This window comes from Bradyrhizobium sp. SEMIA (assembly GCF_014844175.1).
In the GTDB taxonomy this organism is placed as follows: domain Bacteria; phylum Pseudomonadota; class Alphaproteobacteria; order Rhizobiales; family Xanthobacteraceae; genus Bradyrhizobium; species Bradyrhizobium arachidis.
This window is the reverse complement of the sequence record NZ_CP046601.1, coordinates 906,996-964,666: the sequence shown is the minus strand read 5'-3', so window position 1 is coordinate 964,666 and position 57,671 is coordinate 906,996. Positions and strand designations below refer to the sequence as shown.

The 57,671-nt window shown below is 64.4% G+C and carries 43 protein-coding genes and 5 pseudogenes (2 of these 48 cut by a window edge); 16 read left to right on the top strand and 32 right to left on the bottom strand.

All coding sequences use genetic code 11. The features are described from left to right. Nucleotides 1–953 carry the 3' portion of an MFS transporter gene (locus FOM02_RS04560; protein ID WP_027562047.1) on the top strand. It extends 373 nt beyond the left edge of the window, so only the last 953 of its 1,326 coding nucleotides appear in the window; its start codon lies beyond the left edge, outside the window; the stop codon is at nucleotides 951–953. Between the two features lie 163 nt (nucleotides 954–1,116). Here FOM02_RS04560 and FOM02_RS04555 read toward each other — a convergent pair whose 3' ends face one another. The 3 genes from FOM02_RS04555 to FOM02_RS04545 are packed head-to-tail and all read right to left on the bottom strand — an operon-like array spanning nucleotide 1,117 to nucleotide 3,723. After that, on the bottom strand, nucleotides 1,117–1,530 hold the full coding sequence (locus tag FOM02_RS04555) for a Rieske (2Fe-2S) protein (protein WP_027562046.1): 414 nt from the start codon (nucleotides 1,528–1,530) through the stop codon (nucleotides 1,117–1,119). Further along, nucleotides 1,530–2,639, bottom strand: a complete 1,110-nt coding sequence (locus FOM02_RS04550) for an amidohydrolase family protein (RefSeq protein WP_027562045.1) — start codon at nucleotides 2,637–2,639, stop codon at nucleotides 1,530–1,532. The genes FOM02_RS04555 and FOM02_RS04550 overlap by 1 nt, the downstream gene beginning before the upstream one ends. A gap of 25 nt (nucleotides 2,640–2,664) precedes the next feature. Beyond that, nucleotides 2,665–3,723 (bottom strand): amidohydrolase family protein, encoded by a 1,059-nt coding sequence (locus FOM02_RS04545; RefSeq protein WP_027562044.1) that lies wholly within the window; start codon nucleotides 3,721–3,723, stop codon nucleotides 2,665–2,667. A 142-nt stretch (nucleotides 3,724–3,865) separates the two neighbouring features. On the opposite strand from FOM02_RS04545, the gene FOM02_RS04540 reads away from it, so the two are divergent. Continuing rightward, nucleotides 3,866–4,348: a CinA family protein gene (locus FOM02_RS04540; protein ID WP_027562043.1), complete on the top strand. Its 483-nt coding sequence runs from the start codon at nucleotides 3,866–3,868 to the stop codon at nucleotides 4,346–4,348. 197 nt (nucleotides 4,349–4,545) lie between these two features. On the opposite strand, the gene FOM02_RS04535 is transcribed toward FOM02_RS04540, so the two are convergent. The 13 genes and pseudogenes from FOM02_RS04535 to FOM02_RS04475 form a co-directional block, all read right to left on the bottom strand. Next, on the bottom strand, nucleotides 4,546–4,821 hold the full coding sequence (locus FOM02_RS04535) for a DUF1488 family protein (protein ID WP_027562042.1): 276 nt from the start codon (nucleotides 4,819–4,821) through the stop codon (nucleotides 4,546–4,548). Nucleotides 4,822–4,925: 104 nt separating this feature from the next. Beyond that, nucleotides 4,926–5,531, bottom strand: a complete 606-nt coding sequence (locus FOM02_RS04530) for a tetratricopeptide repeat protein (protein ID WP_027562041.1) — start codon at nucleotides 5,529–5,531, stop codon at nucleotides 4,926–4,928. A gap of 126 nt (nucleotides 5,532–5,657) precedes the next feature. Then, complete coding sequence (locus tag FOM02_RS04525; protein WP_027562040.1) at nucleotides 5,658–7,127, bottom strand: AMP nucleosidase; 1,470 nt, start codon at nucleotides 7,125–7,127, stop codon at nucleotides 5,658–5,660. Nucleotides 7,128–7,339: 212 nt separating this feature from the next. Continuing rightward, the gene (locus tag FOM02_RS04520; RefSeq protein WP_027562039.1) at nucleotides 7,340–8,674 is read right to left on the bottom strand and encodes an HlyD family type I secretion periplasmic adaptor subunit; all 1,335 of its coding nucleotides are present in this window, start codon (nucleotides 8,672–8,674) and stop codon (nucleotides 7,340–7,342) included. Next, nucleotides 8,671–10,415: pseudogene (locus tag FOM02_RS04515) on the bottom strand (type I secretion system permease/ATPase). Before FOM02_RS04515 ends, FOM02_RS04520 begins: the two are co-directional and overlap by 4 nt. 249 nt (nucleotides 10,416–10,664) lie before the next feature. Continuing rightward, the gene (locus FOM02_RS04510; RefSeq protein WP_027562037.1) at nucleotides 10,665–10,934 is read right to left on the bottom strand and encodes a GlsB/YeaQ/YmgE family stress response membrane protein; all 270 of its coding nucleotides are present in this window, start codon (nucleotides 10,932–10,934) and stop codon (nucleotides 10,665–10,667) included. 485 nt (nucleotides 10,935–11,419) lie between these two features. Then, entirely contained in the window at nucleotides 11,420–12,388 is a 969-nt protein-coding gene (locus FOM02_RS04505; protein ID WP_265441461.1) for an ABC transporter ATP-binding protein, read from the bottom strand. Beyond that, a pseudogene (locus FOM02_RS04500) lies at nucleotides 12,385–13,799 on the bottom strand (amidase). The gene FOM02_RS04505 and the pseudogene FOM02_RS04500 overlap by 4 nt, the downstream one beginning before the upstream one ends. Beyond that, complete coding sequence (locus FOM02_RS04495; protein WP_027562034.1) at nucleotides 13,796–13,993, bottom strand: hypothetical protein; 198 nt, start codon at nucleotides 13,991–13,993, stop codon at nucleotides 13,796–13,798. Before FOM02_RS04495 ends, FOM02_RS04500 begins: the two are co-directional and overlap by 4 nt. After that, the gene (locus FOM02_RS04490; protein ID WP_027562033.1) at nucleotides 13,990–15,051 is read right to left on the bottom strand and encodes an ABC transporter ATP-binding protein; all 1,062 of its coding nucleotides are present in this window, start codon (nucleotides 15,049–15,051) and stop codon (nucleotides 13,990–13,992) included. The genes FOM02_RS04495 and FOM02_RS04490 overlap by 4 nt, the downstream gene beginning before the upstream one ends. A gap of 2 nt (nucleotides 15,052–15,053) precedes the next feature. After that, on the bottom strand, nucleotides 15,054–15,956 hold the full coding sequence (locus tag FOM02_RS04485; RefSeq protein WP_027562032.1) for an ABC transporter permease: 903 nt from the start codon (nucleotides 15,954–15,956) through the stop codon (nucleotides 15,054–15,056). A gap of 4 nt (nucleotides 15,957–15,960) precedes the next feature. After that, on the bottom strand, nucleotides 15,961–16,914 hold the full coding sequence (locus FOM02_RS04480) for an ABC transporter permease (RefSeq protein WP_027562031.1): 954 nt from the start codon (nucleotides 16,912–16,914) through the stop codon (nucleotides 15,961–15,963). 199 nt (nucleotides 16,915–17,113) lie between these two features. Continuing rightward, nucleotides 17,114–18,771 (bottom strand): annotated as a pseudogene (locus FOM02_RS04475) (ABC transporter substrate-binding protein). A 199-nt stretch (nucleotides 18,772–18,970) separates the two neighbouring features. On the opposite strand from FOM02_RS04475, the gene FOM02_RS04470 reads away from it, so the two are divergent. Then, nucleotides 18,971–20,566 (top strand): ABC transporter substrate-binding protein, encoded by a 1,596-nt coding sequence (locus FOM02_RS04470; protein ID WP_027562029.1) that lies wholly within the window; start codon nucleotides 18,971–18,973, stop codon nucleotides 20,564–20,566. 328 nt (nucleotides 20,567–20,894) lie between these two features. Here the strand turns inward: FOM02_RS04470 and FOM02_RS47065 are convergent, their stop codons facing one another. From FOM02_RS47065 to FOM02_RS04455, 4 genes and pseudogenes are all read right to left on the bottom strand, one after another. Beyond that, nucleotides 20,895–21,698 (bottom strand): adenylate/guanylate cyclase domain-containing protein, encoded by an 804-nt coding sequence (locus tag FOM02_RS47065; RefSeq protein WP_416207807.1) that lies wholly within the window; start codon nucleotides 21,696–21,698, stop codon nucleotides 20,895–20,897. Between the two features lie 375 nt (nucleotides 21,699–22,073). Beyond that, nucleotides 22,074–23,065 (bottom strand): annotated as a pseudogene (locus tag FOM02_RS47060) (CHASE2 domain-containing protein); the annotation flags it as partial. 211 nt (nucleotides 23,066–23,276) lie between these two features. Beyond that, nucleotides 23,277–27,941 carry a beta strand repeat-containing protein gene (locus FOM02_RS04460; RefSeq protein WP_265441460.1) on the bottom strand — a complete coding sequence of 1,555 codons (4,665 nt, stop codon included), beginning with the start codon at nucleotides 27,939–27,941 and terminating at the stop codon, nucleotides 23,277–23,279. Nucleotides 27,942–27,964: 23 nt separating this feature from the next. Next, nucleotides 27,965–31,546: a FecR domain-containing protein gene (locus FOM02_RS04455; RefSeq protein WP_265441459.1), complete on the bottom strand. Its 3,582-nt coding sequence runs from the start codon at nucleotides 31,544–31,546 to the stop codon at nucleotides 27,965–27,967. 652 nt (nucleotides 31,547–32,198) lie between these two features. On the opposite strand from FOM02_RS04455, the gene FOM02_RS04450 reads away from it, so the two are divergent. Further along, entirely contained in the window at nucleotides 32,199–32,930 is a 732-nt protein-coding gene (locus tag FOM02_RS04450) for a transglutaminase-like cysteine peptidase (protein WP_027562027.1), read from the top strand. Nucleotides 32,931–33,083: 153 nt separating this feature from the next. On the opposite strand, the gene FOM02_RS04445 is transcribed toward FOM02_RS04450, so the two are convergent. Continuing rightward, a complete protein-coding gene (locus tag FOM02_RS04445) occupies nucleotides 33,084–33,440 on the bottom strand; it encodes a hypothetical protein (protein ID WP_027562026.1) in 357 nt (118 codons plus the stop codon). A gap of 294 nt (nucleotides 33,441–33,734) precedes the next feature. On the opposite strand from FOM02_RS04445, the gene FOM02_RS04440 reads away from it, so the two are divergent. The 3 genes from FOM02_RS04440 to FOM02_RS04430 all read left to right on the top strand — a co-directional run bounded on the left by FOM02_RS04440 (nucleotide 33,735) and on the right by FOM02_RS04430 (nucleotide 35,741). Beyond that, on the top strand, nucleotides 33,735–33,983 hold the full coding sequence (locus FOM02_RS04440) for a hypothetical protein (protein WP_416207758.1): 249 nt from the start codon (nucleotides 33,735–33,737) through the stop codon (nucleotides 33,981–33,983). Between the two features lie 145 nt (nucleotides 33,984–34,128). After that, nucleotides 34,129–34,431: a hypothetical protein gene (locus FOM02_RS04435; protein ID WP_051378303.1), complete on the top strand. Its 303-nt coding sequence runs from the start codon at nucleotides 34,129–34,131 to the stop codon at nucleotides 34,429–34,431. 185 nt (nucleotides 34,432–34,616) lie between these two features. After that, nucleotides 34,617–35,741 (top strand): DUF1311 domain-containing protein, encoded by a 1,125-nt coding sequence (locus tag FOM02_RS04430; protein WP_027562024.1) that lies wholly within the window; start codon nucleotides 34,617–34,619, stop codon nucleotides 35,739–35,741. Between the two features lie 195 nt (nucleotides 35,742–35,936). Here the strand turns inward: FOM02_RS04430 and FOM02_RS04425 are convergent, their stop codons facing one another. From FOM02_RS04425 to FOM02_RS04400, 6 genes are all read right to left on the bottom strand, one after another. After that, nucleotides 35,937–37,136, bottom strand: a complete 1,200-nt coding sequence (locus tag FOM02_RS04425) for an ABC transporter substrate-binding protein (RefSeq protein WP_027562023.1) — start codon at nucleotides 37,134–37,136, stop codon at nucleotides 35,937–35,939. A 106-nt stretch (nucleotides 37,137–37,242) separates the two neighbouring features. Next, nucleotides 37,243–39,081 carry an AMP-dependent synthetase/ligase gene (locus tag FOM02_RS04420; protein WP_027562022.1) on the bottom strand — a complete coding sequence of 613 codons (1,839 nt, stop codon included), beginning with the start codon at nucleotides 39,079–39,081 and terminating at the stop codon, nucleotides 37,243–37,245. A gap of 95 nt (nucleotides 39,082–39,176) precedes the next feature. Beyond that, entirely contained in the window at nucleotides 39,177–39,965 is a 789-nt protein-coding gene (locus FOM02_RS04415) for an ABC transporter ATP-binding protein (RefSeq protein ID WP_027562021.1), read from the bottom strand. A gap of 3 nt (nucleotides 39,966–39,968) precedes the next feature. Next, on the bottom strand, nucleotides 39,969–40,727 hold the full coding sequence (locus tag FOM02_RS04410) for an ABC transporter ATP-binding protein (RefSeq protein WP_027562020.1): 759 nt from the start codon (nucleotides 40,725–40,727) through the stop codon (nucleotides 39,969–39,971). Further along, nucleotides 40,724–41,875 (bottom strand): branched-chain amino acid ABC transporter permease, encoded by a 1,152-nt coding sequence (locus FOM02_RS04405; RefSeq protein ID WP_027562019.1) that lies wholly within the window; start codon nucleotides 41,873–41,875, stop codon nucleotides 40,724–40,726. Before FOM02_RS04405 ends, FOM02_RS04410 begins: the two co-directional genes overlap by 4 nt. A gap of 5 nt (nucleotides 41,876–41,880) precedes the next feature. Next, a complete protein-coding gene (locus tag FOM02_RS04400; protein WP_027562018.1) occupies nucleotides 41,881–42,756 on the bottom strand; it encodes a branched-chain amino acid ABC transporter permease in 876 nt (291 codons plus the stop codon). 260 nt (nucleotides 42,757–43,016) lie between these two features. Here FOM02_RS04400 and FOM02_RS04395 point away from each other — a divergent pair, with 260 nt between their 5' ends. The 6 genes from FOM02_RS04395 (at nucleotide 43,017) to FOM02_RS04370 (ending at nucleotide 48,993) form a co-directional block, all read left to right on the top strand. After that, nucleotides 43,017–43,766, top strand: coding sequence for an ABC transporter ATP-binding protein (locus FOM02_RS04395; protein WP_027562017.1), 750 nt, complete (start codon nucleotides 43,017–43,019; stop codon nucleotides 43,764–43,766). Then, nucleotides 43,763–45,289, top strand: coding sequence for a hypothetical protein (locus FOM02_RS04390; protein ID WP_027562016.1), 1,527 nt, complete (start codon nucleotides 43,763–43,765; stop codon nucleotides 45,287–45,289). The genes FOM02_RS04395 and FOM02_RS04390 overlap by 4 nt, the downstream gene beginning before the upstream one ends. 118 nt (nucleotides 45,290–45,407) lie before the next feature. Beyond that, a complete protein-coding gene (locus FOM02_RS04385; RefSeq protein ID WP_027562015.1) occupies nucleotides 45,408–46,223 on the top strand; it encodes an MBL fold metallo-hydrolase in 816 nt (271 codons plus the stop codon). Between the two features lie 71 nt (nucleotides 46,224–46,294). Next, nucleotides 46,295–47,239, top strand: a complete 945-nt coding sequence (locus FOM02_RS04380; protein WP_027562014.1) for an EamA family transporter — start codon at nucleotides 46,295–46,297, stop codon at nucleotides 47,237–47,239. A gap of 74 nt (nucleotides 47,240–47,313) precedes the next feature. Further along, nucleotides 47,314–47,835 carry a hypothetical protein gene (locus FOM02_RS04375; protein WP_027562013.1) on the top strand — a complete coding sequence of 174 codons (522 nt, stop codon included), beginning with the start codon at nucleotides 47,314–47,316 and terminating at the stop codon, nucleotides 47,833–47,835. A 105-nt stretch (nucleotides 47,836–47,940) separates the two neighbouring features. Beyond that, a complete protein-coding gene (locus FOM02_RS04370; RefSeq protein ID WP_027562012.1) occupies nucleotides 47,941–48,993 on the top strand; it encodes an amidohydrolase family protein in 1,053 nt (350 codons plus the stop codon). Nucleotides 48,994–49,074: 81 nt separating this feature from the next. On the opposite strand, the gene FOM02_RS04365 is transcribed toward FOM02_RS04370, so the two are convergent. Continuing rightward, nucleotides 49,075–49,530, bottom strand: coding sequence for a cupin domain-containing protein (locus FOM02_RS04365; RefSeq protein WP_027562011.1), 456 nt, complete (start codon nucleotides 49,528–49,530; stop codon nucleotides 49,075–49,077). Nucleotides 49,531–49,766: 236 nt separating this feature from the next. On the opposite strand from FOM02_RS04365, the gene FOM02_RS04360 reads away from it, so the two are divergent. Continuing rightward, on the top strand, nucleotides 49,767–50,321 hold the full coding sequence (locus FOM02_RS04360) for a hypothetical protein (RefSeq protein ID WP_027562010.1): 555 nt from the start codon (nucleotides 49,767–49,769) through the stop codon (nucleotides 50,319–50,321). A gap of 170 nt (nucleotides 50,322–50,491) precedes the next feature. Here the strand turns inward: FOM02_RS04360 and FOM02_RS04355 are convergent, their stop codons facing one another. After that, entirely contained in the window at nucleotides 50,492–51,748 is a 1,257-nt protein-coding gene (locus FOM02_RS04355) for an aminopeptidase (protein ID WP_027562009.1), read from the bottom strand. Nucleotides 51,749–51,861: 113 nt separating this feature from the next. Beyond that, nucleotides 51,862–53,222, bottom strand: a pseudogene (locus FOM02_RS04350) (adenylosuccinate lyase family protein). 418 nt (nucleotides 53,223–53,640) lie between these two features. Between FOM02_RS04350 and FOM02_RS04345 the strand changes: the two are divergent. Then, complete coding sequence (locus FOM02_RS04345; protein WP_027562007.1) at nucleotides 53,641–55,194, top strand: winged helix-turn-helix domain-containing protein; 1,554 nt, start codon at nucleotides 53,641–53,643, stop codon at nucleotides 55,192–55,194. Between the two features lie 176 nt (nucleotides 55,195–55,370). Here FOM02_RS04345 and FOM02_RS04340 read toward each other — a convergent pair whose 3' ends face one another. Both FOM02_RS04340 and mddA read right to left on the bottom strand, forming a co-directional pair. Further along, on the bottom strand, nucleotides 55,371–55,793 hold the full coding sequence (locus FOM02_RS04340; protein WP_027562006.1) for a GFA family protein: 423 nt from the start codon (nucleotides 55,791–55,793) through the stop codon (nucleotides 55,371–55,373). A gap of 139 nt (nucleotides 55,794–55,932) precedes the next feature. Then, nucleotides 55,933–56,721 (bottom strand): methanethiol S-methyltransferase, encoded by a 789-nt coding sequence (gene mddA / locus FOM02_RS04335; RefSeq protein ID WP_027562005.1) that lies wholly within the window; start codon nucleotides 56,719–56,721, stop codon nucleotides 55,933–55,935. Nucleotides 56,722–56,854: 133 nt separating this feature from the next. Here mddA and FOM02_RS04330 point away from each other — a divergent pair, with 133 nt between their 5' ends. Then, a protein-coding gene (locus FOM02_RS04330; RefSeq protein WP_027562004.1) for a winged helix-turn-helix domain-containing protein crosses the window boundary here: on the top strand, nucleotides 56,855–57,671 show its 5' portion. 734 nt of this gene lie beyond the right edge of the window; the window shows 817 of its 1,551 coding nt (coding positions 1–817); it begins with the start codon at nucleotides 56,855–56,857; its stop codon lies off the right edge, out of view.

Genomic DNA, 57,671 nt, shown 5'->3' with positions numbered 1-57,671 from the left:
GCCTATTGCAGGGCTTTTCCGCCGGCGTCGAGCTCGGCGGCGTGTCGGTGTATCTCGCGGAGATCTCGACCCCAGGCAATCGCGGCTTCTACACTTCGTTCCAGTCGTCGAGCCAGCAGGTCGCGATCTTCGTCGCCTCGATCCTCGGCTACATCCTCTCCGAGCTGATGCCGGCCGATACCGTCGCGTCCTGGGGCTGGCGCATTCCCTTCTTCGTCGGCTGCCTGATCATTCCCTTGATCTTCTTCCTGCGGCGGACGCTGGAAGAGACGCCGGCGTTCCTCGCGATGAAGAAGCACCCGACCGCGAGCGAGGTGTTCGCCTCCGCGCTCGCCAATTGGCGCATCGTCATCCTCGGCATGATGATCGCGATCCTGACCACGACGACGTTCTATTTCGTCACCGTCTACACGCCGACCTTCGGCAAGACCGTGCTGAAGCTGTCGACGCAGGATGCGCTGCTGGTGACGCTGCTCGTCGCCGTCACCAACTTCATCTGGAATCCGGTCGGCGGCGCATTGTCCGACCGCATCGGCCGCAAGCCAGTGCTGCTCGCCATCGCGAGCCTCTCGCTCCTCACCGCCTATCCGGCGCTGAGCTGGCTGGTGGCCGCGCCGACCTTCGGCAAGTTGCTCGCGGTCGAGATGATGTTCTCGTTCTATTTCGGCATGTACAGCGGCACCATGCTCGGCGCGCTGGTCGAGATCGTGCCGGCGCATGTGCGCACCACCTGCTTCTCGCTGGCCTTCGCGCTCGCCGCCGCGCTGTTTGGCACCTTCACACCGTTCGCCTCGACCTGGCTGATCGAGCAGACCGGCAACAAGGCCGCGCCGGGCGCCTGGCTGATGTTCGCGGCTGTGCTCGGCATCATCGCCGCGCTGATCGTCTATCGCGGCGGCGGCAAGACGGTGCCGACATATGATCCGGTGGTGGAGCCGGTTGCGGGGCATTGATGGTCTGTCTTCACCTCTCCCCGCTTGCGGGGAGAGGTCGGATCGCTCTTGCGATCCGGGTGAGGGGGTACAGGTCTCTCGACGACCGCACGTGTGGAGGGAAGCCCCTCCCCCCAACCCTCTCCCCGTAGAACGGGGCGAGGGGGCGCACCGTCGGTGCCGCTTACAGCTCCACCACCACGTAGTCGCTCTCGACCTTCACCGGAATCGTCTCGGCGACATACGGCCCCTTCACCACGCTCGCGCCGGGCTCGACATGGGTCGGATACGCTTTCACGCGGAAGCGGCGGGGGTCGCAATAGGACTGGCCGGTGCGGATATCGAACTCCCAGCCGTGCCAGGGGCAGCGGATGATCTCGCCGAGCTTGGTATATTCGATCTCGCCGGGATTGCTCGACTGCGCGAGGCCGATCAGCGGACCCTCGCACAGCGCCGCGCCCTGATGCGGGCACCGGTTCATCAGGCCGAAATATTCGCCCTTGATGTTGAAGACCGCGATCGGCCGGCCGTCGATCTCCAGAAATTTTCGTGTGCCGGGCGGAAGCTCATCGACCGCGGCGATCACATGCCGCGCCATCAATTAATCCCGTACAACTTCTTGGCATTGCCGAGATAGAACGCCTCGCGGTTGGCTTCGCTCACGCCCGCCGGCAAGACGCGCGACGGCTCGTCATAATCCCAATGCGGATAGTCAGTCGCGAACAAGAGCCGGTCCCAACCGATCCATTTGATGACATCGAACAGATCCTCGCGCCGCTCCGGATCCTCCATCGGCTGCGTCGTCCACCACACCTGCTCGCGGATATATTCGGACGGCGGCCGCTTCACATGCGGCACCTCACTGCGCAGCCGCTGCCAGGCCTTGTCGAGCCGCCACGCCAGCGACGGCGCCCAGCCGAAGCCGGCCTCGATCATCACCATCTTCAGCTTGGGGAAGCGTTCGAACACGCCTTCCAGCACGAGGCTCGCCAGCGCCGATTGCTGGCACTGCGAGTGCCCCACCATCTCCTCGATGTAATAGGACGGCCAGCCCGACGGCGTGATCGGGTTGCCGCCGAAGCCGAAGGCGTGCACGCCGACAGGAAGGCCGGCCTCTTCCGCGGCCTGGTAGATCGGCCAATAGCGGCGCTGGCCGAGCGGCTCGACGTTGCGACTGAGTAAGAGAACCTGCACGAAATTCTTGTCGCCGGCACGCTCGCGGATTTCCGCGGCGGCCGACAGGCCGTCCTCATTGCCGACGACGATCGACGCCTTCAGTCGCTTGTCCTTGCTGGTCCATTTGTCGATCTGCCAGTCGTTGATCGCCGAGCACAGCGCGGCCGAAAGCTCGTGATTGCGGATGCCCTGCCCGGTGTTGAGCGGATTGAGCACGCCCAGCTGCACATTGTTGGGATCGAGCAATTGCTCCTGCATGAAGGAGAGCGAGGAGCCCTGCGGCCCGCCTTCCGGCGGATAGGCATCGCGGCGCGAGGCGTTGGGCTGGGCTTTCGGATAGGGCGGGCCTTCCATCATGCCCTGATAGGCATGGACGCCATAGATTTCGAGATGATGCTGCCAGCGTTTGGCGAGATACGGGTAAAGCTCGGTGCGGGTGGCGCGGGCCGGATGGATGTCGCAATCCGCGATCGCGGCTTTCGTCGTCAGGGGGGAAGCGGCTTCTTGGTTCTCGCGGAACTGGATATTCATCGCCTTGCCTCCTTTGGCAGCGGGCTCACGTCAGGCGGGGATAGGTTGCATGTGGATTGTCGATCATGATCTTGCGCACGAGATCGGGGGACAGACCCTCGGGCAGCGCGTCCTGGCCGTCGAACTGCCAGTGCGGATAGTCCGTGGAGAATAGGACCAATTCGCCGGACTGCATATGATCAAACAGGCGAATTAATGTCTCAGGCTCCGGCGGCGCATCAAAAGGCTGTAAAGAGAAGCGGATGTTGCTGCGCACAATCTCCAGCGGCGCGCGATCGACCCAGGGCGTCTCCATCCGCACCCCGCGCCAGAACTTGTGCAGGCGCCAGAGATAAGGCGCGATCCAGGAGACGCCGGATTCCAGCATCACCATTTTCAGCCGCGGATACTTTGCGAACACGCCCTCGACGATCAGGCTGGTGAGCTGGGTCTGGAACGCCTGGGCCTGACCGACATAATCCTCGATGTGATAGGAACCCCAGCCGACCGAAGTCGGCGGATTGTGATAGGCGGAACCGGCATGGATGCCGACGGCAAGCTCCAGCCGTTCCGCGGCCTCGTAGATCGGCCACAGCGCGCGCTTGCCGAGCGGGGTGTCGCCCATCACGAGCATCAGCACCTGTACGAAGCGCTTATCGGGCGCGCAGCGCTCGATCTCGGCGACTGATTTCTCGACGCTCTGCGTCGGGATCACGATCGAGCCGCGCAGCCGCGAATCGCGATCGAGCCACTCCTTGACGAGCCAGTCGTTCAGCGCGCGGCAGAAGGCGGCCTGCATGTCCTCGGAAAACACCATCTGCACGCCGTAAAGCGGATTGCAGATGGCAAGCTTGAGCTGGAAGGGATCGAGCACATGGCGCTGCATGTCCTCGAGGCTTTCGCCCGGCTTGCCAGTCTCGGGACGCCAGTCAGGGCGCGCCACGATCGGCGAGTTCTTTGGGTAGGATTGCGAGACGAGATCGACCATGCCGCGCGTCGTCACCTGATCGCGCCAATAGTCGCTCAGGTACGGCAGTAGGCTGGTCAGATGCGGCACGGCTGGATGCACATCACAATCCACCCCGCCGGCGATCAGGGACGTCATGACGTCTCCTTCGCGTTTCCTCGTCTTGTCTTGCTCTGTCCACCATTCAAGCAGGCCTGCCCGTCGCCCGCAACTCGGCCAAGGCTTCTGTCATATGCTAGGAAGGCTGGGCTCAATTGCGAAGGCATAAGGGGTCAAAGGGATGAAAGAGCTCGTCGGCATTGCGGAACAGGTCGCGGCCAAACTGATCGCGCGCAAACAGACCATTGCTGTCGCCGAATCCTCCGCCGGCGGCCTGATCGCGGCCAGCCTGCTCGCGGTGCCCGGCGCCTCCGCCTATTTCCTCGGTGGCGCCGTGGTCTATACCCGCGATGCCAGGCGCGTGCTGATGGATATTTCGGACGAAGGAATGAAGGGCTTTCGTTCCTCATCGGAGCCTTACGCGAAACTGCTCGCCGAACGGATGCGCAGCCGCTTCAATTCCGACTGGGGCCTCTCCGAGACCGGCGCAGCCGGCCCCACCGGCAACCGCTACGGCGATGCCGCCGGCCACAGCTGCATGGCGGTCGCAGGGCCCACGGCTGAGGTGATGACGCTGGAGACAGGTGGCAACGACCGGTTCGCCAACATGCAGGTGTTCGCGGCGACGGCGCTGAGGTTGTTGTTGAGGAAGCTGGAGGAGTGAGGCTGCTGTGCTGGCAGCAAATCACGCTCCACGTACCGTCATCCTGAGGTGCTCCCCTTGCATCGCAAGGAGAGCCTCGAAGGACGACGGCCCCGCTGCATCTCGGCCGTTCATCCTTCGAGGCTCTCCACGCGGCGCGTTGCGCCACGTGTCTCGCACCTCAGGATGACGGAGAGGCATTTTTGCTCGCGGTGACATCACCTCCCCAAATGCCGCATGAAAATCCGCACCACATAGCCCTGCACCCGCGGCGCCTCGTCATAAATGTCCGAGGCGATGCGCTCGATGGTCTCGCGCAGCGACAGGAACTGCGCCTGGCGCGCGCTGCTTTCGGTGCCTTGCATGCCCGCGAGCTCGTCCATTGCGGCATCAGAGATCTGGCACTGCACGACCTCGTCATCACGCATCATCGTGAAGCGAAAGGCCAGCCGTTCGAGATCATGGCCGATGATTTTGTCGCGCATCAGTGGCATCAAGTCGTCCCGGTCGCGCCCCGCGCCGGACAATGCTGAAATTTTGACGACTTGTCACCATGCCTGGAGCGGGTTGCGCTTCGCAGCCAACCCACTCCGCGCGTTCAGTACACGAGTGCCGTGCCGGTCGGCTTCTCCAGCGCCGCAGCCAGGGATTTGTACTCCTCGCAAACCGTCCCGCAAATGGCGGCAATCCGGCTCAGATGATACATCGCCTGCTCGCGATTGCCCTGCTCGAGCTGCCAGAGTCCATAATACTGCCAGGTCAGCACGTGGTTCGGATCAGCCTTGAGCGCGCGCTGGTACCAGACCTGCGACTGCTCGTAATCGCCGAGCTTGCGATAGGAGTAGCCGATGAGGTTGGCGACGTTCGGATGGTCGTCATGGCCGAGCGACTTCAATTGCGCGATCGCGGCGGCATAGTCGTTGCGCTCGTAGATCGTGTCATAGGCGACGCGATAGCCGGCCGCGAATGCGGGATCGCCGATGCTGGACTGGTTGTTCGGCTTCTTGCCCTTCTGCGTCGCCCTGCTGCCCGGGCGCTTCGGATAGGTCGGTTGCGGTTTCTGAGCCGAATAGGCGCCGGCATAGGGATCGGTGCCACCGCCGCCTCCACCACCCCCGCCCCCGCCGGCGGCCAGCGCCGGCGCGTTCAACACGGCTGCCGCAAACGTACCCAGCGCGACGAGCCTGATCATGGTCGTGAGCATCTCGGTCTCCTCTCCTGTCCTGTTTCGAGCGGCCCCGGACGAAGTGATAACCCTGTCGTGGCGGCGATATTCCAGGACGCTGTGCTCACGGAGACGTCAGCGTTCGTACGGCAGGTCTGTTGTCCTTTACTGGAACGCGACTTCGGCGAAGCTGCGGAGTTTTCGCGAGTGCAGCCGCTCGGATTCCTGCTGCTTCAGCCGCTCCAGCGCCTTCAGGCCGATCTCGAGATGCTGGCCGACGCGACGGCGGTAGAATTCGCTGGCCATGCCGGCGAGCTTGATCTCGCCATGCAGCGGCTTGTCGGAGACGCAGAGCAGCGTGCCGTAGGGAACGCGGAAGCGATAGCCGTTGGCAGCGATCGCGGCCGATTCCATGTCGAGCGCCACCGCGCGCGATTGCGACATACGGCGGATCACGGCGGGCCCGGAGATCTCCCAATTGCGGTTATCGACACTCGCTACTGTGCCGGTGCGCATCAAGCGCTTGAGCTCGAACCCCTCAAGCCCGGTGACATCCTCGACGGCTTGTTCGAGTGCGACCTGCATCTCGGCCAGCGCCGGGATCGGCACCCAGAGCGGCAGCTCGCGGTCGAGCACATGGTCCTCACGCACATAACCATGCGCGAGCACGTAGTCACCGAGACGCTGCGTGTTGCGCAGGCCCGCGCAATGGCCGAGCATCAGCCAGGCGTGCGGCCGCAGCACCGCGACATGGTCGGTGACGTTGCGCGCGTTGGACGGGCCGGTGCCGATGTTGATCAGACTGATGCCGCGATAGCCCGGCGTGACAAGATGGAAGGCAGGCATCTGCGGCGCGCGCACGGGCGCCGTCCCGCTGGTCGCGCCGCCATTCTGCATGATCACATTGCCGGGCGCGACGAAGGAGTCGAGGCCAGCCTCACCCGACTGAAGCCGCTGCTGGCAGAGCTGCGCGAAGGCATCGACATAGAACTGGTAGTTGGTGAAAATGACAAAGTTCTGGAAATGCTCGGGATCGGTGCCGGTGTAGTGATAGAGCCGGCGCAGCGAGTAATCGACGCGCGCCGCGCGGAACAGCGACAGCGGCTCGGGCGCACCAGGCTGGAGCTCGAAGGTGCCGTCAGCGATGGAATCGTCCATAGTGGCGAGATCGGGCACGTCGAACGCATCGCGCAGCGATCGCGTGACGGTGGAATTCTCGCTGGTGGTAATGGCGGCTTCAATATTGATGTCGCGGCGATAGGCGAAATGGATCGGGATCGGCTCGGCGGATTCGCCGATCTCGACGGGCACGCCGTGGTTTTGGATCAGAAGGCCGATCTGCTCGATCAGGTACGCGCGAAACAGGTCCGGCCGCGTCACGCTGGTCTCGTGCACGCCGGGTCCGGCGACGAAGCCGTAAGCGAGACGCGAATCCAGCCGCGCATGCGTCGCGGTGGTGACGCGGACGAAGGGATAATAGGCCCGCACCCGTGTCGTGACGGCTTCGCCATTGACGTAAGCCTCGAACCGGTCGCGCAGGAATTTTGTGTTGCGCTCGTAGATCTCCTCGAGCCGGGCGACGGCGAGGCTGGCGTCGGTGAAGGATTTTGCGGCGATGGAGGGGGGAGATTGCATTGGTCGACCGCCGGGCTATTTGCGCTTGAGTCGAACTATAGCAAAGAAGGCGGTGCCGTAGGGTGGGCAAAGCGAAGCGTGCCCACGTCTTTCTATCGAAACGTGAAAGGTGGTGGGCACGGCGCGTTGCGCCTTTGCCCACGGGACCGTGGGTGCCGCCCGAGATCCCGGATGCGCGCCAAGCGCGCTCCGGGATGACGCGCTGTCGCGCGTCACTTCTCGCGGAAGGCCCGCATCAGCTGGTCGTGCAGCGGCTTCATCAGGTAGGACAGCATGGTGCGGTCGCCGGTCTGGACGAAGGCTTCGACGGGCATGCCGGGGATCAGCTTGACGTCGCCGAGGCGGGCGACCTCTTCGGCCGGCATCGAGACTCGGATGGTGTAGTAGCTCTGGCCGGTGCGCTGGTCGGTGGTGACGTCGGGCGAGACGCGGCTGACGACGCCGTTGAGCTCGGGCGTGGTGCGCTGGTTGAAGGCGGACAGGCGCAGCAGCGTCTTTTGGCCGATCTGGAGCTTGTCGATGTCGACCGGATTGACCTTGGCCTCGACCTGGAGATCGTCGGCCTGCGGCACGATCAGCATCAGGGTGTCGCCTGCGGTGACGACGCCGCCGACGGTATGCACTGTCGATTGCAGCACCATGCCGTCCTGCGGCGCGCGGATGTCGACGCGGCGGAGCTGGTCCTCGGCGGCGACCTTACGCTCGATCAATTCGCCGATCTTGTCGTTGGTCTCGCGCAAATCCTTGGAGACCTCACTCACCATGTCCTTGTCGACCTGGATGATCTGAAGCTCGGTCTCGGTGATCTTGCCCTTGGCCTGCGCCCGCGAAGCGATGTATTGCGCGCGCTCGCCGTTGAGGCGGGCGCTGTCGCGCTCGAGCGTGGTCAGGCGCGAGATCTGCACCAGGCGCTTCTCGTAGAGATCGCGCACGCCGGTGAGCTCCTGCTGCACCAGGACGATTTCCTTGTCCTTGGCTTTCTCCTGCGCCTGGAGGCCCTCGATCTCCTCGTTGAGCTGCAGGACGCGCTCGCGGAGCTGCGCCTTCTGGCCGGCGCGACCGTTGACGCGGACGTCGAACAGCTTGGTCTCGGCGGAGAGCAGCGCCTTGACGTCGGGATCGTCGGCGCGATCGAGCAACGATTGCGGGAACTCGATCTTGTCGATGCCGCGCTGCTCGGCCTGCAGTCGCGCCGTGCGTGCCTGTGCGGCGTCGAGATTCTTGGTGACGATGGCAAGGTTCGCCTTGGTCACGGTGTCATCGAGCCGCACCACGATGTCGCCGGCCTTGACCACGTCGCCGTCGCGGGCGCGCAACTCGCCGACCACGCCGCCGGTCGGGTGCTGCACCTTCTTGACGTTGGATTCGACCACGATCTGACCGGGCGCGATCAGCGCGCCCGAGATCAGCACGGTGGATGCCCAGCCGCCGAGGCCGAGGACGAGCACCAGCACGATGCTGAGCCCGAGGATCAGGTGGAATCTGATCGACTGCCGCACGGTCTTCGTCGCAGCGGGCTTTGGCCCGCCAATGGCCATCGTGCTCATGCCTTGGCTCCGCCTTCGCTGACGACCTTGATCGGTGCCGTCGGCACGCCCGCGGCTGGAGCACCTGCGCAAGCACCTGCTCCTTCGGGCCGAAGGCCTGCATGCGGCCGTCGCGCAGCACCAGAATCTGGTCGACCGCCTCGACGCCGATCGGGCGGTGCGCCACCACGATGACGATGGCGCCGCGCTCACGCGCGGAGCGGATGGCGCGGGTCAGTGCCTCGTCGCCTTCGGTGTCGAGGTTGGAGTTGGGCTCATCGAGCACGACCAGGAACGGATTGCCGTAGAGCGCGCGCGCCAGCGCCACGCGCTGCGCCTGGCCAGCAGAGAGCGCAGTGCCCTGCTCGCCGACCTGGGTGTTGTAGCCCTCGCGCATCTTGATGATCATCTCGTGCACGCCGGCCTCCTTGGCCGCGGCGATGATGGCGTCGGACGTCGCCTCGGGATCGAAGCGGCAGATGTTCTGCGCGATGGTGCCGCCGAACAGCTCGACGTCCTGCGGCAGATAGCCGATGTGGCGGCCGAGCGCGTCGGACGACCATTGGTCAAGCGCTGCGCCGTCGAGCCGCACCTTGCCGCGCACCGGCTGCCAGACGCCGACCAGCGCGCGGATCAGCGAGGATTTGCCGGAGCCGCTCGGCCCGATCACGCCGAGGCCGTTGCCGGCCTGGAGTGCGAAGGTGACGTCCTGCACGATCAGGCGCTGGTCGCCTGGCGGCACCATGGCGACGCCTTCGACGGACAGGCGGCTGGTGGGCGCCTGCAGCTGGGTCGGCATCGCCTGCGCCGGCATCTGCTCCAGGAGGCGCGTGAGGCGCTGCCAGCTCTGGCGCGCCGCGACGAAGGATTTCCAGTGCGCAATGGCAAGATCGACCGGCGCCAACGCGCGGGCGGACAGGATCGAGCCGGCGATGATGATGCCGGCGGTCGCCTCCTGGTGGATGACGAGATAGGCGCCGACCGCGAGCACGGCCGATTGCAGCATCATGCGCAGCACCTTGGCGACCGCGCCGAGGCCGCCGGCGACGTCGCTCGCGCGCTGATTGCCGGCGAGATATTTTTCGTTGGCCTCGCTCCAGCGCGCGTTCATGCGGCCAGCCATGCCCATCGACACCATGACTTCGGCGTTGCGGCGGCTGGCGGCGGCGAGATCATTGCGCTGCGCGGCAAGGCCCATCGCCTCCTTCGCCGGCTGGCGGGACAGGAATTCGGTGACCAGCGTCAACCCGACCAGGATGATGGCACCTACCAGGGCGGTGACGCCGATCATGACATGGAAGGCGAAGCAGATGGCGAGGTAGAGCGGCAGCCAGGGCAGATCGAAGAATGCGCTCGGGCCCATGCTGCCGAGGAAGGAGCGGACATTGTCTAGGTCGCGCAGCGGCTGCAGGCCCTCGTTGCGGCTGCCGACCAGCAGCGGCAGGCGCACGATGGTGTCGAACACGCGCTTGTTGAGGGCGTCGTCCAGCGCGGTGCCGACCCGCCCGAGGATGCGGTTGCGGATCATGTCGAGCACGCCCTGCGCCATGTAGAGGAAGCTGGCGAGGATGATCAGGCCGACCAGGGTCGGGATGCTGCGGCTCGGCAGCACCCGGTCATAGACCTCCAGCATGAAGATCGACCCGGTCAGATAGAGCAGGTTGATCATGCAGCTCATCAAGCCGACGCCGACGAACGCCGTGCGACACGCGCGCAAGGCGTCACCGAGCTCTGAACGGCGGACGCCAGGTACGGCTGCCATCAATCTGATCTCTTTCGGGTAAGGGGCAAAGCCCCTGATTTCACAGGTTCAGGCGTACTCGACCGGGATTAACATCGTCTTCTCCCTGTTGAGCGCAGTCGAATAAATCCAGGACCCCGATGGGCCACATCTACCCCTGATGGGCCCGCGCGCAAGTCCGGTATTTCACAGGCTTTGCGGCTTTTTATAGCAGACGTTTCCGCCTCTCCCCAGTGCGGAGAGAGGCGGAAGGTTCCGAACAGGGGGCGGCTAGAACCTACCGCCGCCGCGCACCAGACGGACCACCAGCAGCAGGATCACCGCGCCGATGGCGGAATAGACGATCTCTGACACGAGGCCCGTCCCGAGACGAATGCCGAGCTTGGGAAACAGGAAGCTCGCCACCAGCGCGCCGGCGATGCCGACCACGATGTCGCCGATGATGCCGAACCCGGTTCCGCGCACCACCTTGCCGGCGAGCCAGCCGGCCACCAGGCCGACCAACAGGATGACAAGCAGGCCTTCGTTGGAAATGTGCATCAGTTAAGTCCCTCTCCGTGAACGGCCCGCATGGAACGGGAACCGGGATGAATGGGGTGTGAATGCTGTTCCCCACGCCCGGTTGCGGCTGCGAAAACAAAAAGTGTCGAAAACAACCCCATGCACAGTAGGAGCTGCGCTGGCGGTCGGTGCCGGGTGGAGTGTGACAACTGCGTGTTGTCGTGGAGGAATTTAGAGGAAGCGCGCGGTTCGACAGTGAGGGGCGCGGCGCACTCACTTTCCCGTCCCGTTTTCCCGCACATTTGCGAAGTGAGGGACGCACTTGTCTCTCATTCCCTCCCCCCTTGCGGTGGAGGGGCAGGGAGAGGGGTGGCCACACGGGGACTCTCTCCGTGGCGCCGCTCCGCTCACCGCCGACAACGAATGCCTTTTGCTGGGCTACCCCTCTCCCCCGCCCTCCCCCGCAAGGGGGGGAGGGAGCGCAGCGTGGGGCGGGGATGGACTTCGGCTGGACAACAAACGAATTACGTCGCGACCGCCTCCGCCAGCACGCACCGCGCCGCCCGGCCGGCGACCTCGACATTCGCAGGCAGCCGCTCCAGGCAGCGCGGCTCGGCGAGCTTGCAGCGGGGGGCGAAGGAGCAGTTGTGGGGTTTTTCCGCCAGTGACGGCGGGGTGCCGGGGATGGTTTCGAGCCGCTGCCCTCGCCTGGCGCCGTGGATGGTGGAGGCGAGCAGGCCCTTGGCATAGGGGTGCACCGGGCTGCGGACGATGTCGCGCAGAGTCCCCTGCTCCACGATCTGGCCGGCATACATCACCGCGACGCGGTCGCAGATCTCGATGGCGACGCCGATATCGTGGGTGACGAAGATCACGGACATGCCGAACTCGCGCTGCAGTTCGCGCAAGAGCAACAATATCTGGATCTGCACGGTGGCATCGAGCGCCGTGGTCGGCTCGTCCGCGAGCAAGATCTTGGGCCGGCAGGCGAGCGCGAGCGCGATCATGGCGCGCTGGCGCATGCCGCCGGACATCTCGTGCGGATAGGCGTCGAGCCGGCGTTTTGCCGAGGGAATGCGGACGACCTCGAGCATTTCGAGCGCACGCGCGCGCCCCTCTGCAAAGCTCTTGCCTTCATGGCGCACGACGCTTTCGGCGATCTGAGCGCCGATGGTGTAGACCGGATCGAGCGCCAGTGCCGGCTCCTGGAAGATCATCGAGACGGTCTGGCCACGGAACGACGACAGCTGCTCGTCATTCATGGCAAGCACGTCGCGCCCCATGACGTTCACCGTGCCAGTGATCTGCGTGCGCTTCTTCGGCAATAGCCGCATCAAGGCGCGCAGGGTCACGCTCTTGCCCGAACCGGATTCGCCGAGCAGGCCCAGCACCTCACTGTTGCCAAGCGAGAGATTGAGATCGTTCACGGCATAGACCGTGCGCTCGCCGGTGAAGCGGATGTTGAGGCCCGAGATCTCGACGAGGTTTGTCATGACGGCAGTTTCGGCAATCGATCGTGATAGTCGGTGACGCGCTGGAACGCGGCGCCATGGTGAGCAGGGTCGCTTCATCGAAGGAGCGGCCGATCAGCTGCATGCCGATCGGAAGACCGCTTTTGGCGAAGCCCGAAGGCACGGTGAGCGACGGCAGGCCCAGGAAGTTCACCGGACGGGTGAACAGCGTCAGGCGCTGCAACAGCGCCGGCGCATTGGGGCCGCCGCCGACATCGCTCTCCTCGATCGTCGGCGCCGGGATCGGGGAAGCCGGTGCGATGATCGCATCGACGCCCGATGTCGCCGCGTTGTGCGCGGCCAGCGCCGGACCGCGCCAGCGCATCGCTTCGAGATAGGTGATGGCGGGAACGGCGAGCCCGTTCTGAAGCCGCATCAGGACCTGCGTGCCGTAGTCCTGCGGGCGCTCGATCATCCATCGCTTGTGGAAAGCCGCCGCTTCCGCCGCGAGCACGAGCTGGCTCGCCGCCGACAATTGCCGCTGATCCGGCAGCTCGACCTTGACGATGTCGGCGCCCTCGCGCTTGAGCACCGCAATGGTCTCGTCCAGCACACGCGCGACCTCGCTGTCGAGATCGTCGACATAGAACGATGCGGGCACACCGATCTTGAGGCCCTTCAGCGAGCCCTTGGTTGCGCCGACATAGTCCGACTGCGGCTCGTGGCTGCAGGTGGAATCCGCGGGGTCCGCGCCGGCCATCAGCGCCAGCAGCAGCGCGCAATCTTCCGCAGTGCGGGCAAGCGGGCCGACGGTGTCGAGCGATTGCGACAGCGGCATCGCGCCGGCGCGGCTGACGCGGCCGACGGTGGTCTTGAGGCCGGTAACGCCGCAGAAATGCGCGGGCATGCGGATCGAGCCGCCGGTGTCGGAGCCGAGCGCCGCATAGGTCAGGCGTGCCGCGACCGCCGAGCCTGAGCCGGAGGAGGAGCCGCCGGTGATATGCGCGACGTTCCAGGGATTGCGCACCGGGCCGTAATGGGCGTTGTGGCCGGTCGGGCCATAGGCGAACTCGGCAAGGTGCAGCGTGCCGAGGCGGACCTGCCCCGCATCCTTCAGCCGCTGCAAGGCGGTGGAGGTGACAGTCGGAACGAAGTCGCGGCGGATCAGTGAGCCGCAGGTCGCGACATGGCCGGCGTCGTAATACATGTCCTTGTGCGCGAGCGGCACGCCGTGCAGCGAACCGCGGACATTGCCCTTGGCAAGCTCTGCGTCGGCGGCCTCGGCCGCCTTCAATGCGGATTCCGCTTCAACCGACATGAAGGCGTTGAGATGCGGCTGCCACTGCGCGATGCGATGCAACAGCGCGCGCGTCACCTCATGCGAGGACACCTGCTTCATCGCGATCGCTCGCGCGACCTCGGTGAGCGTCATCAAGGCAGGCTCGGTGCTCATTTCGACACCTTCTGCGTCTGCGCGATCGGATAGAGCGCGGGCTCGAGGTCGAACGGCAACGTGCCGGCGATGGTCTCAAAGCCCTCGAAGGCAGGCCCGATGGAATTGGAGATCCGCGTTGCGATCTCGTCATCTACGGGGATGCCCGCAATCTGCGCGATCGGCTTGATCTCTTTCGGTGTCGGTCTTGTCATGCTGTTTCCTCTGCGGGCGCGCGGCTATGGCCTGAACCCGGTATCGCCATGTAGCACGCGGCCTCGTGGCCCATTCTATCCAGCGCGGTGAGCTTTGGTGTCGCATTTGCGCAGAGCGGCTCCGCAAACGGACAACGGGTGTGAAAGCGGCAGCCCGAAGGCGGATCGATCGGATTGGGCGGATCGCCCGTGATCGGTGGCTTTTCGGTGCGACGGTCCGGGTCTGAAGAGGGCATCGCGGCAAGCAGCGCGCGCGTGTAGGGATGCGCGGGACTATCCCAGACCTGATCGACCGGGCCGAGCTCGACGACCTCGCCGAGATACATCACCAGCACGCGGTCGGAGATGTAGCGGACGACGTTGAGGTCGTGGCTGATGAAGAGATAGGTCAGGCCGAACTCGCGCTTGAGATCGGCGAGCAGATTGAGCACCTGCGCCTCGACGGACTTGTCGAGAGCGGAGACGGCCTCATCCAGGATCACCAGCCGCGGCGACAGCGCCAGCGCACGGGCGATGTTGACCCGCTGGCGCTGGCCGCCCGAGATCTCGTGGGGATAGCGGTTGGCGAAGTTTTCGGGGCGCAAGCCGACCTTGCCAAGCAGCTCGCGCGCCAGGGTTCGCGCCGCGCCGTCGGCCATGCCGTGCACCTTGGGGCCGAACGCGATGGATTCCTCGATGGTGAGACGCGGATTGAGCGAGGCATAGGAATCCTGGAACACCATCTGCATACCGCGGCGCAGTTCGCGCAGGCTCAGCGATTGGCCGACGGTCATGCCGTCATAGATGATGTCGCCGGTATCGCGCGGCATCAGATGCATCAACAGCCGCGCGGTGGTTGACTTGCCGCAACCGGACTCGCCGACGATGCCGACGGTCTCGCCCTTGGCGACGGCGAACGAGACGTTGTCGACGGCGCGCACGGTGCGCTTTGCTGCAAACAGCCCGCCGCGCACGGGGAAATGCTTGGTCAGGCCGTTGACCTGAAGCAGCGGCTGCGCGACGCCGCCACGGTCTTCGACCGGCTCGAGCATTTCGACGGATGTGTTGCTCTCGCTCATGGCTAGTTCCTGATGTCCATGGCGCTGCGCAGGCCGTCCGAGAGCAGGTTGAAGCAGATCGAGACCGCGAAGATCATCGCGCCCGGCAATGCCGCAACCCACGGGTTGACGTAGATCGCGGTGCGCAGCGTGTTCAGCATCAGGCCCCATTCCGGCTCCGGCGGCTTGGTGCCGAGGCCGAGGAAGGAGAGACCGGCCGCTAGGATCATCGAAACAGAGATGAGACTGGTCGCATAGACGAAGATCGCGCCGAGCACGTTGCCGAGGATGTGCACGCGCATGATGGTGAAGGCGCCGGCGCCGGAGGCGCGTGCGGCCTCGACGAAATCCATGTTGCGCACGCCTGTCGTGACGCTTTCGGCGACGCGGGTGATCTGCGGCACGAACACGATGGTGAGCGCGACGATGGAGTTGAGGATGCCGGCGCCCAGCGCGCCGGAGATCGCGATGGCCAGCAGCACCGAGGGGAAAGCGTAGAACACGTCGACCGTGCGCATGATCGCGGTGTTGAGCTTGCCGCCGACATAGCCGGCAATGATGCCGAGCGAGGTGCCGAAGCAGAACGCGAGGATCACCGGCAGGATGCCGATCACCAGCGACAGCCGCCCGCCATAGATCAGCCGCGCCAGCATGTCGCGTCCGAGCTCGTCGGTGCCGAGCGGATAGCCAACGGTGCCGATGTGGCGGAGGCGGCGGATCATCGAGCCCTTGTAGGGGTCTTCGAGGCCGAGCCATGGCGCGAGAATCGCGGAGAGGAAGATCAGCAGCAGCACCAGCGCGCAGGCCATGCTGACCTTGTCGCGCATGATGCGGCGGCCGACGGTCGCCCAATAACCGCGCGCCTTGGTCGCGGGCGCGGCCTGCAGCGCGGCATCGGCGGTGGCGGACAACGGAACCTCGCTCATCTCGCTAGCCCCGCTTGATGCGCGGGTCGATCGCGGCTTGCGCGATGTCGACCAGGAGATTGAGGACGACGAAGAACAGCGCCAGGATCAGGATCGTGCCCTGGAGCAACGGCAGGTCGCGCTGGAAGATCGCGGAGTTGAGCAGGAAGCCCGAGCCCGGCCAGGAGAATACGGTCTCGATCAGGATCGAGCCGCCGAGCATGTAACCGAGCTGAAGCCCCATCACCGCGAGCGCGGTGGGCGCGGCGTTCTTGATGACGTGGCGGAACACGCCGCGCTCATGCAGGCCTTTGGCGCGAAGCGCCTCGACGAAATCCTGCGAAAGGATGTCACCTGTGAGCGCACGCACGGTGCGGGTGACGATGCCCATCGGGATCACCGAGGTCGTGATCGCCGGGAGCACGAGATATTGCAGATGCGCCCAGTCCCAGGCCCAGGAGTTGGAGCCGTTGGGTCCGGCGCCGACCGCGGGCAGCCAGTTGAGCTGCACCGAGAAGATGATGACGAGCAGCATGCCGAGCCAGTAATGCGGCACCGAGACGCCGGCGATGGCAAAGGAGGTGGCAACCTTGTCGATCCAGGTCTCGCGGAAATAGCCGGCGATCAGGCCGAGCAGGATGCCCATGGTGAAGCCGATGATGGCGGCGGCAATCGCCAGCGTCACGGTGTTGCCGACCGCGCGCATGACCTCGGCGAGCACGGGACGGCCGGTGGCGATGGAATTGCCGAGATCGCCGTGAAGGGCGCGCATCAACCACAGGCCGAACTGCACCGGCAGCGGCCGGTCGAAGCCATAGGCGGCGCGGAGCTGCGCCGCGAGCTCCTGCGAGGCGTCCGCAGGGAGCACCGCGACGAGCGGATCGCCCGGGGTGATGTGCACGAGCAGAAAGCACACCAGCGCAACGCTGATGACGATCGGAATGACATAGACGATGCGTCTGGCGGTATAGGCGAGCACGTTTGGTTCTTTCTTCCTTCTCCCCTTGCGGGAGAAGGTGGCGCGCAAGCGCCGGATGAGGGGTTCTGTCCGCGGAGATTATTGCATCGATGGAGAGGTCCGCATCCGCGGAGAGAGACCCCTCACCCGGCTTCGCTAAAGCGAAGCCACCCTCTCCCGCAAGGGGAGAGGGTGCACCGAATACGTTGCTAGCACCTCACTACTTCATCGACACCAGCGAGAAGTCGATGAACCAGCTCTTCGGCTGCACGACGCCGGTCACTTTCGGGCTCATCGCGCGCGGGCCGACGTCGTGGGCGACGTAGAGGAAGGCGGCATCGTCGACGGAGGCCGCGTGCAGCTCGGCGAGCGCGGCATCGCGCGCGGCGGGATCGAAGGTCTGGCGGGCCTTCTTCACCAGCTCGTCGAACTTGGGCTCGTTGATGAAGCCCCAATTGTTCGAGACCGGCGGCGCCATGCCCGATTGCAGGAAGCGGACAAGCGCGAAGAACGGATCCATCGCCGCATAGGTGACGTTGGTCGCGTTCGAGCCGTTGGCGCTGGGATCCTTGGCACCGCGGCGCCAGTTGGTGAACAGCGTGTTCCACTCGATGACGTCCAGCTTCACGTCAAAATAGCATTCGGCCAGCGCCTGCTGGAGATATTCGTTCATCGGCAGCGGCTGCATCTGGCCCGAGCCTGATGCCGAGGTCTGGATCTTCACCGTCAGCTTCTTGCTGGGGCCGAAGCCGGCCTCCTGCATCAGCTTTTGCGCAGCCGCCTTGTCGTACTTGATCTCGAAGGTCGGTTTTCCCCGCCAGGGATGGCCGGGCTCGAAGGTGCCGGTGGCCGGCACCATCAGGCCGGCGAGCAGGCCGTCCTTGAGACCTTCGCGGTCGACGCAGAGATTGGCGGCCTTGCGCACGCGGATGTCGTTCCAGGGCGAGCCCTCGATGCGCGAGAACTGCCAGGGCCAGACATGCGGCTGCTCGTTGGCGTAGAGCTTGAAGCCGCGCTGTTGAGCTCAGGCAACGCATCCGGCGCCGCGCTCCGACCCAACTCGACCTGTCCGGACAGCAGCGCCGCGGTGCGCGCGTTCGCTTCAGGCATCGGCAAGAGCACCATCTTGTCGACCTTGGGGACGCGGGCCTTGTCCCAATAATTCGCGTTCTTCACCAGCTCGAGCCGTTCGCGCGGGGTGAAGCTCGCCATCTTCCACGGGCCGGTGCCTGCGGCGTCCTTGGCGAAGGCGGTCCAGGCGGCCTGCGATTTGGCCTTGGCGTCTGCGCCTTCGGCCTTGTCATAGAAATGCTGCCACTTCGCCGGGCTCGCCATGAAGAGATTGGTGAGGTTGATCGGCAGGAAGCTGTCGGGCTCCTTGGTGGTGAGCTCGACGGTCATGTCGTCGATCTTCTTCGCCGAGGCCAGCGTCGGCATGCGCGAGGCGGTGACGCCGACCTGGCTGGCGTCGAATTGCGGCGCATCCTGCTTCAGCACCTTCTCGACGTTCCACACCACCGCATCGGCATTGAACGGCGTGCCATCATGGAAGGTGACGCCGGGACGCAGCTTGAAGACCCATTTGGTCTTGTCGGCATCGTCGACCTTCCACTCGGTGGCAAGGCCGGGGATCACCGTGCTCGGCTTGTCGGCGGAGGACAGGTCCCAGCCGGTCAGCGCGTCGTACATGGTGAGGCCGGTGAAGCGGTTGCCTTCAAAACCCTGGTCGGGCTGACCCAGCGTGCGCGGAATATCGGCAGCCGTCATGCCGATGCGCAGCACAGTTTCCGCTGCCGCCACGCGCGGCCATGCGGCCGCGCTGCCAAGCGCCAAGAGCGCGATCAGCGCCGCCCGTGTCTTGTTGTTCTTGATAAGCATCGCCTCGATCCTTCTTCGGCTTTCGATGATTAATTTTGATGCAATCGTATGCAATGGCTATGCCAAGGAGAAACTTATTCTGCAAATTGCCCCTGCGACGACAAGTCCTTGTGATCGATTGAAGACAAAGCAGCCCAGCTGCCTATTCTGGCATCAAGATTGCAAGTTTGGCCCCGGAATCTCCTGGGAGTTTTGGGCCATGCGTATTCGTCTATCGACCTGTCTCGCCATGCTTGCGCTGGCGTTATCCGCAATCCCGGTGCGCGCCGAGACCGTGGTGCGCTACGGTATCTCGATGGCGGATATTCCGCTGACGACCGGCCAGCCCGATCGCGGCGCCGGCGCCTATCAGTTCACGGCCTATACGATCTACGATCCGCTGGTGGCGTGGGAGATGGACGTCGCCGACAGGCCGGGCAAGCTGGTGCCGGGCCTCGCCACCGAGTGGAAGGTGGACGATGCCGACAAGACGAAGTGGCGCTTCAGCTTGCGCAAGGGCGTGAAGTTTCACGACGGCAGCGACTTCAATGCCGACGCGGTGATCTGGAATCTGGACAAGGTGCTCAACGACAAGGCGCCGCAATTCGACAAGCGGCAGAGCGCGCAGGTGAAAACCCGCCTCCCCTCGGTCGCCAGCTACGCCAAGATCGACGATTTCACGGTGGAGATCACGACCAAGACGGTCGATTCCTTCTTTCCCTATCAGATGCTCTGGTTCCTGGTGTCGAGCCCGGCGCAGTATGAAAAGCTCGGCAAGGACTGGGACAAGTTCGCGAGCCAGCCTTCCGGCACCGGCCCCTTCAAATTGACGAAACTGGTGCCGCGCGAGCTCGCCGAGCTCACCAAGAACCCCGATTACTGGAACAAGAAGCGCATTCCGAAGGCCGACAAGATCGTGCTGGTGCCGATGCCGGAAGCGCTGACGCGCACCAATGCCCTGCTTGCCGGCCAGGTCGATCTGATCGAGACGCCGGCGCCGGATGCCGTGCCGCAGCTGAAAGCTGCCGGCATGAAGATCGTCGACAACGTCACGCCGCATGTCTGGAATTATCATCTCAGCGTGCTGCCGGGCTCGCCCTGGACCGACATCCGCCTGCGCAAGGCGCTCAACCTTGCGATCAACCGCGACGAAGTCGTCGGCCTGATGAATGGCCTCGCAAAGCCCGCCAAGGGCCAGGTCGATCCGTCGAGCCCGTGGTTCGGCAAGCCGACCTTCGAGCTGAAATATGATCTCGCTGCCGCAAAGAAGCTGGTGGAGGAAGCCGGCTATTCAAAAGCAAAGCCGCTGAAGACCACCTTCATCATCGCGCAGGGCGGCACCGGCCAGATGCTGTCGCTGCCGATGAACGAATTCCTGCAGCAGAGCTTCAAGGAGATCGGCATCGACATCGACTTCAAGGTGGTCGAGCTCGAGACATTATATACGCACTGGCGCAAGGGCGCGGCGGACGAGATGAACGCCGGCATCACCGCCAACAACATCGCCTATGTCACCTCGGACCCGCTCTACGCCATCGTCCGCTTCTTCGCCTCCGACCAGATCGCGCCTGTCGGCGTCAACTGGGGCGGCTACAAGAACCCGAAGGTCGACGCCTTGATCAACGAGGCCAAGCAGACCTTCGACACCGCCAAGCAGGACGATTTGATCGCGCAGGCGCATGCCCTGATCGTGGACGATGCCGTGCTGGTCTGGGTCGTCCACGACACCAACCCGCACGCGCTGTCGCCGAAGATCAAGCAGTTCGTGCAAGCGCAGCACTGGTTTCAGGATCTGACGACGATCGGGACGGAGTGAAGCGGGGGACACCGGTGTCGTAGGGTCGGCAAAGCGCAAGCGTGCCCACCAATGATGCGGTGAGAAAGACGTGGGCACGGCGCGTTGCGCCTTTGCCCACCCTACGGGAGCCGTGGGCGCCGCAAGTGCTCGAGCCAAACTGCCGCGCCAAACACCGCTGTCGTCCCGGGCAAGCGTAAGCGCAGACCCGGGACCCACAACCACAGGGAGTGGTTTGGCGAGGACTCTGAGTTACCAGCTCGCGCCACAACTACTCCCTGTGGTTATGGGTCCCTGCGTTCGCAAGGACGACACTTGTGGTGTGGTGCCAGCGGCGCCGACACCCGCCCTACTTCGTCAGCAGCGCATACGCCCCGGTCCAGCCTTCCGCCGGCGGATTGACCTGGAAATCCTTGACGCGCGCCTCGTAGAGCTTGAACAGCTTCTCCAGCGTGTCGGCGTCCTCGCTCTTGCGGCCGCGCGCAATCGCGTCCAGCGCACCCTGCCAGTTCCGGCTGCGGTAGCAGCCGAGCATCTCGATGGTGATGTTGCGCAGGCGCTGGAAGGCAGCCGAATGCATCACGTCCTCGCGGCCGGCGATGGCGTAGATCACCTCCGGCTCGGTCTTGCCCTTGACCATGATGAAATCGAGCTCGAGGATCGCGAACTTGTCCTTGGCGGCGAGCGCGGTTCGGGATCCCACGATGATCGGAAAACCGTATTCCTTGGACTGGCCTTCCAGCCGCGAGGCCAGGTTCACGCTGTCGCCCAGCACCGAATAGTTGAACTTGCGGTCCGATCCCATGTTGCCGACAACGCCGATGCCGGTGTTGAGGCCGATGCCGACATTGAGCGGGATGTAGACGTGGCCGCCGTCGGCCGCTTCTTCCTCGCGCTCCTTGTTGACCACGTCGATCTTCTCGAGCATCTGGATCGCAGCCTCGCAGGCATTGATCTCGTGCTGGGGATCATCGAGCGGCGCATTCCAGAACGCCATGATGGCGTCGCCCATGTATTTGTCGATATAGCCCTTCTGCTCAATGATCACGTTGGTCAGCGGCGTCAGGAAGCGGTTCATCAGCGCCGTCAGGCCCTGCGGATCGTGCTTGTAGCTCTCCGAGATCGAGGTGAAGCCGCGCACGTCGGAGAACATGATCGTCATCTCGCGCTCCTCGCCGCCGAGCTTCAGCTTCTCCGGCGACTGCGCGAGCTGCTCGACCAGCACGGGCGACATGTACTGAGCGAATTGCCCGCGGATCTGCACGCGCTGGCGCTGCTCGCGCACGAAGCTGGAGAAGATGAACGTGATGTAGATCGCGGTCGTCGAGAGCAGCGGATAGGTGAAGTCGATGAGGTAGCGGTACTTCGCGTAGAAGAACCAGGACGTGCCGACCAGGATCGCGGCGAACATCGCGCCGGCAAGCACGAGGCGCACCGGTCCGAGATTCGGCGTGAAGATGATGACGAGCAAGCCTATGATCATCGCGACGAGCAATTCGACGCCGAGCGCGTAGTTCGGGCGGGAGATCGCAGCGCCGGTCAGTACGCTTTCGAGCACCTGGGCGTGTATCTCGACACCCGGCATGGCCCGCGACACCGGCGTGGTCTTGATGTCGTTCAGGCCGACCGCGGAGGTGCCGACCAGCACCAGCTTGCCGGTGATCCTGCTCGGCGATACCGTGTTGTCGAGGACGTCGGCCGCCGAGACGTAGATCGAGGGATCGTGGCGGGCATAGTGCACCCAGAGCTGGCCGTTCTCGTCGGTCGGGATCTCGACACCCTTGAGGCGGACGGCGCGGATGCCGGTCTTGTCGGTCCGCACCAGCAGCGTCGGCGTTCCCGTGACGACCCGCAGGATTTCGAGGCTGAGCGAGGGCATGATGTTGCCCTGGGCACGCATGATCATCGGCACACGCCGGATCAGGCCGTCGCGCTCGGTGCGGATGGTGAACAGGCCGCGGCCGGCGGCGACCTTCTCGATCACGGGCACGTTGCGCAAGAGGCCCGGGAATTCGAACAGGAAGCGCTCGGCCCCCGCTTCACCGACCGTTGCCACGCCGGTGAAGGGAAGCGCCTTGTCGATCTCCGACGTGATCGCCGACTGCCCCGTTCGCCCAGCACCACGCGCGAGCGCTTGATCGCCTCCGAGAGGATCTGGTCGTTGCTCGGCAGCTCGCGCAGCCTGGCTCGGGTGGCGTCGTCGAGATAGCGCATCTGGCTCGCGACCAGATCCGGATTGAGCCGGTCGGCTTCGGAGAACACCACGTCGAAGCCGATTGCGACCGCCCCGTTGCTGGTGAGGCTCTGGATCATGTCCGCGATCCGCGTCCGCGGCCACGGCCACTGTCCGAGCCTGGCGAGGCTCTTGTCGTCGATGTCGACGATGACGACCGGACGCGCCGCCTTGTGGCGCGGATCGAGCAGCTGGAACATATCGAAGGTGCGCAGCCGCAATTCCTGGACCGGCGGCGGATCCCACAAGCGCAGTCCCGCAAACACGGCCAGCAGCACGAGGCACATCACCCGCGCAAGGCCGAGCTTGCGTGCAAACCACCGCCGCAGGATCTTGAGACGCTTCATTCAGTCGGACTTCCTGCCGTACTGGCCGATCATGGCGCGCCGGCGCGCGATTGGCTATTCCCCGAATGGGAAGGATCGTGGATTTTTTTGCCGGGGGGCGAGCTGCGTGTTCGTCGCGGGCAGGCCAGCCGCACGCCGGCCCCGGCGCGCATCAGGTGATGTGGAAGATGAAATCGCTGGCCTTGAGGTTTGCGGCGATCACGTTCTTGAGCAGCAGCGTCTCAGTCTCCGTCACCGGCGCGCCCTCAGGCTGCATGACCTGCTGATGCCAAGTGACCAACGTATCGCTGGTGCCGTCCTGCTGGGCAATGGTGAGATTGCCGATGGAGCTGACGCCCGAGAACTGCCGCAGGTCGATCTTGTCGAGGCCTTCCGTGAAATCGGTGATGGTGTGCGTGAACTCGGTGACCGGCTGCCCGTTGTCGTCGTACAGGAGCCCCGGCGCGAACACGAACTGGTCCTTGGCGCCGCCGCCGGTCAGCGTATCGTTGGTATCGGTCGCGAAGATCACGTCCTTGCCGTCGGTGCCTTGCAAGGTGATGCCCTGGCTGGTGTTGCCGGCCTCGTTGAAGATGAAATTGACGGTGTCCGACAGACCGGTGGTCTTGTCCGTCACCGTCACCCTGATCTGGTCCGTGTCCGGCGCTGAGGCTTCCGGATCGGTGGTGCCCCCGGTCGGATTGTAGGTCGGGCCGGTCTCGAAGCCCAGGTTGATGTCGTCGAGCGAGCCGGACGCCGGATAGAAATCGACGCTGCTGAGACCGGGATGCGCGGTCGAGACGGTGACGGTGAAGTCGTGGGTCGCGGCGCCGGCATCGGTGTCGGTGACCACGAGATCGGTGATGATGTCGCTGTTGTTCTCGCGGACATGCTCGACGTGGAAGTTCTCGGTGTTGATGACCGGGCCGCTGCCGACCGGCGCCGTCACGCTGGTGCCGATGCTGGTCAGCCCGTCCGAGACCGGCGTGGTGCCGCCGGTGCCTGTGGCGGTGAGGTCGATCGTCTCCGTCGCGCAGCCGGTCGTGATCGCGCCGGTATAGGTGTCGTCGAGGGCATGGACGCCGAGAGCGCCCGGCGTGCCGCTGAAACCTTCCGCCGGCACGAAGCGGATCAGCGTGTCGGTGCTCAGCACCAGCGCGCTGGTGTCGCTGACGCCGGAAATATCGACCCAGTGGTCGGTGCCAGCAATCTCGTACTGCCAGACGCCCTCACCCGAGGAGGCGCCGTCGGCGCTCACCGCGATGGCCTTGAAGCTCGCGCCGGTATCGGCGTCACCGAACTTGCTCGCGAACAGATCGCTGATGGTGCATCCGCTCGGATCGCTGTCGTTGCCGGCGACGGACGCCAGCGTGGCGTCGTCCAGCGTCGGCGCATCATTGCTGCCGGCGATGTTGATGGTGATGGTCTGGCTTGCGCCGGTCGTGTGACCATCATTGGGCACGATGGTGTATTGCAGCGACAGCGTCTGGCCGGCGGTGAGGAAATCGAAGGCCTGGCTGCCCGAGTTGAATTCCCAGGTGAACTGGGCGTGCGTGGCGGTGCCGTTCAGGATGTCGCCGGATGGCAAGACGAGATAGCTGATCAGATCCGAGGCCGACAATCCCTCGAACCCGTCCGCCTGCAGATGGCCGTCGAGATAGATGCCGACGCCGGTGGCGGAGACCGCCACGTGATCGGCCGTGTCGACATCGGACAGGGTCAGCGTGCGGTGAAGGTCGAGGCCCGCATTGGTCTCGTCCGTGGTCGCGCTGGCGCTGTCACCGCTCTCGACCGTGATCACCGGCGCATCGTTGGCGCCGGTCACGTTCACCGTGAACGAGGCCGTGCCGGTGGCGCCATGCGCGTCCTTGGTCTGGACGGTGAAAGTATCGGTATAGTTGCCTTCCGACAGCGCATTGATCGCCGCTGCATCGGGAACGTAGGTGTAGCAGCCGTCGGCGTTGACCGTCAGCGAGCCATAATGACCTGCGAGCGTCGTCACGGCGTGGCTGGTCGCATCCAGCACGGCATAGGTCAGCCCGGCCGTCTCGCCATGATCGGCATCGGTCCCGACCAGCGTCCCCGTGATGTCCGAGAAGCTGTCGGTCGTGGCGGTATCCACGAGCGGGCCCGTGGTCACCGCTGCGACTGTTGGCGCGTCGTTCTCGCCGGTGATCGTGACGGTGACGTCGGCCGCAACCTTCTGGCTGGCTCCGTCATCCAGCGTAATGGTGGAGACGACCTTGACCTTCTGGTCCGGCCCGAGGAAATCGAGCTTGTTGTCGGCGATCGAATAGTTCCAGGTGACGGTGCCGTTGTTCTTGCTGGTCTGCTGGTAGCTCAGCGCGCTCTTCAGCGCGGCGATCTCGTCGGCCGTGAGCGAGGCGGTGAGATCGGTGATGCCATCCGCGGCGAGCAGGGTCACGGTCTGCTCGGTGACGCTCGCCGTCGGCCGGTCGGTCAGGTCGATGTCGGTGAAGTGGATCGAACCGGTCGCGGCCGGCGCCGGGTCGGGCGTGGGGTCGCCGGTCGTGCTCTCGCGCTCGGAGAAATCCGCGCTCAGCGTCGCCGTGGCCGTGTCGAGCGCCGGCGCATCGTCGTCCGCATGGATCGTGATCAGCGTGTGGCCGGTGCCGTCATCGCTGCCGGCGAAGTGCGCGTGGCTGTAGTCGGCGCCGGTCAGGTTCAGGCTGATGCTCTTGCCGTCCGCGTCGGTGACGGTCAGCACGCCGCCGGTCGAAGGATCGGCATTGGCGACGTAGACCGCGCTGGTGCCGAGCCCGTACTTGATCGTCGACAGGTCGATCGTGTCGGTCGCGGACAGTTCCGAGATCGATCCGCCGAAGCTCGCCGTGTCGATCTGAAGCTCGGCGCCGTCGCCGGCGAGCGTGATCGTCTGCGAGACCGTGCCATCCAGCTTCAGTAGCGCGCCGGCGTCGACGGTGACCGAGCCCGTGCCGGACAGCGAGCCGAACAGGGTCAGGACGCCATCATGAACCTCGATGATGCCGGTATTGGCGATGGTGCCCGAGATCGATGCGGTGCCCCAGCTGTCGATCTCATGGGCGTTGGTGATGTTCAGGCCGGTCCCGGAAATCGAGGCGCCGTTGAGCAGATCGATGACGCCGTCGTTGACGATCGAGGACAGATTGCCGAACACGCTGGTGCCGGACACGGTCCAGGTGCCAGCCGCCTCGTTGTTGAAGGTCGCATGCGCGACCGAGATGTTGCCGTTGATCTCGTGGGAGTTGTTGATCGTGATGGCGCCGCCGGTCTCGACGATCGCATAGGTCGTCGAGGTCACGGTCGAGGCGACGGCGGCTCCGATCGTGCCGGAATTGTCGATCGTCGCCGAGCCCGTGGTATTTTCCTGGATCAAGATCGCCGCATGGCCGGTCGGGGCCACGATCGAGCCGGAATTGGTGATGTGGGTGGAGCCGGTCGCACCAGTTTCGTTCTGCGTGACGCTGATGCCGGCGAGGCTGGTGCTGGTGATGTCGCCGTGATTGACGATGGTGACGTCGCCCGCGCCGTTGGCGATCGCGGCAAGTCCGACCGCGCCCGTGGCGGAGCCGTCATTGGTGACGCTGACGTCGCCGCCGCCGTGATCGAACGCGCCGATCGCCGTACCTGCGGCGGTGATCTCCGAATTCTGGCCGGTCGTGACCGTGATGTCGCCGACGCCCCAGGTGAACGCCTCGATGCCGTAGCCAGCATCTGCAGTGATCTTCGCATCGCTGTCGACGGTGACGTCGCCGTTGACCAAATTCGAGAAGGAGCCGGTCCCGCCAGGCTTGTAGCCGGCGATGATGCCGCCCGGGGTGGTACCGTCGGTATTCAGCGTCGCGCCGGAATGAATGGTGCCATGCGCCTCGACGGAGATCGTGCTGTCCAAGCCACCCGCGATCGCGGTCGCATAGTTGACGGCGACGATGCCGGAGCTGCCTGACGTGATGCTGTCACCCTTCGCCAGGGTGACGCTGATGTCGCCCTGGTCGACGCTGAAGGCCCTGATGCCGTAGCTCGTCGCGCCCGAGATCGTGACGTTCTCGCCGAGGGTGACCGTCACGTCGCCGGCGCCGCCGCTCAAGGCCGCGGCATTGATGCCGATGCTCTGGGTGCCGGCGACGGAGATCGTGGTGCCGGCGAAGCTGTTCACCGTGACGTCGCCATTGCCGTAATTGTAGGCGTTGATGCCGTAACCGGCCGCGGCGGTGATGTTGGCGTGGTTGTTGACGACGACCGTGCCGTTGACGTCGGTGTTGTCGTTGGTGCCGCTCGTGGCGCCGGTGTAGCCGACCTCGATGCCACCGGGCGAATTGCCGGCGAGATTCGGACTGCTGCCGGAGTTGATCGTGCCGTAGGCGTTGACGGTGATCGCGCTGTCGTCAGACCCGTCGAGCGAGACCGCGCGATTGACCACGACGATGCCGGAGCTGCCCGATGTAATGACGCTGCCGGCCTCGGTCGTCACGGTCTGGCTGCCGCTGCCGTAGCTGCGCGACCGGATGCCGTAGATCGAGCTGCCCGTGATCGCGCCGCCGGCGTCGATGGTGATGTCGCCGCCACCCTGCGTGACCGCGTCGATGCCGTAGGCGCCGCCTGCGGCGCCACCGAGCTGGGTGATCGAGATGTCGCCGCCATTGGCGCTGTTCAAATTCTCGACGAGAACGCCGACCGAATTCGCGCCGGTGCCGGTCGCCTTGCCGGAGACGTTGTCGATGGTGATGTCGCCGACGCCGGTGGCGCTGTCGCGCAGCGTGATGCCGTTGCCGGCGAGGCCCTTGATGTCCCCGGCCGCGGTCAGCGAGATGGCACCGGTGCCGTTCTGCGTCACGACCACGCCACCGGCGGCGCCGGTCAGCGTTCCCGTGGGCGTGAGGACGATGTCGGCGGGGTTGGCCAGCGCGCCGCCCGACGCCGCGAAGGCGAGCGCATTGCCGCTCGATGTCGTGATGTCGGCCGTGCCGGTGATGGTGAAGGTGCCGCCCGTCGACGACTGGCCCGTGATGGTGCCGGTAAAGCTCTGGCCCGCGACCTTGTCGAGCTGGAGCGTGCCGGTGCCGCCGGCGAAGGTGATGGTCTGCGCGGTCGCCCCGCGAGCTCCAGCGTCGCGCCGTCGTCGATGATCACCTCGCCGACGCCGCTGAGACCGCCGGACAGGTAGAGCGTGCCGGCCTGCACCTCGATGTTGCCGGTGTTGTCGACGGCGGCCGAGATCGTGCTGGAACCGGAGACGCCGTAGAGATTGCCGGCATTGCCGAGGCTGCCGCCATTGATCGAGACGTCGGTGAGATAGAGCTTCGAGAGGTTGTCGACGGTGATCGTTCCGGTGCTGCTGTTGCTGACAGTGAGATTTGTCAGCTTCAGCGCGCCATAGTTAATCGCCGCGAGAGACGCGGTGTTGGAGATATCTTCGCCGGAGATATCGAGCACACCGCCGTTCGCCTGAACGAGACCGTGATTGGTGATGAGGTGGATCGTGGCGGGATCGATCGTCAGCGTGCCACTGGTGACAGTGATCGTACCCGTATTGGTGATGTCGGCATTGTCGATGGTGCTCGTGCCGGTTGATTCCAGCGTGCCCGCGATCGTGACCGTGCCGCCATTGATGCTCGCGCCGCTGATCGTCAGCTTGCCGTTCGCATCGACCGTGACATGGCCGGTGTTGGTGACGCTGGTGCCCTGGTCGATGGTCAACCAGCCATTCGCCAGCACCTTGATCGTGCCGGTGGCGGTGTTCGAGACCGTCTCGTGGGCGAACTCAGCCGTGCCCTTGACGTTGACGTTGCCGGAATTGTTCAGCGTGCCGTCCTCGATCAGGCTGGTGCCGTCGAGCTCCAGCGTGCCGAGAATGGCGACGGTGCCGCCATCGACGGTCGTGCCGTCGACGACCAGCGTCGTGCCGCCATCGGCCTTCAGCGTGCCGCCCGCATTGTGGATCGCAGCCAATGTCTTCAGCGTGCCGCCGGACAGCTCGATCGTGCCGGAATTGGTGATCGTGGCACCGGCAGCGAAATCGCCGCCGCCCGCGAGCGTCAGATGGCCGGCATTGGTGAGCACGCTGGTGTCGAGGATCTCGGCCTTGCCGCCGACCGACATCGTGCCGGTCGCGGCGTTGGTGAGGATCGAGTCGGCGCTCATGTTGAGCGCGCCTGCGATCGTCAGCGAGCTCTGGTTGATCAGCTTCGGCGGCGGGCCGCCAAAGTCGTTCATCGTGATCGACTTGGCGAAGGCGGCCGTGTCGATCGTCACCGGATAGGACGGCGTCAGGCCGTGCAACTGGTCGGTGATGACGATGACGTCGTCATTGATGGTCGGAACCGTGCCGGTTTCCCAGTTGGCTGCGTCCTTCCAGAACCCGCCCGAGGGAGCGCCCGCCTTGTCGGTCGCGATCCACACCACTGCGGGCGCGTCGGTGCCCGTGATGGTGACGGTGATGGTCTGCTGCGAGGTCGCGCCCTGCGAATCCGTGAGCGTCACGGTGTAGACCAGCGTCAGCACCTCGCCCTTCGGGATGAAGTCGGCGAGGTAGACCGGCAGATCGGCCAGCGACCAGTTGATGGTGCCGGTACCGTCGCCGGTGCTGTCGGCGCCCGACGCGATCGAGACCGACATCGCCTTCGCAAACGCCGCGAGCGGGCCCGGCGGCACAGTGCCGTCGGGCAGGGTCGCGCTAGTGAGCTTCACCGACACGGTGTGCGTGTCGGTGAGGTCGACATCGTCGAAGCTCAGCGTGCCCGAGGTCGGAACGTCGCTGGCGAGCGGACCGCCCGGCACGCTGGTGCCGCCCTCGAAGGTGATGGTCGGAACGCTGGTTGTGATCACCGGCTTGTCGTTGGTGCCGGCGATGGTGATGGTGATCGGGATGAGGATGGATTCAGGATTGACGGCGAAATTGTTGTTGACGCGGACCATGTAGGTCAGCGTCAGCGTTTCGCCGGCCGCGAGGAAATCGAAGACGTGGTCGGGGATCGTGTAGGTCCAGACCGCCGAGCCGTTGTTGTTGTTGGCCGCGTCGGGGACGACCTGGATAGCGACCTGCGTCGCCGCGATGTCCTGCTTCTGGAGCGCGGAGAGCGTACCGGTGACGTCCTGCTGGCCGGCGTTCTTGTAGACGTAGTTCGGCGCATCGCCGAGGCTGATCGACACCGTCGGCTGGTCGCCGAGATTTTGGTCGACGAAGGTGATCCGGCCTGAGATCGTGTCGGAACCCACGGCGTCGCCGGTCCCGTCCGCGCGGCCGCCGGTCGCGTTCGCGTGCTCGGTCAGCGTGAATGCCGTCTTCACATTGCCGTTGGCATCGAGGCTGCGCGCATCCGGCGGGCCAGGAATGCGGGTGCTGGTCACCGGTGAGTTGCCCGGCCCCGTCGAGGGCAGCGGATTGAGATTCGTGAAGGTCAGGATCGCGGTGGCGCCTGATGGCGTCTTGATCAGGATACCGTCGCTGGTCTGCGTGATCGTGTCGGTGAAATTCGTGGTGAGCTTGGTGTTGGTGTTGTTGTCGGTGAACTTCAGCGTGAACACGTCCGTGATCAGCTTCTGCACGTCCGGCGACAGCAGCCCGTTGGTGATCGAGACGTTGCCGCCGCTGATCTGGATCATCTGGCCGGCCTGGTTGACCGTCGCGATCGGCAGCAGCGTGACCTTGTCGAACAGGATGTAGGAACCCGTTGTGCCGTTCGGCTCGACCAGCACCTGGAAGCTCGCCTGCGGCTGCGGATCGCCGCCGCCGGCGGGAACGACGAAGTTGATCTGGGTCAGAACCGCCGTGCCGCGGATGCCCATGGTGGCGACCGGCGTGTCGATCTTCATGTCGCCGTGCTTAGCGGTCTCGCCGGCGACGAAGGTGATGGTGCCGGCGACGAGGCTGAGCAGCGAGGAGTTGCTCGACCCGTTGGGGTCGTAGACCATCTCGTTCAGCACCATCCGCGCATTCGAGGACAGGCCGAACACGGTGCCGTCGATGAAGGTGATGCCGATCGTCGAATCGGCGCCGGTCGAGACCACGTCGCCCTTCTCGACGTTGTCGCCGTTGTTGAGGATGACCGAGACGCCGTTGCGGATCGCGGTCGCGCTGCCGGACAGCTTGGTGACGTGGCCGATGACCTGGGCCGCGGCGACGCCCGACGCGGCCTGCGCATATTGCACATGGCCCGTGAGCGCGTTGACGACGTCGCCGGTGAGATGGGCGCCGTCGGGCGAGGCGACCGCCGCGCGCTTGTCGCCCCTGAAATAATCGTGAACGACGAACTCGTGCCCGTCATGGGACAGCACGAGATCGAGGCCGGCGCGCTTGAACTCGCCGCTGAAGATCAGATTGGCATCGGGAACAACCACCGCGCCGTCGGGCACGTGACCATGCGCCTTGGCGATGAACGGCGTGCCGGTAAACGAATCGATATGGAGGTCAGCGGGCGAGCGGGAACCCTGACCGTCCATAGAGAGCGCGGCGTCAAATTTGCCAGCGTAGTTCAACCAGGCACCGTAAAAAGGGTTAATATTTATGTAAGTATCGACCGACTAAGCTTGCTTAGCATTACCAAGTCGTTAGCGAAACCATCTATTGCTTGTGTGATTTCGCGTCACTTGGCCATATGAGCCCACGCCGAGCGGTGCCGTCACAGAGTAGCCGAAGTAGTTTTTGAAGCATCCCAAAGTCGAAATAGGCTTATCTGCGTGCATTTCCAGTCATCCGAAGTAATCTATCGTATAGGTGAAACGGCAGATACTTGCGTCATCTTTTCTTCGTGATGCCCCGCAGCATCCTGCGGCAAATACGGGTCTGAATCTGTGACCTAATTAACAGAACCCGTGAAATAGCGGACTGTTAGCCATAGGACCCAGAATCGCTGCCTCACAACTTGCGCCTGCAATTGGTTCCATTTCGCGGCAGCAACCGCTCTCCTAGCCGGCGAATCGTAAAATTTTAAGCAATTTGGGCAGGCCCGTTTCAGCCTGTCCTCCGGTTTTGGGACCCTGGCGGTACCCGTTAAGCAGAACAAAACGGCCCGCCTCGCACTATCTCCGCGAAAGCAACAAAGCCGGCGCGTCGAGGTCGAGGGGACCCGGCGAAGCCGGAAGGGGATGTCAAATGGAGACCGCTGCTCGCTCGCGCACCTGGCGCGCAATCCTTGTCATGTGCGGCTTGATCCTGCTCGGATCGGCTGCCGAGCTTCGCGCCGGCTCGCTGCTGTCGCCCGGAGCGGGCGTCCTCGTGCGCAAATCCGCCGAGCCGTTCGGTGTGTTCGCCTTCGCGATCTCCGGCGGGAGCCTGCGGGAGAAATGGTCTGCGCTGAAGGCCAGGCTCGACGACGACATGGTGCAGCTCGCGCTGTGCGACGGCGACCGCGACAATTGTGCTTCGCCCGCGGCCTTGAGGCTGCTCGCCATCGTCGACCAGGCCCGCGCCCGCGACGGCCGCGCCCGGCTGGGCGAGACCAACCGCGCCATCAACCTTGCCATCCGCCCCGCCGATGACGGCGCCGACGACGTCTGGAGCTCGCCGCTTGCCACCTTCGCGCGCGGCTCCGGCGATTGCGAGGACTATGCCATCGCCAAGCTCGCCGCGCTTCGCCTTGCCGGCGTTGCCGCCGACGATCTCCGCATCGTCGTGGTGCGCGACGTCAGGGCCGGCGAAGAGCATGCGATGGTCGCCGCAAAGCTCGATGGCCACTGGCTGATGCTCGACAACCGCCGCATGGCGATGGTCGAGGATGACGCTGCGCGGAGCTACCGGCCGCTGTTCGTGCTCTATCAGACGGCCGTGATGAAATATGTCGACGAGCCGGTGCGGTTCTCGATGGTCGCCACCGAGGGGCGCTGATCTAGGAGCGTGTACTCATAAAGGCGCAGATGTCGTCTTTTGGGGTCTAAGCAGAAATGTTCTGCTTAACCAGAGTATTGCTGTTTTTGACCCAAAGCGGGAGCCGCCAATGCGCAATGGCGGACATTCGCTCGCATGCCCCATGGAATGGGATCAGGAGCGCGAACAATTGAGCCGCGCGAGTGGCCCAGACTTGTAGATGAGGAATAAATCGCCAGTATAGTGAAAATATTCTCCAGCAAACTCCTTAGTCGCAAACTTAAGTTGGATCTTGTTATTGCTGGTAATGCGGGGAGCAAGGATTTTCCCGTCGCCGGTCGTTATGGACAGCTTGTTCTTGTCGCCCAACGTCACGTTCAGATCGATTGGTCTTGGTTGAACGGCTGGATTGGTCATTTCTTGAACGACCTGTCCTTTGCAAGCGAACTGTTGCTCCGCTGCACCGCCGGACCTAACCATCGTTGTCAGCAAGATTAGGCTACCCACAGTCAATCGAGTTGCTTGGACCATGACATTGCTCCAATCCGGTACCCACGTCTTCGGTACTCTCACTCGTAGCCACAGATTTGGTCAAGGCGCGCTTCGGTTGGCGATGTCCGCGTATGGCCCTTAGCGGACCAATCGAGGCAGTGTGCCCGAAGGCAGCTTTTGACCCGAAGGCGACATCCGAGGAGGTCGCCAGACAATAGCCTTGCTGAGATCACTCTCCTTGACATTTCAGCTTGTCGACGCTGACGCTGCATTGCTCAGCGATTGTCTCAGCCTTCGCAGCGTTGGAAAGGTATCACCATGAGGAAGACGTTGTTGGCCCTCGCTGCCGTCGCGACTTTGGTCGTTTCAGCAGCCTCGTCCGCTTATGCTGGTCCGCGCTACGATTACGGCCCCGGCGGCAATCCGTATCCGCGCACTTATCCCGGACCCGGCGGCTATCCGTACTGGTCGGGCTATGTCGATGCCCCGGTTGGAGAGCCGATCCCGCCTTGCCGCTGGATAACCCAGCGCTTCTGGGACGGGCATGGCTGGCGCGAGCGCCGCGTGCGCATCTGCGGCTGATCAGGTCGCGGCTGTTTCGATTGTCTGTTTTTGGCCCTTAGCCGATCTCTTGCGGCGCTCAGGACAACGTCCGCAAGTGACCCACAGCTGACAACCTCGATGACATGTAAATTGGCCTTCTAGGAATTGGCGAGGCAACTGCGCGATGAACACATCCAAGGTTTTATCTGAACGCGAACAGAAGCTATTGATCGCGCTCGTCAAGATGGTCGATCAGTATTTGGTCGAGCACGGCGACGAGGTAGATAGCCTCGCCATGTCTGCGGGCGAGCATGCAATTGAAGCCCTTGCGACTTTTGGTTTGATGGAAAACATCAATACTCGCTTCGGACGATGGACAGAAGCGGGCAACAGGTTTCGCGAAGAGTTCAACAGGATTAAAGGATATCGGTCGGTTGAAAATCCCGGTGGCATTAAGCTGGTCGGCCGGCCAAAGCCTGAAGGCTGACCAATCGTCCGCTTGTGGCCCTTCAATGTCTGCTTCTGGGCCGCTGTTGGGGAATAAGCGGACATCGCGGATTTATGAGTACACGCCCTCGTGGCCTTGTGGCCAGGACCTCATCCCGCCACAAACCCGTTTCGCCCGCGGTTCCGGGGCGCTAGCATAGCGCCGTCTATGCGGGGGCGAGTGGAATGCGGTTCATCGTGCTGTCTGTGCTTGCGCTGCTGGCGTTGCCGGCGGCACCAGGCTTGGCGCAATCCGGCCCATCCGACCGCTCCGTCACCGATCGGCTGCCGCTATTTGCCCGAAACAACTGCCAGTCGATTCGCGATCCCGGCAACCAATTGTTCTGCGGCGATCCCGAGCTCGCCGCGGCCGCCGAGAAGCTGAGCACTGCGATCGAAGCGCGGCTCGCCCGCCTGCCCGATCGCCTGCCCGCGATCGAGGAGAATGCGATCTGGATCCGCCAGCGCAATCTCGGCTGCGGCATCGTCGGCCAGACCGCGATCCGCTCCGACGAGTTCGACCGGGTCAAGGCGTGCCTGCTCAAGGTGACCGAGGAGCGCGCCGCGATCGTGCGCGACCCGGACTTCGACTGCCTTGCCGCCAACACCGCGGCGGGCGCACTGATCTGCGCGGACCCGGCGCTCGCGCTCACCGAGACCGAGCTCAACAGCCAGGTGCTCGGCCTGATCGGCAAGCTCGACCCGACCGCGGCGCGCTTTGCCTACGCCGAATACGGCCGCTGGACGCGCGAGCGCGACCGCAAATGCAATCTGGTCGGCAAGGAGAACGTGCCGCTCGCCGAGCTCGAATCCGCGGAAGACTGTCTCGACGAATATCTCAAGCACAAGAGCGAGGAGATTCGCGCGGCAAAAGGCGATCCGAAGAAGGTGTTCGGCCGGCAGGTCGCGGCGCGCTCGCCCGACACCGACGCGGTCGATTTCTGCGCCGCGCGGATTCACGCCGCCAATTCCTGCGGCAACTTCCTTCGCATCAACCGCGTCTATGCGATCGACAGCCAGGTGACCGACCAGGAGGCGCAGGTCACCGGCGAGATCGAGATGGCCGTGCTGGCGCCCTTCACCACGTGCAGCAAGGTTGCCTCGACCTGCACCGGCACGTGCTGGAATCCCAGGACGGGCCAGCCGCAGCCGGGCGCCGGCAACAAGGAGCGCTCCGCAGAGGCCTTCAACGTCACGCGCCGGCTGAGGATCCAGCGGACCTTTGCGTTCGTCAGAGCCGCCGATGGCTGGCGCTGCCGGGAAGACGAGCTGGCCCCGGTGAATTCGGGCACGGCGGGGGGCGGGTCGTAGGGGCTCTTCCCGCGTAGCGCGCTTCCTCCCTTCTCCCCTTGCGGGAGAAGGTGGCGCGCATAAGCGCGCCGGATGAGGGGTTCTCTCCGGCTCGCGAGACTATTCGTAGGGATAGAGACCCCTCACCCGGCTTCGCTTTCGCGAAGCCACCCTCTCCCGCAAGGGGAGAGGGTGCACCGTCATCGCCGCAAGAGATCAAAACATCAGATTGTCCTTCACCAGCACCCAGCGGCCGCCCTTGACCTGCTGCACCTGGGTGATGGTGTTGGCGAGGTGGTCGGTCTTGGAGAACTTGGTCGGCGGCGAGTTGAAGATGTCGAGGAATTTCTCGCCTGACTCCAGTGAATCAAGCATCTTCTGCCCGGTGATATCCTTGCCCGCCTTGCCCGCGTAGAAGGCGAAGGTCATCACCGCGTTGTAGCCGATCATGGCCTGCGTGTTGGCGTCGGTGCCGAACGACTTCTTGTAGCTGACAATCCAGTCCTTCACCTTGTCCTTGGCCGTGTCCTCGTAGGGGATCTCGAACAGGCTCGCCGCATAGAGGCCTTCGACGGCGTCCTTGCCCAACATCGGCACTTCCAGCACGTTGGTCGGCGAGGCTCCCAGGAAGGTCACGTCCCAACCGAGCTTCTTGGCTTCCGTCATCGCGCCGATGGTCTCGCGGAGGATGGTGCCGAGCACGACGAGATCGCAGCCGTCCGACTTCATCTTGGCGATCTGCGCGCTGAAATCCGAGGCGCCGCGCTTGTAGCTCGTCACCGAGGCCGGCTGGATCTTCATCGCAGTGAGCTGCTGGTTGAAACCGTCGAGCACGTTTTTACCGTATTCGTCGTCCTGATGCATGATGCAGGGCTTCTTGAAGCTCTTCCACTCCACCATGTATTTCAGCGCCGCCCGCGTGCTCTCGACATAGGGCAAGAGGTTGTTGAACTTCAGCCGCTCCTGCGGCTTGGCCGGATCGAACTTGAAGGTGAACTCGGCCGCCGTCAGCGGGAAGAGCTGGAGCACGCCGGCGTCGAACAGGATGTCCTGCGCCGCGAGCACGGTCGGCGATCCCATCGCTCCTACCATCGCGAAGATCTTGTCGCGCTCGATCAGCTTTTGCGATGCCAGCACGGCCTTCTTCGGATCGTAGCCGCTGTCCTCGACGACTAATCTGATCTTGCGGCCATTGACGCCGCCTGCCGCATTGACCTCCTCGGTCGCCATCTTCATCCCGTTTGCTACCGGCACGCCCCAGCCCTTGATCGGACCCGACAGGTCCTGATGGGTGCCGATGACGATCTCGGAGGCCGAGATGCCGTCATTGGTGACCTTGGTTTGCGCCGCGGCCGGCAGACAGGTGAGCGCCATTGCACTCACAGCAAGGCCGAACGCGCTGAACGATTTCGACATTGACGTCTCCTCTCCTTTGGGCCCGTGTTACGCGAAGGGCGGGGGCCATCGCTCCTTCGCTTCTTGTCGGCACATGCCCGCGATCTCAAGGCGCGGAACAGATGTCTCAGGCGACCGCGCGCTCGCGATACATCGCGTCGATCTCGGCGGCATAGCGCTTGTTCACGAAGCCGCGCTTCAGCTTCATGGTCGGCGTCAGCTCCTCGTCCTCCGGGGTGAGCTGGCGCTCGATCAAATAGAACCGCTTGATGGTCTCGACGCGGGCGAAGTTGGCATTGACCCGTTCGATCTCGCGCCAGATCAGGTCCTGGATCTCCATCGCCCGGCACAGGCTGGCATAATTGGTGAAGGGGATGTCGTGGTCCTGGGCGAATTTCTCGACATTCTCCTGGTCGATCATCACGAGGCAGGTCAGATACGGCCGCTTGTCGCCGATCACCACGGCGTCCGAGATGTAGGGCGAGAATTTGAGCTGGTTCTCGATCTCGGACGGGGTGATGTTCTTGCCGCCGGACGTGATGATGATGTCCTTCATCCGGTCGGTGATGCGGACGAAGCCTTCGTTGTCGATGGTGCCGACGTCGCCGGTGTGCAGCCAGCCGCGCGCATCGATGGTTTCCGCGGTCTTCTCCGGCTGGTTCAGATAGCCCATGAACAGGAAGTCGCCCTTGATCAGTATCTCGCCGTCAGGAGACAGCGCGACCTCGCCCCAGGACACCGCCTTGCCGACCGAGCCAAGCTTGATGCGCTTCGCCGGCATCATGGTGGCAACCCCGCAATTCTCGGTCTGGCCATAGACCTCGTGCATGTCGATGCCGAGCGCGAGATACCAGCGGATCAATTCCGGCGCGATCGGCGCTGCGCCGGTGAAAGCGATGCGGCAGCGGTCGAGCCCGATCATGCGGCGGATGTTGCGGAACGCGACCTGGTAGGCGAGGCGGTTGGCGATGCGCAGCGACAGCGGCAGCGCCCTGCCCTCGAGCCGGCAATCGACCATGCGGTAGCCGACGTCGATCGCGCGGCGATAGACCCATTGCTGCAACGGCGTCGCATCCTTCAGCGCGATGGTGATGGCCGAGTAGAATTTCTCCCAGATGCGCGGCACGGCAAGGAAGACGGTCGGCTGCACCTCGCGCAGATTGTCCGGCACGGTCTCCGGGCTCTCGGCAAAATTCATCACCGAGCCGAGCGCGACCGAGATGTAATAGCCGCCGATGCGCTCGGCGACATGGCAGAGCGGCAGGAAGATCAGCCGGTCCTCGTCCTCCCGCGCCGGGATGAAATCGTTGGCGTGCCGCATCTGATGCGTGACGCTGCGGTTGGCGTGCATCGCGCCCTTGGGCGGACCCGTGGTGCCGGAGGTGTAGACGAGCACGGCGAGATCGCCGGCGCTGCGGCTGTCGATCATCTCCTGCCACAGCGCCTCGCGGCCGGCCATGTGGTTACGCCCGAGCGCGCGAAACTCGTCGAGCGACATCACCATGTCGTCGGAGAAGCCGCTGAGGCCCTCCATGTCGAACACAATGATCTTCTGCAAGGACAGACAGCGCGCGCGGCAGGCGAGGATCTTGTCGAGCTGCTCCTCGTCCTCGGCGAAGATCACCTTGGTGCCGGAATCGTTGACGAGATATTCGACCTGCGCGGATGAATCGGTGGGATAGATTCCGGAGGACACGCCGCCGGCGCACAAGATGCCCATGTCGGCATGGACCCATTCCGGCACGGCGTTGGCGATGATGGAGGCGACATCGCCGGGCATGAAGCCGGTGGCGCGGAGCGCGTAGGCGATCTCCTTGGAGATCGCGAGCCATTCGCGCCAGCTCGTCGGCTGCCAGATGCCGAACTTCTTCTCGCGGATCGCCGGCCGCTCGCCGCGCGTCTCGGCGGCGAGCAAGAAGCTCTTCGCGATCGTATCAGCGACCGTCAGCACCGCCGGTCGGGCCATGCGCGTCTCCTCCTTGTCGCCTTGCCCTCCGCAGCCTGCCTTGCCGGCGGTCTATGTTGGCGGATGGGCCATTCCATTTAACGCCAAATCTTGCTCTAGCGCCAAGTTTTCTTCTTTTTCCAGCGCCGCTCGCCTCGCGCGCCCTGTTCCTTGGCGCCGAGGTAAAATTCCTGGATGTCCTGTGAATGCATCAAGCGGTCGCATGTGTCGTTCATGACGATGCGGCCGATCTCGAGCACATAGCCGTAATGCGCGGTCTCCAACGCCACCTTGGCATTCTGCTCGACCAGCAGGATCGACATGCCCTGCTCCTCGTTGACGCGGCGGATGATCGTGAAGATCTCCCTCACCAGCAGCGGCGACAGGCCGAGCGATGGCTCGTCGAGCAGCAGCAGCGTTGGCCGGTTCATCAGCGCGCGCCCGATCGCGAGCATCTGCTGCTCGCCGCCGGAAAGCTGGCCGGCCGGCTGGCTGATGCGCTCCTTCAGACGCGGGAAGTAGCCGTAGACCCGCTCCAGATCCTCCGCGACGCCGTCGCGGTCGCGGCGTGGATAAGCGCCCATCATCAGGTTCTCGCGCACCGACAGGAACGGAAACACCTCGCGCCCCTCCGGCACATGGCTCAGACCCAGCCGCACGATGCGGTCGGCCTCCATGCGCTGGATCGGCTTGCCCATGAACTCGATCGCGCCCTTCTGCGGATCGAGAATGCCGGAGATGGTCTTCAGCACCGTGGTCTTGCCGGCGCCGTTGGCGCCGAGCAGCGTGACGATGCGGCCGCGCGGCACCTCCAGCGAGATGCCGCGGATCGCCATGATCGGCCCGTAATAGCTCTCGATGTTGGAGAGTTTTAAGATGATATCGGGTGTCGCGGCGGTATCCATGCGTCAGGCTCCGAGATACGCGGCGACGACATCGGGATGCTGCTGCACCTCGGCCGGCGAGCCCATCGCGAGCACGCGGCCGTAGTTCAGCGCGATGACGCGGTCGGAGACGCGGTTGACCAGCGACATGTCGTGCTCGACCATCAGCACGGTGATGCCGAGCTCGCTCTTCATGTCGCGGATCCAGAATGACATGTCGTCGGTCTCCTCGACATTGAGGCCGGAGGACGGCTCGTCGAGCAGGATCAGCTTTGGCTCCGAGCACAGCGCGCGGGCGAGCTCGATCACCTTGCGCACGCCATAAGGCAGGCCGGAGATCAGCTTGTCGCGGTACGGCTCGAGATCGAGGAACTCGATCACCTGCTCGACCCGGCGGCGGTGCACCTTCTCGTTGGCGCGCACGCTCGGCAGGAACAGCAGCTCCTGCCAGAGCTGCGTGGTCGAATGGCGGTGACGGCCGACCAGCAGATTCGACAGCACGGTGGCGTTCTCGAACAGCTCGATATTCTGGAAAGTGCGGGCGATGCCGAGCCTTGCGATGTCGTAGGGCGGCTGCTCGGTGATGTCCTGGTCCTCGAAGAAGATGCGGCCCGAGGTCGGCCGGTAGATCCGCGAGATCAGGTTGAAGATCGAGCTCTTGCCGGCGCCGTTTGGACCGATGATCGAGAGGATCTCGCCCTTCTCCACTGCGAACGACACCGCATCGACCGCCTTGAGGCCTCCGAAATGCAGCGACAGGTTCTCGGCGCGGAAATAGCTCATCGGTTCCGCTCCGACTTCACATAGATCTTCTGCCGCTTGAAGGTCGCGCGCTTGTAGAGCGGGAAGAGCTGGAAGAAGAGCTTGATCTTCAGCCAGCGGCCGTAGAGCCCGAGCGGCTCGAACAGCACGAACAGCACGATGATGATGCCGTAGATCGCACCCTTGAGACCGTTGAGCGATGCGAAGGCCGCGATCTTCGACTGGATATTGCCCGCCGTCGCCGGACCCGCGCCGAACGTTGCGGCGATGCCGGCGATGATGCCGGGCATGTCATCCTTGAGGTATGTCAGGAACGGATCGATCATCACGATGAAGATCGCGCCCAGCACCGCGCCGTGCAGGCTGAAGCTGCCGCCGATCAGGATCACGATGATGAACTCGATCGAGAGCTGCAGCGTGAACATTTCCGGCGAGATGAAGGAGAGCTTGTGCGCGAACAGCACGCCGGCAAGGCCGGTGATCGCCGCCGAGATCGCAAAGGACTTGACCTTGTAGAGCGCGACATTGATGCCCATGCTGCGCGCGGCCGTCTCGGAGTCCCGGATGGCGACGAAGGCGCGGCCCGTCGGCGAGCGCAACAGATTGAGCGTGCCGACGATGGTCAGCACCAGCACGGCAAGGCAGAGGAAATAGAAGGTCGGGCTGTCGCGCGGCACGGTGACGCCGAGCAGCGACAGCGTCTTGACCCGCATGCCCTCGTTGCCGTTGGTGACGCTCTCCCAGCGCGCCAGGATCTCCTCGACGATGAAGGCGAAGGAGATGGTGGCGATGACGAGATAGATGCCCTGGAGTCGCAGCGCGGGAAAGCCGACCAGCGCGCCAATGCAGCCGGTGAGCACGCCTGCGGCGAGGAAATAGACCGGGAACGGCACATTGTATTTCTGCAAATAGGCCGCCGTGTAGGCGCCGATCGCGAGGAACGCTGCGTGCCCGAGCGAGGCTTGACCGGTGAAGCCAGTCAAAATCATCAGCGCCACGCCGACGGTCGCATAGATGCAGACGAAGACGAGCTGGCTCATCAAATAGCTGGAGAGCACATAGGGCGCGATCAGCAGCAGCGCGAGCAGGATACCGTAGGAGACGACATAGCCCGAATGCGGAAACAGCCTGATGTCGTCCTCGTAGTCGGTCTTGAACAGGAAGCGCATGGCGTTCAGACCTTCTTGCGGACGTGAAGGCCGAACAGGCCTTCGGGCTTGAGCAAGAGCACCGCGAGCAGCACGATGTAAGGCGCGACGTCCTTCCAGCCCTCGGCCAGATAGAACCCGGCCATGCTCTCGATCACGCCGATCAGGACGCCGCCGACGACCGCGCCGGGAATCGAGCCGAAGCCGCCGAGCACGGCGGCCGGAAACGCCTTGAGGCCGAGCACGAGGCCGACATTGGAGTGGATGAAGGTGATCGGCGCCAGCAGCACGCCGGCGCAGGTCGCGACCGCCGCGCTGATCGCCCAGACCACCGACACCACCCGCTTGACCGGAATGCCCATGTAGTAGGCCGCCAGCATGTTCTCGGAGCTGGCGCGCATCGCGGTGCCGAGCGTGGTCTTGTTGAAGAACAAATAGAGCAGCGTGCAGAGGATGATCGTCGCCGCGATCACCGACAGCTTGTCATAGGCGAGCACCAGCGAGCCGATGCGCAGGACGCCCTGGCTGAACGGCGTGTCGATCTTGAAATCGTCGGTGCCCCAGACCATGCCGGCGACCGAGCGCAGGAAATAGCCGAGGCCGATCGTGGCCATGATGATGGAGAATTGCGGATAGCCGAGGATCGGCCGCACCACCACGCGCTCGGCCAGCATGCCGAACAGCGCCATGGCGGCGACCGCACCGGCAAAGCCGATCCAGTAGTTCAGGCCCATCATGCCGATGAAGGTGAAGGCGAAGAAGCCGCCCAGCATCATCAGATCGCCCTGGGCGAAATTGACGACCTCGGTGGCCTTGTAGACGAGCACGAAGCCGAGCGCGATCAGGCCGTAGACGCAGCCGAGCGCAACACCGCTGACCAGCTGCTGAACGAAATCCAGCATCGCCGCGCTTCCTCCCGATGCAACCGGCGGTTCTTTGGCCGCCTCGCCGCATCTTGTGTCCAGTCGCTACGCAGTCGTTTCGCCGCGTTCGCGCATTCGTCCCGGCGCCAATTCAGCCCGAACCGCCAAGCGCTGTCAACAAACGGTGACTTGCCTTTGGTCGAAACCGGATGGTGGAATTTGTGGGCCGTAGATTCACGGTGCCGAAACATCTTCGGGTCATGGTCGCGGGCGATGCAAAACCGGATAATGTGGCCGTCATGAAGCCGGACAAGTCGGCGCTCGAAGTCCGAGGGTTAACGAAGCGTTTTGACCGTTTGGCGGTCGACAGCCTCGATCTCACCATCCATGCCGGCGAATTCTACGCGCTGGTCGGCCCCAACGGCGCCGGCAAGACCACCACTTTGCGCATGGTTGCGGGCCTGCTGCGGCCCGATGCCGGCGCGGTCTCGATCTTCGGCATCGATGCGCTCCAGAACCCCGTCGCCGCCAAGCAGGTGATGGCCTGGGTGTCCGACGAACCCATGATTTATGACAAGCTGACGCCGCTCGAATATCTCGAATTCGTCGCCGGCCTCTGGGGCATCGCGCCGTCCGTCTCCGAACCGGTCGCGCAGGAGCTTCTGAGTTCGCTCGGTCTTGAGCCACACCGGCACGAACGCTGCGAGGGCTTTTCCAAGGGCATGCGCCAGAAGGTGGCGCTGGCCGGCGCGCTGGTGCACGATCCCCGCCTCATCATCCTCGACGAGCCGCTGACCGGGCTCGACGCCGTCTCAGCCCGTCACGTCAAGGGATTGCTGGGCGAGCGCGTCCGTGCCGGCTGCACCGTCATCATGACGACACACATTCTCGAAGTCGCCGAGCGCATGGCCGACCGCATCGGCGTGATCGCCTCGGGCCGCCTCGTCGCCGAAGGCACGCTGACCGAGCTGCGCCAGCAGAACGGCCATGCCGACACCAGCCTGGAAGATCTCTTCATCGCGCTGGTGACGCTCCAGGAAGCCGCATGAGCTCGGCGACCGCGCTGTCCTGGTTTGCGCGCCACGAGCTCCGCCTCGCCTGGCGCGAATGGTTCGCCATGATGACCGGCGGCCGGCGCAAGCGGGCGCGCGCGGCAATGATCGGCCTTCTCTTCTTCGCAGCGCTCCTGCACGTGCCGGCCTGGGCAGTGATCGGCCGCTTCGCCGATCTGCAATTGCCGCTCGACAAATCCTCCCTGATCGTGATCACGGCGACGATGTTTCTCGCCTGGACCTTGATGCTGTCGCAGGCGATCGAATCGGTGACGCGGGTGTTTTACGCCCGCGCCGATCTCGACCTGATCATGTCCTCGCCAGCGACGCTCGCCAATCTGTTCTCGGTACGTATCGCTGCCATCGCGCTCACCGTCACGGTGATGGCGCTGCTGTTCTCGACGCCGTTCATCGACGTGTTGGTGATCGGCGGGGGTGCGCGCTGGCTCGCAGCATTCGGCGTCGTCATCGCCATGGGCCTGTCGGCCGCGGCGATCGCGATCGCCGTCACCATCCTCTTGTTCCGCCTGATCGGTCCGGCGCGGACGCGCTTCGCCGCCCAGATCCTGGCCGCGATCATCGGCGCCGGCTTCGTGATCGCGCTCCAGGTCGCCGCGATCATGTCCTACGGCACGCTGTCGCGCTTCACCATCCTGACCTCGGGGAGCCTTGCCGCCTATGCCCCCGACGTCGACAGCATCTGGTGGTGGCCGGCGCGGGCGACGATGGGCGACAGCGAGGCGCTGCTGCTGCTTCTGGCGCTCGGGCTCGTGCTGCTCGGCGGCGTGATGGCGATGTTCTCTGGCCGCTTCGCCGACACCGCGATCGATGCCGCGGCTTACGGCAGCTCCGGCCGCAAGCGCGCGAAGGAGCGCCCGTTCCGCGGCGGATCGCGGCAGCAGGCGCTGCGGCGCAAGGAATTCAAGTTGCTCTGGCGCGATCCCTGGCTGATCTCGCAGACCCTGATGCAGCTGCTCTATCTGGTGCCGCCGGCGCTCTTGCTCTGGCGCAGCTTTGCCGACAGCTCCGCGGCGGTGACGCTGATCACGCCCGTCATCGTCATGGCGGCCGGTCAGCTCGCGGGCGGGCTTGCCTGGCTGACGATCTCGGGCGAGGACGCGCCTGATCTCGTTGCGACCGCGCCGCTGACGCCGTCCAGCGTCATCCGCGCCAAGATCGAGGTTGTGCTGATCGCGATCGCCGCCATCTTCGGTCCGCTGGTCGCCGCGCTCGCCCTTGCCTCGCCATACCAGGCCGCGGTCAGCGCCGGCGCCATCATCATCAGCGCGGCCTCCGCGACCGCAATCCAGCTCTGGTTCCGGGTGCAGGCAAGGCGCAGCCAATTCCGCCGCCGCCAGACGTCGTCTCGGCTTGCGACCTTCGCCGAAGCCTTCTCCTCGATCGGCTGGGCCGCCAGCGCCGCGCTGCTGCTTGCCTTGCCGATCGCCGGGCTGATCAGCGGATTGATCACAGCCGGCCTCGTCGCCATCACCTGGAAGTTCAGCCCGCGGCGGGAATAGACCGCGCGAATAAAGCCGGGACTGAAGGTGCGACACTGACGCGCTGTTGATCGCCAGCTGTTGGCCGCAGGCCGCATTGCACGCTAGACTTTCCCCTGAAGTCATCGGGGACGGATTCATGTGGCGACTTGTTTCGGCGGCTCTGGCGCTGTTCGGCGCAGCCCTCTCGCCTGCCCTCGCCCAGCAATCGCCACAGCGCAGCGAGTGCCTGGCGATGGCCAATGCCGCGCCGCGGGTCATGTCGGTCGCCTTCAGGCAGGCGGCGGCCGCCGCGGAGGTCGAGATCACCTATGCCGGCCACTCGACCTATTTCATCGACACGCCGGGCGGCTTGCGCATCGCGACCGACTATAGCGGCGCCTATCAGGTGGGACGGCTGCCCGACGTCGTCACCATGAACCGGGCCCACAGCACCCACTACAGTCTCTTTCCCGACAAGCGCATTCCCCATGTGCTGCATGGCTGGGGCGACGACGGCAAGCCGGCCATCATCGCGGAACGCATCGGCGACACCTTCATCCGCAACGTCACCACGGACATCCGCCGCTATTTCGGCGACGACGCCGGCGTCGACATGATCCGCGACGGCAATTCGATCTTCATCTTCGAGGTCGCGGGCCTCTGCATCGGTCATCTCGGCCATCTCCACCACAAGCTCGATGACAGCCACTTTGCCCAGATCGGACGGCTGGACATCGTGATGGTGCCGATCGACGGCACCTACACCATGTCGCTGGGCGGCATCTCCGACATCACCAAACGCCTGCGCGCGTCCGTGGTGCTGCCGATGCATCGCTTCGCCACCCCGCTCGACGAGTTCATGGACCGCATCGGCCAGCAGTTCGAGATCGACCGGCGCAACGCGCGCTCGTTCCGGATGTCGCGCGACGCGCTGCCGTCGAAGCCGACGGTGATCATCCTCGACGGAGTCTGACCCGCGAAGGCGGGAACGCATGAACCGCCTCCGACTTGGTTGCTTCGAGATCGTCTTCGATCGGAGCAATCATGAGCAGACGGTTCCTCGTCATCGGCGCCTTCGCCGCCATCTATTTGCTATGGGGTTCCACCTATTTCGCCATCACGTTGGGCCTGAAGTCGATCCCGCCATTTCTGCTGATGGCGCTTCGCTCGTTGTGCGGCGGCATTGTGCTGCTCGCGATGAGCGGCGGACAGGTCGCAGGCGTATCGTGGCAGGCCTGGGCCATGGCGAGCCTGTGCGGGCTGCTGTTCTTCGTCGGCTGCCACGGCGTGCTCGCCTTCGCACAGCAATCGGTTCCTTCGGGCGTGGCAGCGATCGTGCTCGCCACGATCCCGTTCTGGATCCTGCTGATCGATCTCGTGTTCCCTGGCGATCAGCGACCGAGGCCCGTTGCCCTGCTGGCACTCGTGCCCGGCTTCCTCGGCGTCGGACTCGTGGCATGGCAGAACGTCAAGCAGGCCGGCATCAGCATTCTTCCCGTCGTTCTCCTGCTGGCTGCGGCCTTGTCGTGGTCCGCCGGGACCGTGCTGTCCCGGCGCATGTCGAACCAGACATCCGCCATCCTGCTGTCAAGCATGCAGCTGTCGATCGGCGGCACCGTGCTGTTCGCGATCAGCTGGCTGACGGGCGAGATCGAAAGCTTCAGGCCGGGCAACGTCTTGCCGATGTCGCTTGCAGCGGCGCTATGGCTGATCATCGCGGGCAGCGTGATCGGATTCGTCGCCTACAACTGGCTGCTTGAGAACGTCTCGACCTCGCTGGTGTCGACCTACACTTTCGTCAACCCGGTGATCGCGGTGCTGCTCGGCACCGTCGTGCTGGGCGAGCCGTTCTCGCCCATGATGCTGCTCGGCGCGGGCCTCGTCATCGTCTCTGTCATCGTGATTTGGCGCGCTGAAAGCTCAGGGAGTTCGCGGACCAACGACGAGACCGTTCGGAGCACCAAGAATCTCGTCCTGCGCAAGACCTGACGGCCGCGGACGGCAATTTTCTCCAAGTCATCTGCAATCCGGTCGTGCTGATCTCCCGACGATAGGAGATCGACATGACCGACTTTGTGAGATTGTTGCACGCGGAAGGGCCAAATCCGGAGCACGCCGCAGCGCTCCAGCTCTATGGCCGCTTCGTCGGCGACTGGCGTGCCGAAGTCACCGCCCATGGCGCCGATGGAACGAAACACATCGCGCCCGGCGAGATCCATTTCGGCTGGGTGCTGGAGGGGCGCGCCGTGCAGGACGTCTGGATCATCCCGCGGCCCGCGGGCAGCCCGGCGTTTCCGGTCGCGGGCAATTGGTACGGCACGACGCTGCGGGTCTACGATCCCTCCATTTCCGCGTGGCGGATTTCCTGGTTCGATCCCGGCCGCTGCGTCTTCCGCCAGCAGATCGGCCGCGCGCGCGGCGCCGATATCGTACAGGAAGGCACGACCGAAACGGGCGAGCTGACACGCTGGAGCTTTACCGAGATCAGCGGGGATTCCTTTCAATGGCTCGGCGAGGTCAAGCCCACCACGGCAGCCGCGTGGCGGCTGGTGGTCGATGTGAAGGCGACACGGCGCAAGGGCTGAGCGCTGTGCTCGCGATGACGGGCGCGGTTGCGCAGCGCGCGCTGCTGCGTGAGGCGATGAGGTGCTAAGCTCCTCCCACAAAGAATATAAAGGGAGCGAATGCCGATGGCCGCAACTGGCTTGCCCGCCAACACGAGCGGGCTGTTCGTCGAGCCGCGCGAGGACTGGCTCGCGCAACATCAGGAGGAGATCATCGACCCCTTGCGGCCGATCGTCGATCCCCATCACCATCTCTGGAATCGCGGACATCGTTATCTGATCGAGGAGATGGCTGACGACATCGCCTCCGGGCACAACATCATCGCCACCGTCTATGTCGATTGCCGCTCGATGTATCGCGCGCATGGGCCCGAGGCATTCCGGCCCGTCGGCGAGGTCGAGTTCGCCAACGGCGTCGCCGCCATGAGCGCGAGCGGCGGCTACGGCAAGGCCGCGATCTGCGCCGGCATCGTCAGTCATGCCAATCTACTGCTGGGCGATGCCGCAAAGCCGGTGCTGGAAGCGGAGAACGCGGCGGGCAATGGCCGCTTCCGCGGTATCCGGCATTCCTCGGCCTGGGACGAAGATCCCGCCGTCGCCGGCATGTATGCGAACCGGCCGAAGGAGTTGTTGCGGGACCCGGCCTTCCGCAAGGGCTTTGCCTGCCTCGCGCCACTGGGCCTCAGCTTCGATGCCTGGCTGTTCCATCCGCAGATCGGCGAACTGACCGAGCTCGCGCGCGCCTTCCCCGACACCAAAATCGTGCTCGACCATTGCGGCGGCCCGGCCGGAATCGGCCGTTTTGCCGGGCGGCGCGAAGAAGTGTTTCCGCAGTGGCGCGCCTCGATCCAGGAGATCGCCAAATGCGAGAACGTGGTGGTGAAGCTCGGCGGGCTCGCGATGTGCCTGCTCGGCTATGACTTCCATCTGCGCGAGAAGCCGCCGTCATCCGAGGAGCTTGCCGCGGCCTGGCGGCCCTATGTCGAAACCTGCATCGAGGCGTTCGGCGTGAGGCGCGCGATGTTCGAGAGCAACTTTCCGCCGGACAAGGGCCAGTGCAGCTACCAGGTGATCTTCAACGCTTTCAAGCGTATCGCCGCGCCCTTGAGCGAGGCCGAGAAGACGGCGCTGTTCTCGCAGACCGCGACGGATTTCTACCGGCTCGATCTGCCGTCATGACGAGAAGAGGGGCCGGGATGTGATCCCGACCCCTCTTCGTCGTGGCCGCTGGGAAGCGTCCTTGAAACGATATTGTCTGCTCTAGCCGGCGCCCACCAGCGAGGCCGGGCGGCGCTCGCCCGTGGAGACGAACATCTTCTTGAGCTTGTTGACGACGCGGATCAGGAACCCGATCATCACCGGATTGGTCTTGCGGCAGAACGCGATCTTCTTGACGTAGCCCTCGACGTGCCATTTGGCATGGGCGCCGTCGCGGAAGAAGATGACGTCGCCGGGGCCGTAGCGCTTCGGCGGCATGCCGTCGCTTTCGAGCACGATCGATCCTTCCATGATCATGATCGTCTCGTCGATGTCGTAGTACCAGTTGAAGCGGCCTTCGGTGCAGTGCCAGATGATGGTCGAGGCGGTGCCGTCGGCGCTGGTGGACAGGATATGCGAGCGCGACACCGGGTTGCCCTCGATGATCCAGGACGGCTCGATCGGCCGCAGCTCGAGGTCCACATTGCAACTACCAACTTCAATCAATGCGCGCGACATCTGCTTCCCCAGGGAATATAATATGGGTGACCGGGCTCTCGGCCCGGACTGTTTCCAAAGATGTTGGAACGCTAGTAGCCGGTTTTTAATTCTTTCTTACGCAGGCCCCGCAAATCAGCCGCAAGTTGCATGTGCGAAGCAGCAAACGCGCCGATTTCCCTGCAAATCCGCGCACATGAACCCATCTTTTCCAGGGTGCGACAAAATGCGCGAAGCAGCCAAAGGAGCCCATGCCGATGCCCCTGACGCCCGAGGTCCTCACAGCCAACGACGAGGTCGTCGCCTGGCTCGGCAGCCTCGATGTCTCCTTCGCGCCGGACGACGAGACCTGGTTCACCATCGACGGCATCGAGAGCCCCCGGCAGATCGGCAGTGACGGCGCCGGCGGCGCCTTTGTCCTGCTACCGTCGCAGAATGTGCTCTACGTCTCATCGGAAGGCCGCGCCGGGATCATCGCGGAGAATTTCGAGGCGTTCGTCCAGCTCGCGATCGCCCGCCCCTACTGGCTCGACATCCTGAAATTTTCCGCCGGCGGCGACCTCGCCGAGATGCGGCGCGCAGCCGATGCGCTCGAGGCGACACTCGACGACGAGGACGACGTCAACGAGGCGCGCGAGGAAATCCGCGCTGCGCTTGACCTGCCGGACGCGAATGATCCGGTCAGCGCGCTTTACGACGCGGTGGCTGCTTCCGACGTCATCGTGCGGGCCACCGACGGCAGCCCGTTCACCACGCTGTTCAACCGCTTCAGCATCGACAGCAACCCGATGCTGCGCGACGCGGCGGCGTGAAGGGCGCTCCGACGCTAGTAGATAAACATCAGGTGTTCACGACCGTCATGGCCGGGCATAGCCGTCCGAAGGACGGCGTCGCTTCCGCTCGCCACGTCCCGGCCATCCACGCCTTGCGGCACACAGAACGTGGATGCCCGGGACAAGCCCGGGCATGACGAGCAGCGGCGTTACTTCGCCCACTCGCCCTTGCGGAACACCGGCACTTTGCTGCCGTCAGCAAGAATGCCGTCGATGTCGGTTTCGGCGGAGCCGATCATCCAGTCGATATGGATCAGGCTCTGGTTGCCGCCTTGCGCGGCAATCTGCTGCGGCGTCAGCTGCGCACCGTTGACGAAGCACTTCGAGTAGCACTGGCCGAGCGCGATGTGCGAGGCCGCGTTCTCGTCGAACAGCGTGTTGTAGAACAACAGCCCGCTCTGCGAGATCGGCGAGGAATGCGGCACGAGTGCCACCTCGCCAAGACGCCGCGCGCCCTCGTCGGTGTCGAGCACCTTGTTCAGCACCTCCGCGCCGCGCGAGGCTTTTGCGTCGACGATCTTGCCGTCCTCGAAGCGCACCGCGATGTTGTCGATCAGCGTGCCCTGATAGGACAGCGGCTTCGAGCTCACGACATGGCCGTAGACCCGCCGACAGTGCGGCGTGGTGAAAACCTCTTCGGTCGGGATGTTGGCGTTGCAGCTGATGCCGTTCTTGGAGAGCGATGCGCCGCCTTCCCATTCATGACCGTCGGCCAGCCCGATCGTGAGATCGGTGCCCGGTCCCGAATATTGCAACGCGCGGAAACGCTGGCCGTTGAGCCAGTTGGTGCGCTCGCGCAGCACCGCATTGTGGCTCGCCCAGTTGCCCATCGCGTCCTCGCGGTCGACGCGCGACGCCGCGAAGATCGCATCCGCAAGCTTGCCGATCGCAACGTCTTCCGGATCGTTCGGAAACACCTGCTTGGCCCAGGACGGGCTCGGATAGGCGATGATGTTCCAGTTGGTGTCGAAATTGACGATCTTCTCCAGCGCCGGCTGATAGGCCATCGAATTCGCCTTGCTGGCGCGCGCGACCTTGGACGGATCCTCGCCCGACAGCAGCATCGGATTGTCGCCGACGATGGCGAGCCGCGCGGTGTTGTCGGAGAATGCCTTGGCCATGCCCTCGTAGAGCCAGCCGGCGGCGCGATCGAAACTGTCGTCGTGACCGTGGCGGTAGCGCGCCAGCGTCATCTCCTCGTCCGACAGGATCGGCGTCACGATGCCGGCGCCGGCCTTGTAGGCGTGCACGGCGATCCGCCGCACCAGCGGCAGCGCGATCGCGGGCGCCGTCAAGAGCAGATCCTGTCCCGGCCGCAAGCCCAGGCCCACCTTCACCGCCACCTCGGCCAGCCGGTCGAGTTTCGCGGGATCGATGGGAGCGGCGGAATTGCGGTGATCGGTCATGCGGGGTCCTCTGCCGAAAGTCTGTTGTTCAATCTAAGCCTAGCATCGCGAGACACAAGTGCGCGAGCACCTTGCGGCACATGAAAGATACGCAATTTCACCCATCTTGGTTTTCAACGCGTTGCGGATTTCAGCACCCGATCGACCATGGCGGGCGCAAGACCGAGGTAATTTTTCGGTGAGGTGAGCGCCTCGATCGTGGCGCGGTCGATGCGGCTTGCGACGCGGGAATCGGACGAGAGCGCGTCCGCCAGGCTCACACCCTTCTCGTTGGCGAGCCGGCAGGCATCGTAGACAACGTCATGCGCCTCCTGCCGGCCGATCTGCGGCGCGAGCCCCATCATGACGGCTTCGGCCACGATCAGGCCGCGGCTGATGGCGAGATTGTCGTTCATCTTCGCTTCGTCCACGATCAGGCCGGTGAGCGCGAATTTTGCCTGGTGCAGCGCGCCCGCGGTGAGCACGAAGCTTTCGGGGATCGCCATCCACTCGGCGTGCCAGGGACCGGTGGCGCGTTCGAAATCCTGCACCATGGCGTCCAGCATCAGGCCGGCATGCTGGCGCACCGCCTTGCTTGCCGCGAGCATCAGCTCCGAGGAGATCGGGTTGCGCTTCTGCGGCATGGTCGAGGAGGCGCCGCGGCCCTTGACGAACGGCTCATAGAGCTCGGCGAACTCGGTCGAGGCCATGATCATGATGTCGAGCGCGATCTTGCCGAGCGAGCCGGTGACGAGCGCGAGGAAATTCACGCCTTCCGCAAAGCCGTCGCGCGCGACATGCCAGGTCGAGGCGGGAACGCCGAGCTTCAGCTCGGCGCAGAGCGCCTCCTGCACCTCAAAACCCTTGTCGCCGAGCGAAGCGAGCGTGCCGGCGGCGCCGGCGAACTGGCCGACCAGGACGCGCGGCTTCAATTGGTTGAGACGCTCGGCGTGGCGGTCGAACATCGCGAGCCAGATCGCGGTCTTGTAGCCGAACGTCACCGGCAACGCCTGCTGGAGATGGGTGCGGCCCGCCATCGGCGTGTCGCGATAGCGCTTCGAGAGGTCCGCAAGGATCTTGCGCAGCGCGGCGATGTCGCGCTCGACAATCTCAAGGCCGGCGCGCAGTTGCAGCACCACGGCGGTGTCCATGATGTCCTGTGTGGTCGCACCCCAATGCACGTAGCGGCCGGCATCGCCGCACTGCTTCACCATCTGATGCACCAAAGGGAGGATCGGATAGCCGACGATGTCGGTCTCCCGCCGCAGCAGATCGAAATCGAACGCGGTGACGTCGGTCCGCGCCGCGATCTGGTCGGCGCCTCCTGCGGGATCACGCCGCATCGCGCCTCCGCTTTCGCCAGCGCCACCTCGACCTCGGCATAGCGACCGACCAACGCGACGTCGGAAAACACCTCGCGCATCTCAGGCGTGCCGAAGGCATCGCGGAACAACATGGAGTCGAGCACGGTGGTGGAGGCGGAAAAAGCGGGCATGGGCGTTTCTTTATGGTTGGTGTTGTGCGGAGGGCAGCTTACGCGGGGCACGCGGTTCGGCAATGACATTCACGGTTCGGTGCACATGCCGTGATTGCGAGGAGCTCTTGCGACGAAGCAATCCACCCTCCGCGGAAAGACTCTGGATTGCTTCGCAGAGCCTGTCATCGGGCCGCGCTTCGCGCGGACCCATTGGCTCGCAATGACGAAGGAGAGGACGGAGGCCGCATGAGCGCAGCGATATCCGGAAAATGGTCACAATTCTAATTCCGGTTGTATTCCCCCTTGGAATCCGCATGGCAGCCATCACACAATCGTGCTGAACCCTGTCGACCCTTCGGCGGACTCACAGACTTCAAGTCGAAATCCATTTTGATTTTATCAATGCCGATGTTGCCGTGAGGATTGAGTTTTCGACGTGCAGTTTCTATTCCGGGACCACCTTCTCGACACCGACCGGCGCGAGCTGAGCCGCGAGCAGGTTCCCGTGGCCGTGGAGCCGCAGGTTTTCGATCTCGTCGTCCACCTCATGGAAAATCGCGATCGCGTCGTCAGCAAGGACGAGCTGATCGACAAGATATGGCACGGGCGCAGCGTCTCCGAATCCACCTTGACCAGCCGGATCAACGCGGCGCGGAAGGCGATCGGCGACAGCGGCGCGAACCAGGCGCTGATCCGCACCATCGCGCGCAAAGGCTTCCGCTTCGTCGGCGACGTCCAGACCCAGTTCGGTGCGGCCGAGCCCGGCCGTGTCGCCGCAGTGCCGCAAATCATGCTCGCGCTGCCCGACCGGCCCGCAATCGCGGTGCTGCCCTTCACCAACATGAGCGGCGATCGCGAGCAGGATTATTTCTCGGACGGCATCAGCGAGGACATCATCACCGCGCTGTCGAAGCTGCGCTGCTTCTTCGTGGTCGCGCGCAACTCCTCCTTCGTCTACAAGGGCCGTGCCGTGCACATCCACGAGGTCGCGCGCGAGCTCGGCGTACGCTACGTGCTTGAAGGCAGCGTGCGGCGGAGCGGCGAGCGCCTGCGCATCTCGGCGCAGCTCAACGACGTCTCGACCGGAAGCCATCTCTGGGCCGAGCGCTACGACCGCGAGCTCGCCGACATTTTCGCCGTGCAGGACGAGATCACCGAGGCGATCGTCGCCGCGATCGAGCCGCAGCTCTATGCCGCCGAGAGCTTTCGCGCCCAGCAGAAGCCGCCGGGCAGTCTCGATGCCTGGGACCTCGTGATGCGCGCCCTGTCGCATTACTGGCGGATCACGCGCGAGGACAATGCCGTCGCGCAAGGCCTGCTGGAAAAGGCTGTTGCGATCGATCCCGCCTATGGCAAGGCGCTCGGCCTGTTCGCAACCAGCCACATCTTCGGCGCGCATATGGGCTGGGCCGACATGGCCATGACCGTGCCGGTCGCCGAGCGCGCCGCGGTCGCGGCGGTGGCGGCCGATCGCGAGGACGCCTGGGCCCATCATGGCCTCGCTTACACCTATTTATTCCGCCGCCGCTTCGACGATGCGCTGGCGGCGTTCGAGATGGCCTTGCGGCTCAATCCGAATTTCGCGATGGCGCACGCCTTCCACGGCGTGACGCTGTGCTACGCGGGACGATGGCAGGACGGCGATGCCGCCGCGCGCCGCGCGCTGCGGCTCAGTCCGCGCGATCCGCTGGCGGCGATCTATTGCGGCGTTGTCGCCTATGCCCAATTCATCGGCCGCAACTATGAGGCAGCCATGCAGATGGCGCGGGAATCGATGCGGCAGCGCGCCGATTTCGTCGGCGCCCATCGCGTGCTGACGGCGGCGGCCGGCATGTCGGGCGATCCCGAGCTCGCGGCCTCCGCGCTGCAAGGCCTGAACCGCGCCCAACCCGGCATCTCGCTCGCCTGGATCACGCGCGAGCTGCCGATGCTGCGGGCCGAGGATCGCGAGCATTATCTGGAAGGCTTGCGGCGGGCGGGAATGCGGTAGGCGCTACACTGACGGTGCACCCTCTCCCCTTGTAGGAGAGGGTGGATTCGATGCGACGCATCGAAGCCGGGTGAGGGGTTTCTATCCTCGCGAGCGGTCTTGCATGTGGAGAGAGACCCCTCATCCGGCGCTTCGCGCCACCTTCTCCCACAAGGGGAAAAGGAAGGACGGAGCCCCTACTCCTGCATCATCTCGCCGCTGCCACCGAACTCGGCGGGAAAGTCCTTCAGCTTGGGCAGCCCGTCGCGCATCGGCAGCACCGTCTCGGCATAGTTGACGTGGACGCCGGGCGTGAACGCCAGCGTCGGGATGGTCGCAGTGAAGACGTCGATCAGGTCGAGCGGCGGATGGTTGGTCATGAGATGGCCGCCGCACTTCCTGCAATATTTGCGCTGGCTGAGCGGCGTCTTCACAAAAGTCTCGACGTGCTGGGCGCCTTCGGTGATGCGCACCGCTTCGGGCTTCCACAGGCTGAACGCGTTCACCGGTCCACCCGACCACGAGCGGCAGGAGCGGCAATGGCAATAGCCCATCGCCGCCGGCTCCCCCGTGACCTCGATCGTGACCGCGCCACAGAAGCAGTTTCCGACATGTTTCATTGGGTCGTCTCCATTGAGAATGAGATTTTGTGAGGCGAGCAGGCGGCCTGTTGCCACTCTCCTCGTTCGTTGAAGAAGGGGCGAAGAGAAGCCGCCGCGCATCCTCCTTTCGGAGGACGCGCGCGGATGGACGCGAAGCCTATACTGACCGGCGCCAGGGAATAAGCATCGACACCCGTTGTTTGTACTGCCGGTATTCGTCGCCGAAGAGGCCGATGAGATCGTGCTCCTCCAGCGCGATGCCGACGAAGATGTAGATCGTGGTCACGGCCGCGAACAGCAGGTGGCCGACGGTCATGACCGGCGCCGCCCAGAACGCGATGATGAAGCCGAGATAGATCGGATGACGGACGAACTTGTAGAGCATCGGCGTCTTGAAGCGCATTGGTGCCTCCTCCGTGCCGACGAGATGGTTGGTCACCTGGCGGAGGCCGAACAATTCGAAATGATTGATCATGCAGGTGCTCATGAACACCAGCACCCAGCCGGCAAACGACAGCGTGACCAGCGTCACGGCAAGGTCCGGATTGTCGACATCCCATACGACCGTCGGGAGCGGACGCCACTGCCAGAACAGGAGCAGCAATGACAGGCTCGCGAACAGGACGTAGGTCGAGCGCTCGACCGGCTTGGGGACGAATTGCGTCCACCATGCCTTGAAGCGCTGGCGCGCCATCACGCTGTGCTGAACGGCAAACAGGGACATCAGCAGCAGGTTGATGATGACGGCCTCGGCCGTCGGCGTGTCGGTTCCGGTGTCGATCGTCTTCGGCACCACCAGCCCCATCACGAAGCCGATAGCGTAGAGAATGGTGACGAAAAACACGAGATATGCCGCAATTCCGTACAGAAAGGCGATGAACTTGAAAATGCGTGAGCCCGCAATGTCCGGGCCGATCGAATGAACCTGGTGATCAATTTGGGTCATAGAACGCTCCGTTGTGCCGAGGAATCGGCACTATTTGGTCTTCGCACCATGCCGGATCGGCCCGCCAGAGACTTTCGCGGAGGGTTGATTTTCGCCTGAGACGACTTTGATTTTTGCTTGAGACGACAGAAACGTGCGATTCCTCTTTGAAAACAACGTGCTCGACGGCGACCTGCGGGAACTGACCTGTGACGGCGCAGCCGTGCCGCTGCAGCCGCAGGTGTTCGATCTGCTGCTTTATCTGGTCGCGCAGCGCGCCCGCGTCGTCACCAAGGATGACCTGATCAGCGCGATCTGGAGCGACCGAATCGTCTCGGATTCCGCACTGAACAGCCGGATCAACGCCGCGCGCAAGGCGATTGGCGACGACGGTGCGGCGCAGCGGCTGATCAAGACCATCCCGCGCAAGGGCTTCCGTTTCGTCGGCGAGGTCCGGGAGGAATCGGCGGCGCCATCGGCGCCGGCCGAGCCCGCCCCCGCCCGGCCGCGCACTGCTGCGGACCGGCCGGCGATCGCGGTGCTGGCCTTCGAGAACATGAGCGGCGATCCCGCGCAGGACTATTTCGGCGACGGCATCAGCGAGGACATCCTCACCGCGCTGTCGAAACAGCGCTGGTTCATGGTGATCGCCCGCAACTCGTCCTTCACCTACAAGGGACGCGCGGTCCATATCAGGCAGATTGCCGAGGAACTCGGCGTCCGCTACGTCGTCGAAGGCAGCGTGCGCAAGGCCGACACTCGCGTGCGCATCACCGCGCAGCTCAACGATGCCGCGTCGGGCAGCCATCTCTGGGCCGAGCGCTACGATCGCGAGCTGGTCGACGTCTTCGCCGTGCAGGACGAGATCACCAACGCGATCGCCGCGGCGATCGAGCCGCAGATCCACGCGGCCGAGAATTTCCGCAACCGGCGCAAGCCGCCCGCGAGCCTGGACGCCTGGGACCTCCTGA

Coding starts and splice junctions, on each gene's coding strand:
- FOM02_RS04455 (WP_265441459.1), bottom strand. CDS start 31,546: ATGGACGGTCAGGGTTCCCGCTCGCCCGCTGACCTCCATATCGATTCG.
- FOM02_RS04430 (WP_027562024.1), top strand. CDS start 34,617: ATGCGGTTCATCGTGCTGTCTGTGCTTGCGCTGCTGGCGTTGCCGGCG.
- FOM02_RS04405 (WP_027562019.1), bottom strand. CDS start 41,875: ATGCGCTTCCTGTTCAAGACCGACTACGAGGACGACATCAGGCTGTTT.
- FOM02_RS04470 (WP_027562029.1), top strand. CDS start 18,971: ATGCGTATTCGTCTATCGACCTGTCTCGCCATGCTTGCGCTGGCGTTA.
- FOM02_RS04450 (WP_027562027.1), top strand. CDS start 32,199: ATGGAGACCGCTGCTCGCTCGCGCACCTGGCGCGCAATCCTTGTCATG.
- FOM02_RS04510 (WP_027562037.1), bottom strand. CDS start 10,934: ATGCACATTTCCAACGAAGGCCTGCTTGTCATCCTGTTGGTCGGCCTG.
- FOM02_RS04520 (WP_027562039.1), bottom strand. CDS start 8,674: ATGAGCACGATGGCCATTGGCGGGCCAAAGCCCGCTGCGACGAAGACC.
- FOM02_RS04490 (WP_027562033.1), bottom strand. CDS start 15,051: ATGAGCGAGAGCAACACATCCGTCGAAATGCTCGAGCCGGTCGAAGAC.
- FOM02_RS04415 (WP_027562021.1), bottom strand. CDS start 39,965: ATGGATACCGCCGCGACACCCGATATCATCTTAAAACTCTCCAACATC.
- FOM02_RS04420 (WP_027562022.1), bottom strand. CDS start 39,081: ATGGCCCGACCGGCGGTGCTGACGGTCGCTGATACGATCGCGAAGAGC.
- FOM02_RS04530 (WP_027562041.1), bottom strand. CDS start 5,531: ATGCTCACGACCATGATCAGGCTCGTCGCGCTGGGTACGTTTGCGGCA.
- FOM02_RS04485 (WP_027562032.1), bottom strand. CDS start 15,956: ATGAGCGAGGTTCCGTTGTCCGCCACCGCCGATGCCGCGCTGCAGGCC.
- FOM02_RS04425 (WP_027562023.1), bottom strand. CDS start 37,136: ATGTCGAAATCGTTCAGCGCGTTCGGCCTTGCTGTGAGTGCAATGGCG.
- FOM02_RS47065 (WP_416207807.1), bottom strand. CDS start 21,698: ATGTTCTCCGACGTGCGCGGCTTCACCTCGATCTCGGAGAGCTACAAG.
- FOM02_RS04385 (WP_027562015.1), top strand. CDS start 45,408: ATGTGGCGACTTGTTTCGGCGGCTCTGGCGCTGTTCGGCGCAGCCCTC.
- FOM02_RS04495 (WP_027562034.1), bottom strand. CDS start 13,993: ATGACAAGACCGACACCGAAAGAGATCAAGCCGATCGCGCAGATTGCG.
- FOM02_RS04550 (WP_027562045.1), bottom strand. CDS start 2,639: ATGAATATCCAGTTCCGCGAGAACCAAGAAGCCGCTTCCCCCCTGACG.
- FOM02_RS04545 (WP_027562044.1), bottom strand. CDS start 3,723: ATGACGTCCCTGATCGCCGGCGGGGTGGATTGTGATGTGCATCCAGCC.
- FOM02_RS04540 (WP_027562043.1), top strand. CDS start 3,866: ATGAAAGAGCTCGTCGGCATTGCGGAACAGGTCGCGGCCAAACTGATC.
- mddA (WP_027562005.1), bottom strand. CDS start 56,721: ATGACCCAAATTGATCACCAGGTTCATTCGATCGGCCCGGACATTGCG.
- FOM02_RS04395 (WP_027562017.1), top strand. CDS start 43,017: ATGAAGCCGGACAAGTCGGCGCTCGAAGTCCGAGGGTTAACGAAGCGT.
- FOM02_RS04360 (WP_027562010.1), top strand. CDS start 49,767: ATGCCCCTGACGCCCGAGGTCCTCACAGCCAACGACGAGGTCGTCGCC.
- FOM02_RS04525 (WP_027562040.1), bottom strand. CDS start 7,127: ATGCAATCTCCCCCCTCCATCGCCGCAAAATCCTTCACCGACGCCAGC.
- FOM02_RS04365 (WP_027562011.1), bottom strand. CDS start 49,530: ATGTCGCGCGCATTGATTGAAGTTGGTAGTTGCAATGTGGACCTCGAG.
- FOM02_RS04535 (WP_027562042.1), bottom strand. CDS start 4,821: ATGCCACTGATGCGCGACAAAATCATCGGCCATGATCTCGAACGGCTG.
- FOM02_RS04505 (WP_265441461.1), bottom strand. CDS start 12,388: ATGACAAACCTCGTCGAGATCTCGGGCCTCAACATCCGCTTCACCGGC.
- FOM02_RS04355 (WP_027562009.1), bottom strand. CDS start 51,748: ATGACCGATCACCGCAATTCCGCCGCTCCCATCGATCCCGCGAAACTC.
- FOM02_RS04400 (WP_027562018.1), bottom strand. CDS start 42,756: ATGCTGGATTTCGTTCAGCAGCTGGTCAGCGGTGTTGCGCTCGGCTGC.
- FOM02_RS04375 (WP_027562013.1), top strand. CDS start 47,314: ATGACCGACTTTGTGAGATTGTTGCACGCGGAAGGGCCAAATCCGGAG.
- FOM02_RS04445 (WP_027562026.1), bottom strand. CDS start 33,440: ATGGTCCAAGCAACTCGATTGACTGTGGGTAGCCTAATCTTGCTGACA.
- FOM02_RS04370 (WP_027562012.1), top strand. CDS start 47,941: ATGGCCGCAACTGGCTTGCCCGCCAACACGAGCGGGCTGTTCGTCGAG.
- FOM02_RS04555 (WP_027562046.1), bottom strand. CDS start 1,530: ATGGCGCGGCATGTGATCGCCGCGGTCGATGAGCTTCCGCCCGGCACA.
- FOM02_RS04390 (WP_027562016.1), top strand. CDS start 43,763: ATGAGCTCGGCGACCGCGCTGTCCTGGTTTGCGCGCCACGAGCTCCGC.
- FOM02_RS04435 (WP_051378303.1), top strand. CDS start 34,129: ATGAACACATCCAAGGTTTTATCTGAACGCGAACAGAAGCTATTGATC.
- FOM02_RS04380 (WP_027562014.1), top strand. CDS start 46,295: ATGAGCAGACGGTTCCTCGTCATCGGCGCCTTCGCCGCCATCTATTTG.
- FOM02_RS04340 (WP_027562006.1), bottom strand. CDS start 55,793: ATGAAACATGTCGGAAACTGCTTCTGTGGCGCGGTCACGATCGAGGTC.
- FOM02_RS04410 (WP_027562020.1), bottom strand. CDS start 40,727: ATGAGCTATTTCCGCGCCGAGAACCTGTCGCTGCATTTCGGAGGCCTC.